We start from the raw sequence: 56,150 nt of genomic DNA, 5'->3' as shown, positions 1-56,150 counted from the left end.
TCCACGGCCACTACGCGCTGGCCGTTTCCACGGGCTACGTGGCACACGATCATCTCGCCAGGGGCCAGGTACGGATCCTGGGCAGGCAGCATCTCGTGAAGCTCCGGGCCCATGCGTTCTCCGAGTTTCTTCAAGATGGTGGGAAGTGCCGGCCTGTGGGTGCACAGCGCGACCGCGCGCTGCTTGTCGAACAAGCCCTCGACGACGGCGGACGTCCGCTTCGGGCTTCGCTGGTGGTTGTGCTCAGTCAGGGCCTCCACGAGTTTCACCTTGGCTCCGGCTGACTTGGCGTAGGGCGCGATGGTGGATACGCACCTTGCCCAGGGACTGCTCACGATCCGGAGGGGCTTCCACACGCCCAGAAGCCGTTCCACGGCCAGCGCCTGCCGCAGGCCCGTCACGGCCAGCGGCCGGCTGCCTTCGGCCTTGGTCCAGGAGGACCGTGGCTTTGCCTTGGCATGGCGCACCAGAATCAGCGGCCACGTCTCCAGTTCACCGTTCAGGTGCGCCTTCGCCAGTGCCTGGAGGGGGCTCACATCCGTGGGGTTGCTCAGGAAACGTGCCGCTTTGTCCGGCGCGGCCCACATGTAGGCGTCCACTTCCTTGCCGTCCGGCTTGATGATGGAGCCGTTGACCTGCGCAGCCCAGTAGTGCACCACCTTGAGTCCCGCGGCCACATGGTAGTGCGTCGGAGGAAGGGGGATCCCGAGGGCGGCCGTGAGGCCGATTTCTTCGCTGATCTCGCGGACGGCGCACTCCGGGATGGTTTCCCCGGCGTCGAGCTTGCCCTTGGGCCAGGACCAATCGTCATACTTGGGCCGATGGATCAGCAGGACCTCAAGGGCGCCCTTGGTGACGCGCCAAGGAATTGCGCCGGCCGCCGTGACGGCGATCGGCTCTCCGGGATGGTCCGTCTGGTCTGCAACAGGTGTATCGCTCTTCAACTTTTTGCTGCCTACCGCCGGGCAACTGCACGTTGGCGGGACCGGGAGGCGAGCAGCCAGGACTGGATGTCCAGAAGCGGCGAGCCGTCCTCGGCCTGGTGGAACCTGGTCCAGTGGCCTTCGTTGTCGAGGTGCCAGCTGGCAGTGCCGGGGTCCATGTAGCGCCTCAGGAGGTCCATGACCTCGGCGGTGTCTTCGCGGCTGGAGAGCTGCACCAAGGCCTCGACCCGGCGGTCGAGGTTGCGATGCATCATGTCCGCGGAGCCGATGTAGACCACGGGATCGTTGGCATTGGCGAAGGCAAACACGCGCGAGTGCTCCAGGAAGCGGCCGAGGACGGAGCGGACCGTGATGTTCTCGCTCAGTCCAGGAACTCCCGGACGCAGCGAGCAGATGCCACGGACGATGACGTCAACCTTTACCCCGGCCTGCGACGCCCGGTACAGGGCGTCGATCGTGGCCTCGTCAACCATGGAGTTGACCTTGATCTGGACCTTGGCGGCGATTCCCGCGCGGGCGTTGCGGATCTCGGTCTCGATCCTGTCGATCAGGCCGGACCGCACCGAACGCGGCGCCACGAGGAGCCGCTTGAAGGTCGACTTGGGGGCATATCCGGAGAGCTGGTTGAAGAGCTTGGACAGGTCCTCGCCCACCTGCTCGTTCGAGGTCAACAGGCCAAGGTCTTCGTAGTAGCGGGCCGTCCGCGGGTGGTAGTTCCCCGTGCCGATATGGCAGTACCTGCGGAGGCCATCCACTTCCTGGCGGACAACCAGGGACAACTTGCAGTGCGTCTTGAGTCCCACGATGCCGTACACGACGTGCACGCCGGCCTGCTCCAGTTTGCGGGCCCAGGAGATGTTGGCCTGCTCGTCAAAGCGGGCCTTGATCTCGACGAGGGCCAGGACCTGCTTGCCGGCCTCGGCGGCGTCGATCAGCGCGTCCACGATGGGGGAATCGCCGGAGGTGCGGTACAGGGTCTGCTTGATTGCCTGGACCTTGGGGTCGGCGGCCGCCTGCTCCAGGAAGGCCTGGACCGACGTCGAGAAGGAGTCGTACGGGTGGTGCAGCAGGATGTCGCGGCGGCGCATTGCCGCGAAGACGTTGGCGGCTTTGGACGTCTCGGATTCGTTCAGGTACCGCGAGGTGTGGGGAACGTGCTTCGGGTAATGGAGGTCCGCGCGGTCAATTCCGCCAATGACGGACAAGCCCCGGAGGTCCAGGGGCGCCGGAACGGAGTAGACCTCGGATTCCTCGACGCCGAGTTCCCGCACCAGGAGCGCACGGATGTTCGGGTTGATGTCCGTGGTGACCTCAAGCCGGACGGGCGGGCCGAAGCGGCGGCGCAGCAGTTCTTTTTCAAGCGCCTGCAGGAGGTTCTCGGCGTCGTCCTCTTCGACTTCCACGTCCTCGTTGCGGGTGACGCGGAAGGTGTGGTGCTCCATGACTTCCATTCCGGGGAACAGCTTGTCCAGATGCACCGCGATGACCTCTTCGAGCGCGATGAATCGCGCCACGCGGCCCGGGACCGCACCGGCACGCGGGCCGTCGATCGAGACGAGCCGCGGCAGCTGGTCCGGAACCTTGACGCGGGCGAACAGTTCCTTGTCGCTCACGGGGTTGCGGACAATGACGGCCAGGTTGAGGGAAAGCCCGGAGATATAGGGGAAGGGGTGGGCGGGATCGACGGCGAGGGGGGTGAGGATCGGGAAGACCTTCTCGCCGAACATGATGCTCAAGCGGTGCTGGGCCTCGTCGTCGAGTTCGTCCCAGCGCATGAGGTGGATGTGCTCATAGGCCAGAGCAGGGCGGATCTGCTCGGCGAACACACGCGCGTGGCGTTCCTGCAGCTTGCGGGCTGCATCGCCGATCTGCTCCAGGACTTCGATGGGGCTCAGTCCGGCGGGGGAGGGCACCGCGAGGCCGGTGGCGATGCGGCGCTTCAAACCGGCGACCCGCACCATGAAGAATTCATCCAGGTTCGAGGCGAAGATGGAGAGGAAATTGACCCGCTCCAGCAGGAAGAGGTCCGGATCCTCCGCGAGCTCAAGAACGCGGGAGTTGAAGGCGAGCCAGCTCAGCTCGCGGTCCAGGAAACGGTCCGGAGTGATGTCGCCTTCCGGCTCAAGGGAGGGCGCAAATTCAGGAATGTCGATGCGGTCCTGTGTTGCCCGCGCAGCCGGGACTTCGGAAGAGCCGAAGCGGGGAGGCAAGGTTGCGCCCTTGACCTCGGTTTTGGTGGTTCCGACCGGGTCCGGGTTCATCGGGCTCTCCTTCGTTCAGCGCGGGGTTTGATTCAACCCTACAAGGATTCCACGTGCCGGAATCCTAGATGTCCTAGCCTTTCAGATGCGCCTTGGTTCCGGGTTACTTCCGGGTTAACGGCGCATACATGACATCGACGTCCCAGCGTACGAAGCCCAGCTTCTGGTAAAGGGCGACGGCCGCGGTGTTGTCGGCGTCCACATACAACATCACGGAGTGCAGCTTGTGGCTCTGGAGATACCTGATTCCGGCGACCGTGAGCGCCTTGCCAAGCCCCAGCCCCTGGGCTGCGGGGGTGACGCCGACGACGTAGACCTCTCCGATGGCCGGATGGGGTCCTTGCCGGGGGTGCACCTTGGTCCAATGGAAACCGAGCAGTTCCCCGGCCGGGTTCACCGCGAGCAGGAAACCTGCGGGATCGAACCAGTCCTCTGCCATCCGGGCTTCAAGGTCGGCCCTCGTCAAGGAACCCTGCTCGGGATGATGGGCAAACGCTGCCCTGTTGGCAGCCAGCCAGGCGGACTCATCCTGGCCCGGAACGAAGGCGCGCAACGAGACTCCCTCCGGCAGGCCGGCGTCGGGCAGTTCCGCTGTGGAAGACATCAGCCGCATCTTCCACAGCTCACGCACCGGGCCGTAGCCGTAGCGGGCCGCAAGCTCCGCGGCGGCCTCGTGATTCCCATGGGACCAAGCGTTGAGCCCCTCGAGCCCGCGGCTGTCCCGAAGCGAGTCCAACAGCCTGCCTGCGACTCCCTGGTTGCGGTAGCTGGGGTGCACGGCCATTTCCAGGACACCGGTCCCGTCGTCCGCTTCAACCACGACGGCGATTCCGGCCAGATCCTGCCCGCTTGCGGGATCGGATTGCTCGTCCGGGGCATACAGGGCCAGTGCGAGCACCGAGTGGTCGCCTGCATCGGCTCCGCGCAGCATGACCAGGGTTTGTTCGGACAGCGGGGGATTGCCATCCGACTCCTCGGCAGCTGCGGCGAGCGTTTTGATGTCTCTCAACAACTCGTTGTCCGAGGCGCCTTTGACGACGAGGACGGGCCAGTTCTCCGGGTGCGCAAGGCTCATGCTGCAAGGCTATACGTCCCGGGCCGGTTTGGCGGGATGGATTTTGCAGGCCCTCCCTTGGCCGTGTATGGTCTATATCTCGTCCGGCTTTGCGAAGCGGGATACGAGGGGGATCCACCAGTGGGGTGGCCTCGATACGTTCGACCCGTATGTCCTCCACTCAAGCAAGGGAAGGCCCGGACTCAGTGAGTCCGGGCCTTCCCTTGTATTCGAAGCGGGTCAGAAGCCTAGGCCTCCGTGAGCTCATCTTCCGGCAAGCGGACCAACGTCAGCCGGTAGCCGACATTGCGGACTGTGCTGATGAGGTTCTCGTGGTCCACGCCCAGCTTGGCACGCAGGCGCCGAACGTGGACGTCCACGGTGCGGGTGCCGCCGTAGTAGTCGTAGCCCCATACTTCGGTGAGAAGCTGTTGACGCGTGAACACCCTGCCCGGGTGCTGGGCCAGGTACTTCAGGAGTTCGAACTCTTTGAAGGTCAGGTTGAGCGGCTGCCCGTTCACGCGGGCCGTATAGCTTGCTTCGTCGATCACGACGCCGGCCGCCCGGATTTCGGTGTTGGTTTCCTCTTCGCCGGGAATCGCGCGGGCCACGGCCAGGCGGATCCGGGCTTCGACTTCGGCCGGTCCCGCCGAGTCGAGGACGATGTCATCCACGGACCACGCGGAAGACACGGCAGCCATGCCGCCTTCCGTGAGGATCAGGATGAGGGGGGCGCTCAAGCCCGTGGCTTTGAGCAGTTGGGTCAGGGAGCGGGCTCCCACCAGGTCCTTGCGGGCATCAAGGAAGACGACGTCGGTGGGGTCGGTCTCGAGCAAGGCCGTTGGCTCTGCCGGAAGGATGTGGACCCGGTGGTTCAATAGCTCCAAGGCGGGCAGGATGTCTACCGACGAGCCGGTGCTGTTCGTCAGGAGCAGGATGTGCGACATAGTTCCTCCAATGGGCGGTCCGCGCATCATCGGGCGTCTGAACCGGGTTTCCACCGGCCGGTAGCTGCTTATGGGGCGTGGTTCCGTTGTAACGGAAGCGTTGCAACAAGAAGCGCTGTTGACAACCGAGTATACCCAAAGGCCCCTGCAACGTCAGGGATTCGTGTCACCTTCAACCCCTGTTTGCGACATATTTGTGCCGAATAAGGCAGGATTGGCAGGAGGTTAGCCGCAACTTGGAACGAAACGGGCCCCGCTGGAACGCCGTGGGGTCGAGGGCGGGTTAGGGACACAGTGAGGTCAGGGGCGCAGTGAAGTCTTGGAGCATCGGGGTGGTCGGCCTCGTGGCGCTCGCGGTTTTCGTCGCCAGCTCTTACGGCCCCACGGAAGGGTCGGTCGCCGTCGGAATTCTGGCGTCGGCCGCTGTTGGCGTCGGCTGGCCCCATTTTCTGGCGGTCCCCGCGAAGAAGACCCTCGCCACGGTGATCGGGCTGAGCGGTGCGGGTTCGGCCTTCGCCGCCGGATTCGTCCCCGCTCCCGGATTTCTCGACGCAACTCCCGCCTTCATCGCCGCCGGTGTGATTGCCGTGTTCGTCGTGCAGTTGATCCGCGGAACCGGTCAGGCCCAACGGCTCGAATCCACCCTAGGCAGCTGCGCCGGCGTCTTGCTGAGTTGCCTTGGCGCGGGCTGGATTGCAGGCGCGAGGTTCAACGGCATCAAGGAAATGGTGTTGGTTGCAGCCCTCAGCGCCGCAGTCGCCCTCCTCGCCGGCCTGTTGCGCTGGCCGGACCGGGTCGTGGCGCCTTTGGGCATCGTGGCTGCGGGTTTGGTGGCTCCTCTGGCAGGCCTCGTGTTTTCCGATATCGCGATCGTGCCCGCCATCGTGGTGGGAGTTGTCATTGGTTCGGTCCTGGTCAGTTTCCGTCGGATGGTGACGCTTCGGCTCGGCCGCTTGAATTTCCCGGCTGTCCTTGGGATGGGCGTCGCGCCCGTCTGGGCGGTTGGGGCCTTGTGCTACTTCATCGACAAACTACTCATCTACTAACAGTTAGGATGGCATCATGTCCGTACTTGCATTTGAAATCTTCTTCCTTGTCCTCCTCGGCTTGGCCAGCCTCTCGATGGCGTGGTTCGCTGGTTTTGTCGTTTACCGTCTCTTCAAGGGCCAGAAGTAGAGCTCCCATCGCTTTTGATCAACCTGTACCTTCCGGTCCACTGAGGTAATTGCTGTGCCCATCGAAATCCCTTCCGACCTGACACCCGAATTGGTACCCCTTTCCTGGCTCATTGGTGAGTGGGAAGGCCGGGGACGGCTTGGCAGCGGTGAAGAAGACTCGGATCACTTCATCCAGCATGTCTCCTTTACGCACCATGGCCTGCCCTACCTGGAGTACCGGGCGGAAAGCTGGCTCAGCGACGAGGACGGCACCAAATTGCGGCCCCTCACCGTGGAAACAGGTTTCTGGGCGCTGGAGCGGAAAATGCTCGACGCCGACGGCGGCCCCGGCTTGATTCCCGCGGAGATTGTCCCGGTACTGAAGACGGCCGACGACGTCGAGGCCCACCGCAACGCGGACGGCGGGTTCGACATCGCCGTGACGATCGCCCATCCCGGTGGCATCAGCGAGCTGTACTACGGCCAAATCAAGGGCCCGCAGATCCAGATGAGCACCGATATGGTGATGCGCGGCGGTCACTCCAAGGAATACACTGCGGCCACACGCATCTTCGGCCTCGTGGATGGCAATCTGTTGTGGCGCTGGGATGTGTCCACTCCGGGTAAGTCGCTTGAGGCCCACGCTTCGGCTTTCCTGAACAAACTCTCCTAGGAGGGCTTGTTCCGTAGCTTCAAGGTCTCACCGAAGAGGTCTCACTGAACGTCCCGTTTCGCAGTTAGAACCAAAGGGGAGCAGCAAGTGAACGAAGCAGCAAAACCTGCCAGCTATGACGATCTCACGGCCGTCTTTTTCAACGGGACGCTCAAGCCATCGCCGCAAGTGAGCAATACCGACGGACTGATTTCCATCAGCCGGCGCATCATGGAAAAGCAGGGCGTCAGCACCCGTGTGATCCGCACTGTGGACCACGACATTGCCGCCGGAGTGTATCCGGACATGCGCGAACACGGCTGGGCCACGGATGAATGGCCGGAGTTGTATCCGGCTGTCCTGGAGGCCGACATCGTGGTGGTGGCCGGTCCTATCTGGCTTGGCGATAATTCCTCCCAGACCAAGAAGCTCATCGAGCGCCTCTACGCCCATTCGGGCCAGCTCAACAGCAAAGGCCAGTGGGCCTACTATCCAAAAGTCGGCGGCTGCCTGATCACCGGCAACGAGGACGGCATCAAGCACTGCGCCATGAACGTGCTTTACAGCCTCCAACACGTCGGCTTCACCATTCCGCCCCAGGCCGATGCCGGATGGATCGGTCCTGTCGGCCCCGGACCCAGCTACCTTGACGAAGGATCCGGTGGCCCTGAGAGCGACTTCACCAACCGGAACACCACCTTCATGACCTGGAACCTGCTCCACTACGCCCGGATGCTCAAGGACGTGGGCGGCATTCCTGCTTACGGCAACCTTCCGGATGAATGGAAAGCCGGCACGCGCTTCGATTTTGAAAACCCGGAATACCGCTGAGCCCCAAGGACTTCTACTACATATGACTTACAAGAGCCCCCTATTGTCGCGCCCCGGAGCTGTAGAAGGCGGCGGCGAGGACTCCGGCGTCGCGGCCCACTACGGCGAGCCCCTGCGGGAGCAGCGCGCACTCGCCGCCGGTACCGCCGTCGTCGACCTTTCCTATCGGGGCGTTGTCACGGTTACTGGACCGGACCGCCTCAGCTGGCTCAACACCCTTTCCTCGCAGCAACTGACCAACCTGCAGCCGCGCGTCTCAAGCGAACTGTTGCTCCTCACCATCCAAGGCCGCATCGAGTTCGACGCCCGCGTAGTGGACGACGGCGAGACCACCTGGCTGTTGGTCGAAGCCGCCGAGGCTGCCCCGCTGGCCGAGTGGCTCAACAAAATGCGGTTCATGCTGCGCGTCGAGGTGGCCGATGTGTCGGCCGATTGGGCCGTCGTCGGCGCAACCAAGGCCGTTGACGCGTGGTCGGACCGGCTTGTCTGGGAGGACCCGTGGCCGCACATCGGCGTCGGTGGCTATTCATACAGCGTGGTGGAGGAAAACTCCCACCCCGGCCTTGAGAGGCCTTGGTTCGAGTACCTCGTTCCGGCAGACGAGCTTGAAGCGGCAGTTGAGGGCATGGCCCTCGCCGGCTCGTTGGCCGCGGAGGCGCTCCGCATTGCTGCTTGGCGTCCCCGGCTCGGCGCGGAGACGGACGAGAAGACCATCCCGCACGAGCTCGATCTCCTGCGGACCTCGGTCCACTTGTCCAAGGGCTGCTACAAGGGCCAGGAGACCATCGCCCGTGTCCACAACCTCGGACACCCGCCCCGGCGTCTCGTTTTCCTGCAATTGGATGGCTCGCAGCACACCCTTCCAGCGCCGGGCAGCGTTGTATTTGCCGGAGAGCGCAAGGTGGGTACGCTGACATCTGTGGCTCAGCACTTCGAAATGGGGGCAGTAGGACTGGCTCTTATCAAGCGGTCTGTGGACCCGCACGAAGTGTTGACCGTGCTGGACGGTGAGGAGCCTTATCCGGCCGCCCAGGAAGTAATCGTTGCGCCCGATGCCGGACAAGTGGTGGGGCGTCAGACCGGATTCCTGAAGGGACCCCATCGATGAGCGAAACGACGGGCGCTGAAGCCCAGGCGACGGGTGCCGATGACGAGGCCATTGCCTTGGCGCACACCTTGTTCGATGCCGCCAGGGAAGGCAACTCGGAGCTCCTGCGGAGCTACCTCAACGCCGGTGCGCCGGCTGGAATGCGCACTGCCGCAGGCGACTCTCTCCTGATGCTGGCCGCTTACCACGGCCACGCGGAAACCGTCCAGCTTCTGCTGTACCACGGTGCCGATGCGAACGGGGCAAACGACCGTGGCCAGACTCCGCTGGCCGGCGCGGTTTTCAAGGGTTACACGGAGGTGGCCCGGGTTCTGATTGACGCCGGCGCCGATCCCGACGCCGGTGCGCCCACAGCGCGCGAGGCCGCCCGGATGTTTGCCCGCACCGAAATTCTCGAACTGCTCGGATAGGCCAAGGCGGGGCCGTCGGGCTGTGCCCGTGCCTGGCGGCGCGGCCGCGGTGGTTGCCTTGCGGTCAAATATTCCATGTGGAATAGTTGTTGTGGAATAGTTCGCACGGAGGATGGGGAAATGGCACGAGCCGCACTGACTCCACTTGGTGTCGCCGCATTGGCCCTCCTCGTGGAGGCGCCGATGCATCCATACGAGATGTACCAGCTCCTGATGGCCCGTCACGAGGACCGCTTGGTCAAGGTCCGGCCGGGCACGCTCTACCACGCCGTGGGTCGCCTCGAAGAGGCGGGTTTGGTCGAGGCAACAGGGATTGACCGGGCGGGCAACCGGCCCGAGCGCACCACCTATCGAATCACCGGAACCGGCCGCGAGGCACTGACCGAGCGCCTCCAGAACATGCTGGCGGAACCCGTGAACGAATACCCGAGCTTCCCCCATGCGATCGCCGAGGCACACAACCTGCCGTCCGGCGTCGTACTCGAACTCCTGGACCGTCGCGTAGTGAACCTGGAAAACCAGCTCGACTTCCTGGTCCGGGGCGAAGAAGCTGTCGCCGCAAAAGGCGTAGAGCCCAAGTTCTGGATCGACGTCAAGTACCAACAATCCATGCTGCGGACGGAAATCGACTGGATACGCAGCTTCCAAAATGATCTCCGCAGCGGGCAGTTGCCATGGTAGCCGCCCTTCCAACGCACCAATGTGCAAGAAATTCGACACAGTCAAAGGAAACCCATGGAAAACGTAGCTAAACCGTGGCCCGCACTGTGGTCCCTCGTGGTCGGGTTCTTCATGATCCTGATCGACACCACCATTGTTTCCGTGGCGAACCCACGGATCATGGAGGGCCTGCATACCGATATCAACGCCGTCATCTGGGTGACCAGCGCCTACCTCCTCGCCTACGCCGTGCCGTTGCTGATCACCGGAAGGCTCGGTGACCGCTTCGGGCCCAAGAACCTCTACCTGATCGGCCTCGTGGTCTTCACCCTGGCTTCGCTGTGGTGCGGCCTCTCGGGCGACATCGGCATGCTGATCGCGGCCCGGGTGGTCCAGGGCATCGGCGCGGCCATGATGACCCCCCAAACCATGGCCGTCATCACCCGGATCTTCCCGCCGGACCGCCGCGGCGCGGCCATGGGCCTCTGGGGCGCCACGGCCGGCATGGCCATCCTCGTCGGCCCGATCCTCGGCGGCGTGTTGGTTGACGGCCTCGGCTGGCAGTGGATCTTCTTCGTCAACGTTCCCATCGGCGTCGTTGCCTTCGTCCTCGTGACCCGGCTGGTACCGAAGCTGACCACGCACAGCCACAAGTTCGACGTCGTGGGTGTGCTCCTGTCCGCAGCCGGCATGTTCCTGCTGGTGTTCGGCATCCAGGAAGGCCAAAGCTACAAGTGGGGCACCGTCACCGGGCCCATTACGGTCTGGGGACTGATCATCACGGGGCTCGTTGTCCTGGCCGTGTTCGTCCTCTGGCAGTGGCTGCTGGAGCGCCGCGGCGGTGAGCCTTTGCTGCCGTTGGGCCTGTTCAAGGACCGCAACTTCTCCTTGGGCAACACCACCATCATGGCGGTGGGTTTCACCATCACTGCCTTCCCGCTGCCCACCATCTTCTACTACCAGGTAGTCCGTGGGCTGACACCAACACAGTCCGCGTTGCTCATGATCCCCATGGCCGTGATCTCCGGCGCGCTGGCACCTTTCGTTGGCAAGCTGATCGACCGCATCAACCCGCGCTGGTTCGCAGCCTTCGGGCTCCTGTGCCTGTCCGGCGCCCTGTTCTGGACCGGGACGCTCCTGAAGCCGGACACTCCCATCTGGATGTTCCTGCTGCCCAGCGCCCTCCAGGGTGTGGCCAACGGCTTCATCTGGGGCCCCGTCTCCAACGCCACTACCCGCAACCTCCCGCCGCGCTCGGCGGGCGCCGGTTCCGGTGTCTTCAACACGACGCGCCAGATCGGTGCCGTGCTGGGATCGGCCGCGATTGCTGCGCTGATCCAGTCCCGGCTCGCGGCGGATCTGCCCGCGGCTCCGCCAGGTGCCGCCCCGGCAGGAGAAGGTGGATTCACCGGAAAGCTGCCGGAATTCCTGCATGACGGCTTCTCGACGGCGATGAGCCAGTCGGTCCTGCTGCCGGCCTTTGCGATTCTGCTGGGCGCAGTAGCAGCGTTGCTGTTTGCCAAGCCCAAGGCCGTCCAAGGCTGGGGTTCCCCGGCTGCCGCCGGGGCTAAGCCTCAAACTGTTTCGCAAGACGGCTAACCCGCGCGAACTGGCAGAGGATGCCCTCAAAATGCGGTTTTGGGGGCATCGTCTGCCAACTCGCGGTTAGCGCAGGAGCACGGAAGTCTGGATACCGCCGTCGACGAATCCGAGCCGTCGGGCCAAGGCCAGGGAGCCCCGGTTGTCCAGCGCAGTTCGCCACTGCAGCGTCAGGCCTGAGGCGAGTGCTTCGTGGGCGGCGATCGAGGCAGCCAGGGTTCCGAGCCCTTGCCGGCGCAATTCCGGCGGCACCAGGACGCCCATGTCTGCGAGGATCCCCTGCCACTCCGCATAGGCGCCGCAGGCCACCGGTTTGCGGTCCGGTTCGTTGCCGTCCATCACGGTGAAATGGTGGTCCATCCTTGAGAGGTGGACTTCATTGACGTCATCCGGCGGGCATCTGCCCTCCAACTCGATCGCTTCCGGATGGCCGTGGGAGACAGTGACTTCGCCGCCCGGCTGGAACAGGGGAAGGTCGTCGGCGAACAGCAGCGCCGACGTCCCGAGTCCATGGCCGCCGTGTTCGCGGCTGATCCGCAACAGTGCGGAATGCTCGCTCAGTTGATCGTCCGAGAGCTCGACGGCGGCAGCCACCGCCCACGCCGGAGCCACCAATGCGGAGCGGCCAAAGAGCCTCACGAAGGTGATGGATTCAGCGTCTTCGTCTTCCCTGACCAAGCGCTCCCCGGTGCGGGCAGCAGGTGAGCCGGAGACGAAACTGAAGGCCTCGTCGTCGAACCCTAAATGCCGGGCCCAGGCCAGCAGCACGATTTCCGCCGATCCCGCATCAAGTTCCATGACATCGAGTCTATGCAGTCCCCGGAAAAGGAAGGAGCAGGCAAGGCACCTTGTGGTACCCGCCTGCTCCTTGAAGATCCGGCTCAGCCGAAGAGGACTGCGGCTTCGTCGTAGCGGTTCTGCGGGACGGTCTTGAGCTTGCCCAGGGCAGCTTCGAAGCCCACGTGCTCGATGTCCGTGCCCTTGAGGGCCACCATGGTTCCCCAGCGGCCTTCCACGACCGAGTCGATGGCTGCCATGCCCAAACGGGTGGCCAGGACGCGGTCGAAAGCGGAGGGGACGCCGCCGCGCTGGATGTGGCCGAGGATCGTGGCGCGGGTCTCGATGCCGGTGCGGGCTTCGATTTCAGGGGCGAGCTGGTCCGCGATACCGCCCAGGCGGGGCCGGCCGAAGGTATCCAGGCCGCGTTCGGAGTGCGGTGCTTCCATGTGGTCGGGAACAAAACCCTCGGCGACGACAATCAGCGGTGCACGGCCACGATCGTGGGCCTCCTGGACCCACTCGGTGATCTGCTCGATGCTGACTTTCTGCTCGGGGATCAGGATGGCGTGCGCGCCGGCAGCCATGCCTGCGTGCAGGGCGATCCAGCCCACGTGGCGGCCCATGACCTCGGCGATCATGCAGCGGTGGTGGGATTCTCCGGTGGTGCGCAGCCGGTCGATGGCCTCGGTGGCGATCTGGACGGCGGTATCGAAGCCGAAGGTGTAGTCGGTGGCGTCGAGGTCGTTGTCCACGGTCTTGGGGACACCGACGATCTTCAAACCGGCGTCGGTGAGGCGCTTCGCGGCGGCCAGTGTGCCTTCGCCGCCGATGGCGATGATGGCGTCGATGCCGAGGCGGTCCATGTGGGCTTTGATGACATCCGGGCCGCCGCCGTTCTCGAACGGGTTCGTGCGGGATGTGCCGAGGATGGTTCCACCCTGCTTGGCGATACCGCGGACCATGGTGCGGGGAATGTCGATGACGTCGCCCTCCACGACGCCTCGCCAACCGTCCCGGAAACCGACGAATTCCTGGCCGTGGATGGCAATTCCCTTGAGGACGGCGCCACGGATGACGGCGTTCAGTCCGGGGCAGTCGCCACCGCTGGTAAGGATTCCAATTTTCATGAGGGGCTCAAATCCTGGCTAGGAGGTATACGTGCAGAGCGCCACGCTGAGCTCACAACGATTGTAGGGGGCAATGTGGGGTGGGACACAAACCATGACCGCCACCGGGGATGAGACTTTTGAAACAACCTGGAAATCGGACGGGCGACCTCGGCTTAAAAGACCGGATTTTAGAAGCCCGGCTTAACAAGCCCAGCGCCCCGCCTCGGTGGCGGAGCGCTAGTGAACTTGCCGGCCCGTAAACCCGGGCCGGGCTGTGCTATTTCTTGCCTTGCGAACGCTGGGTGAGGAAGGATTCCAGCGCAATGGTGCCGCTTTGGTTGGGAAGCAGCAGCCATGCCACCACGTATATCACCACGGCGGGTCCGGGCAGCAGGCAGAAGAGCAGATAGCCGACCCGGACGTAGGCCACGTCGACATTCAGTTTGGCGGCAATGCCACCGCAAACCCCACCGATCCAACGCTGCGGACCGCGCTTCAGGCCGATGCCCCGTACGATGCTGAAGAACTTGTTCATGGCTAGAGCCTTCCCTGTTGTGGCTGCTTTGTCACGTGCTGGCTTCTACCGGTGCTAGGAATCGGCGGCTCCGGACCCGGAGTCCGGGCCGGACCCGTTGGCCTTTCGGGAGCGGGCGGATACCAGGCCTCCGATCACGAGTGCCGCACCGGCCCCGATCATGAGCCCGATCAGCACGTAGTTGCCGTTGAGGGCCACGAGGCCGAGCTTGGAAATGATGATCAAAGCTGCGAGTGCCAAGACAATCAGCCCCCAGACCACCGTGCCCACCCTGGCCCGGGCGGTTTGAGCCGGGGGTTCAGGTGCCGAGACCGGGCCAGTTTCAAATGCCCGCGTGGGTTCGTGCGTGCTCATGTCAGTTTCCTTCCTGGACGGTGACGTTGCTGAAGGTGCCGTTGAGTTTGACGACCAGTTTGGCACCGGGCTTGTCCGTGTTGAAGCTGTCCCGCGTACCACCGTTGCTTTGGGTGACGGCGCTACCGTCCTGCTTGAGGTTCGCGAAGGTCATGTCTGCTTGGACCTCCACCGGCACGGTCGCGGGGATGACGAGTTTGATGTTGCTTGCGGTGACGTCCATCGGAACGACGACGTCGGAGCTCAGCGGTGCGCTCAGGTTCAGCTTGGTCAGGTCAACGGTCCCGTTGGCCCCGGTGATGTCGAAGCCTTTGCGCGCATCGTCGATGCTCACGGGGTTCCATTGGGCATTCTGTAGACGGAAGTGGTCCGCGTTGGGCGCGATATTGAAGATGCCCCCGATCACCAGCGTCGCGACGGCCAGGAAGCCGAGCAGTCCCGACGTGCGGCCGCGAAGCCCTGCAACAAGGATGCCGAGGCCGAGGACTCCGGCGCCCGTGGCCCAGACCACCGCGTTGGCGGCGTCACCCAGGTGGATGACGTTGCCGGCGTCGAGCAGCTTGAGTGTTCCGCCGGCCAGCAGGGCTGCCCCCGCTGAGACCGCTACGATGGCGGCGCCCGGTCCCTGCCGCTTCGGCCGCTCGGGGCGGTTGGGTACGCCAGCCGGTGGGTAGGGCCCTGCGGGATTGACGGGGCCCGAAGGGATCCCGGGCCCGCCGGTTCCGTAAGTCCCGGGCCCGCCGGTTCCGTAATTGCCGGCGCTGTAAGGACCTGAGCCGTAAGTCCCGGCGCTATAAGGACCTGCCCCGTAAGGGCCTGCGCTGTAAGAGCCGGCCGGGTAGCCTGCCGAGGCGTGGGTGTCCGCGCCGCCAGAGGAGCCTGGAGCGGCCGCATAGTTGTGTGTGCCCATTGTCTGCCTTCCGTTGCGGGCTTTGCTGCGCTGGACCAGGAAGTAGACCAGGTAAATGATGCCGCCTACCCAGAACAGCGTCCACAGGAGTCCAGGAACCCCATTCCAGCCCCATCCCCAGAAACCGCGACCGAGGCTTGGCAATCCGATGATGGTTGTGATGAGGGCTCCGGTCATGCCTGCGGACCAGCGGCCCGCCCCGGCCTCCTGTGCGTGGATGCGGCCATCGGGTTCGGGCAGGAGCGCCCAGGCGATGCCGTAGAGCAGGATGCCGATGCCGGCGAAGAGGGTGAGGATGATGAAGATGCCGCGGACGATCAAGGGATCGATGCCGAAGCGGTGTGCGATGCCGCTGGCCACGCCGCCCATCCACCGGTCCCGGCCACGGCTTATGCCTTGGCTTCGGATCCAGTTGAAGAAGTTCTGCGGGGAAGCGGGCACGGCGTAGTTCGGTGCCGCGCCGCCGGTGTTGCCGGCGTTCGGCTGGGCCGGTTCTTCGGGCACGCCCGTCGCGGCCGGCTGGCTGGATTCTGCAGGTTGTCCGGGCTCCGCAGCTTGTCCGGGGTCCTCTGGATTCATGCTGTTCGCGTTCATACTTCGATCTTGCCGTCCGGCGACGTCTCCCTCTATTGGGGGATACCCTGAACGTTCCCTGAGTGGCCCCCTGAGATGCCCTGCTTCGAGCGCCGAAGACCCTGATACGTGTTTGGATGGATTCATGACAACCGCCATGCAACGCCCGCCGCTGGTCCGGAGCAGCGACCGGATGATTGCCGGCGTGTGCAGCGGCCTCGCGGACCACCTTGGCTGGCCTGTGAAATACATCCGGCTGGGTATGGTCCTTGCCTCGTTCGCCGGCGGAGCGGGGCTGGCCTTCTATGCCTGGCTGTGGGTCATGGTGCCTACCGCCGACGAAAACGCCCGCCGCAATAGCCGCCGGCCGGCGTCGCCCATTGCTCCCGCGGTGAGCATGCCTCCTTCGGTGAGCATGCCTCCCGACACAACAGCGCCCGACGCCGGAGCGCAGCCGCTGCCGTTGTCCACCCCGGCTCCCGTCTTCGCCCCCTGGTTCAGGATGCGACGCATCCAATATGGGAAAGAGATCCTCCTGGGAGCCGGCCTCCTCCTGGTGGCCGCCATCCTCATCGCCCGGCAGTTCGGCGTCGAGGTTCCCCTCGGCACGCTGATCCCGGCGGCGGCCATACTCGGCGGCGCGGCGATCGCGTGGATGCAGCTGGACGAGACGCGCCGCGCCGGGCTGGTGGACAAGACCAAGGCCGACCAGGCCGGCGGCTGGGTTCGCCTCGCTGCAGGCCTGGCCCTCGTGGTTGCCGGGGTGTTGGTCATGGTGTCCGGTTCCGGTTCGTGGGAGCAGACCTGGCTCGCGCTGCTGGCTTCCATCGCAGTGCTGGGCGGCGTCGCCCTCGTGCTGCTGCCGTGGGGCTTGAAGTTCTGGAAGGACCTTGAAACGGAGCGGGCAGCGCGGGTTCGCGAGACAGAACGGGCCGAGATCGCCGCGCACTTGCACGATTCGGTACTGCAGACGCTTGCCTTGATCCAACGCCGGGCCGGTTCCGAGCAGGACGTGGTCCGCCTCGCCCGTGCCCAGGAGCGTGAACTGCGCACGTGGCTGTACCGGGACGCCGCGAAGGACGCAGGACTCCTGGCGGAACGGATTGCCGCCGCCGCAGCCGAAGTGGAGGACGCCCACGGACACGCCGTCGACGTCGTCAGCGTGGGCGACGCCGCCATGACGGACAGGCACGAAGCCCTTGTCTTGGCGGCCCGGGAAGCCATGCACAATGCTGCGCGGCACGGCGGCGGAGCCGTGTCCGTCTATCTCGAGAGCTCGGACACGGGCAGCGAGGTTTTCGTTAGGGACCGCGGACCCGGCTTCGACCCGGATGCCGTCCCGGAAGACCGCCTGGGAGTCAAGGAATCGATCATCGGACGGATGAAACGCCACGGCGGGACGGCGGTCATCAACAGCAGTTCCGGGGGCACGGAAGTCCGCCTGAAACTGCCCGTCGAGAACGCAGACAAAGCAGAAAACCGAAACGGAGATGCCAAAGCATGAGCGCCCTATCAGAGCAAGTAGCGCGAACGGTTCGTGTGGTGATCGTGGACGACCATGCCATTTTCCGGTCCGGGCTGAAGGCCGACCTCGATTCCAGGATCGACGTCGTGGGCGAAGCCGGAACAGTGGAACAAGCCATCGCCGTGATTGCCCAGGTTCAGCCGGAAGTGGTGCTGCTCGACGTGCATTTGCCCGGAGGACTTGGCGGTGGCGGTCGGGAGGTCATCAGCGCGTCCTCCGCGTTGCGCGGGAGCACGAGCTTCCTGGCCTTGAGCGTCTCGGATGCCGCCGAGGACGTCGTGGCCGTCATTCGGGCCGGTGCCCGTGGCTATGTCACCAAGACCATTTCCGGCCCCGAGATCTCCGATGCCGTGATCCGCGTGGCCGACGGTGACGCCGTCTTCTCGCCGAGACTGGCCGGTTTTGTCCTCGACGCGTTTGGAACCTCCCCGGCCGAGATCGCCGACGACGAACTGGACCGGCTTTCCGCGAGGGAACTGGAAGTCATGCGCCTCATCGCCCGCGGCTACAGCTACAAGGAGGTGGCCAAGGAGCTGTTCATTTCCATCAAGACCGTGGAAACCCATGTCTCGGCGGTGCTCCGCAAACTCCAGCTCTCCAGCCGCCACGAACTGACCAAGTGGGCCGCCGAGCGCCGCCTCCTCTGACGCCCGCTCACCTCTGGCGGCTTAAACCCAAACGCTCGCTCACCTCTGGCGGCTTAAACCCGAACGCTCGCTCACCTCTATCGCCTTAAACCCGAACGCTCGCTCACCTCTATCCCGAGGTGAGCGAGCGTTCGTGCGGGCGAAGGGCTACTTGGCCTGGCCGAGGAATTCCTGGAGGCGTCGAACGCCTTCGGCAAGGTCGTCGTCGCCCAAGGCGTAGGAGAGGCGCACGAAACCGGAGGGGCCGAAGGCCTCGCCCGGAACAATTGCGACCTCAACCTCGTCGAGGATCAGCGAGGCCAGCTCAGCGGACGTTGACGGACGGACAGGACCGTTCGACGTCGGGAATTCCTTGCCCAGCAGACCGCGGACGTCGGCGTACACGTAGAAGGCGCCGGTCGGCGTCGGGCATTCCACGCCCTCGATCGCGTTCAGTCCGGCGACAATCGCCTTGCGGCGGCGGTCGAAGGCGACCTTCATTTCGTCGACGGCGGTCAGCGGACCGGACACGGCAGCCAGGGCTGCGATCTGCATGATGTTGGAAACGTTCGACGTCGCGTGCGACTGGAGGTTGGTGGCGGCCTTGATGACGTCAGCCGGGCCGATCATCCATCCAACACGCCATCCGGTCATGGCATAGGTCTTGGCGACACCGTTGAGGATGACCACCTTGTCGCCGAGTTCGGGAGCGGCAGTGGCAATCGAGGTGAAGGGCACGCCGTCGTAGGTCAGGTGCTCATAGATTTCGTCGGTGACAACCCAGAGGCCCTTGGCCGCAGCCCATTTTCCGATCTCAGCCACCTGTTCGGCGCTGTAGACGGCGCCGGTCGGGTTGGACGGCGAAACGAAAAGCAGGATCTTCGTCTTGTCGGTGACCGCGGCTTCGAGCTGCTCCACGGTGACCAGGTAACCCTGCTCGGGGCCGGCGAAGACCTCAACGGGAACGCCTCCGGCCAAGCGGATTGCCTCCGGGTAGGTGGTCCAGAACGGCGTGGGGATGATTACTTCGTCGCCCGGATCAACAAGGGTCGCGAAGGTGTTGTAGACGGCCTGCTTGCCGCCATTGGTAACCATCACCTGGGAACCGTCTACTTTGTAGCCCGAGTCGCGGAACGTCTTGTCCGCGATGGCCTGCTTCAGCTCCGGCAGGCCGGCGGCAGGGGAGTAGCGGTGGTACTTCGGCTGGGAGGCGGCCTCGACGGCGGCCTTGACGATGTAGTCGGGGGTCGGGAAGTCGGGCTCCCCGGCGCCAAAGCCGATCACGGGGCGACCGGCTGCCTTGAGCGCCTTGGCCTTGGCGTCAACGGCAAGGGTGGCGGATTCGGCGATGGCGGAAATTCGCTGTGAAATGCGGGCGGCAGGTATTCCGGCAGACATTAAAGCACCGTTCTTCGCGGGCAGCTCATGAGCTGGATGGTGGGATTCGACGGAATCTACCTTATGCTGTTCTGCGGAGCTATCGGGCTAACCTCGGGAAAGTGACAGTGCAGGCTGATTAAACGAGCGCTGATCACATGAGCGAGAAGGCCTGAACGCTCCGGAAATGGCCCGGTTCGACTATCGCGACGTTGTTGCGTAGACTGGTTCACCGGTGTTGAAAAACATCACAATGGTTCGCGCCCCAGATTGGCTCGGAATCTCGTGTTCTTCGGGATTTCTTGGCATTGATGGAGTGTGGCTAAAATATGGATTCGTTCCATAGGGTAGTGGCGCAATTGGTAGCGCAGCGGTCTCCAAAACCGCAGGTTGCAGGTTCGAGTCCTGTCTGCCCTGCGCAAGCTGTTCCGGGGTTTCCTCGGAACAAGCGCAGCAACCATGGCTCTGATCAGAGTCGGGTCAACGACGTTTGCATAGATGAGTGAGGAACAGGTGACCGAAACAGCTGCGAGCAGCTCGAAGGGCCGCCCTGCCAAGAAGTCCGATTCCGGTCTCTTCGCTCGAATCGCACTTTTTGTCCGCCAGGTAATTGGTGAGCTCAAGAAGGTCGTTGCCCCCACCCGCAAGGAACTGGTCAACTACACAGTTGTGGTGCTGGTGTTCGTGGCCATCATGATGCTTGTCGTCACCATCCTGGACCTGGCTTTCGGTACGGGAATCAAATGGGTTTTCGGCGCTACTGGCACCACGAACCACTAAGCGGATCGCTCCGCAAACCGCGCGGAATCCCCGGAAAATCAAGGGATTTCGTAGGGTTTGCGGAATTGAGCCATTTAAATAGGCATGTTAGGCAATGAGGAAGCAGGAGACCAAGTGTCTGAGCAGGAGCTCGAGGTAACTGAGACTGAGCTGGATGGGCCCGCTGAAAGCACGGCCCACGCCACGGCTGACGCTGTGGAAGGATCCGAGGTCGATTCTGCTGCGCCCGAAACTGCCGACGTCGACGACGCCGACCAGGATGAGTCCGACGACGACGAGTCTGCCGACGACGAGTCTGACGACGCCGAGTCCGGCGCCGACGCCTTGGCCGCCGCTGCAGCCGTAGCGCCCGCCGACCCCGCTGAGGAGTTCAAGGCCAAGCTTCGCCGCCAGGAGGGTGACTGGTACGTCATCCACTCCTACGCCGGTTACGAAAACCGCGTCAAGGCCAACCTTGAGACCCGCATCCAGACCCTGGACATGGAAGATTACATCTTCGAGATCCAGGTGCCCATGGAGGAAGTCGTTGAGATCAAGAACGCCCAGCGCAAGATCATCAACCGCGTACGCATCCCGGGTTACGTCCTCGTCCGTATGGACCTGACCGACGCATCCTGGGGCGCCGTCCGCCACACTCCGGGTGTCACTGGCTTCGTGGGCAACGCACACAACCCGGTCCCGCTTCGCCTTGACGAGGTCTTCTCCATGCTGGCTCCAGTCTTCGAAGAGCAGCAGGCCGAAAAGGGCAAGCCGGTCAACAAGCAGCACCAGACGCCCGTCGACATCGACTTCGAGGTCGGAGAGTCCGTCATCGTCAAGGAAGGTCCGTTCGAGACCCTTCCCGCCACGATCTCCGAGATCAAGATGGATTCCCAGACGCTTGTGGTGCTGGTGTCGATCTTCGAACGCGAAACCCCGGTTACGCTCGCATTCAACCAGGTCACCAAGATCTAGTTGATCCAAGAATTTCGCCCCGTGGTTGCCCGCTTAGCAACCACGGAGCGGTCGGTCGCCTTGCCATGGCGGCCACAAACCTGAGGCACGCTCCTGTGTCCTAGGAAGTTATTGAGAGAAGGACCTACATTGGCTCCCAAGAAGAAGGTCACCGGCCTCATCAAGCTGCAGATCCAGGCAGGTGCCGCCAACCCGGCCCCGCCGATCGGTCCTGCGCTTGGCCAGCACGGTGTCAACATCATGGAATTCTGCAAGGCGTACAACGCTGCAACGGAAGCCCAGCGCGGAAACGTTATCCCGGTTGAAATCACGGTCTACGAAGACCGCTCTTTCACCTTCATCACCAAGACCCCGCCGGCTGCAGAGCTCATCAAGAAGGCTGCAGGCGTTGCAAAGGGTTCGGCCACGCCGCACACCGTCAAGGTTGCCAAGCTGACCCAGGCACAGGTTAACGAGATCGCCACCACCAAGATGGAAGACCTCAACGCCACCAGCCTTGAGGGCGCTGCCAAGATCATCGCCGGCACCGCACGCTCCATGGGTATCACCGTCGAGGGTTAATTCCCCTCACCGCTTCATGGCGTCTGTTTTGGGAAACTGACGACGCCGGGTAGCACCGCCGGGAAACCGGCACCATTGAAATATTGAAAATGTTGGAGATCCACGCCGGATGTCCGACTGTGGCAGGGCCCAGCGCGGTCCGCAGACCACAACTGCACAAGGAGAATAAGCAGCATGGCAAAGCGCAGCAAAGCATATGAGGCAGCCGCAGCCAAGATCGAGGCGGACAAGTTCTACGCCCCGTTCGAGGCCATCAAGCTCGCCAAGGACACCAACCCGTCCAAGTTCGACGCCACCGTTGAGGTTGCTTTCCGTTTGGGCGTTGACCCGCGTAAGGCCGACCAGATGGTCCGCGGCACCGTGAACCTGCCGCACGGCACGGGTAAGACTGCCCGCGTCCTCGTTTTCGCAACGGGCGACAAGGCTGAAGCAGCAATCGCTGCAGGCGCCGACTTCGTTGGCTCCGATGACCTGATCGAAAAGATCGCAGCCGGCTGGACCGACTTCGACGCCGCAGTGGCAACCCCTGACCTCATGGGCAAGGTTGGCCGTCTCGGTAAGGTCCTCGGCCCGCGTAACCTCATGCCGAACCCGAAGACCGGTACCGTGACCGCTGACGTCACCAAGGCTGTCAACGACATCAAGGGCGGCAAGATCGACTTCCGCGTCGACAAGCACTCGAACCTGCACTTCATCATCGGCAAGGTTTCCTTCGACGAGCTGAAGCTGGCCGAGAACTACGCAGCCGCTCTGGAAGAGGTTCTTCGCCTGAAGCCGTCCGCTTCCAAGGGCCGCTACATCCAGAAGGCTACGGTCGCCACCACGTTCGGTCCGGGCATCTCCGTTGACCCGAACGTCACCAAGGTTCTCACCGAGGCGTAAGCCACCGGGAGCATCGACTCTGAAAGGACCGTCCGGCATTCGCCGGGCGGTCCTTTCGTTGTATGCAAACGGGCACCTATCGCGGCTGGCGAGCGCTGATTAGGCTGAGGGCATGACAGGCCAAGTTCCGGATTTCAGCATCCACGAGCTCCATCTGCCGGAGTCCATGGATGGGCCGGACGGCAAGGATTTCCGGGAGCTCTCATCCGTGATGGACGCCATGGTGCTGGAAACCTGGGGAAACCTGGAGCGGGCGTCCTCGGCGCAGACCCGGCTCGCCGGATGGCGCGATACTCCATACGAGGTATCGAGGAACTTCTTTGCCCGGGTTGACGGAAGCATCGTCGGCCACGCTTCCTGCAGCGTTCCGCTCAAGGACAATGTCCATACCGCGTGGATCCACGTAGATGTGCTGGAGGGGTGCCGCCGGCATGGAATCGGAACCGCATTGCTCCGCACCGTAGAAGGGATCGCGGCGGCCCAGGGGAGGCGCGTCCTGCAGGCGCACACCGAACACCCGATCGGCTTCGCACGAGCACGAGCAGGCGCGGAGGGAGTACCCGGGGGAGTACCCGACGATGGTCCGGGAGCAGCCTTCTGCCTCAAGCATGGATACACCTTGGAACAGGCCAGCAGATTCAGCACGCTGGACATGGACCATAACGCGGAATGGGCACGACTCGAGCTTGCGGCGCATTCCAAAGCAGACGCCGAATACGGGGTCCTTGCCTGGACGAACCGTTGCCCCGGAGAATACGTGGACCACATGGCCGGGCTGATGGGCCGGATGAGCACGGATACCCCGGCGGGAGGCCTGGAGATCGAGGCGGAGGCCTGGGATGCAGCCCGCGTCAGGCAACTCGAGGACACCACGCTAGCCGAAGGACAGACTGCCCTTGTGGCCGCCGCGCAACATCGGCGGACGGGGGAGCTCGTTGCGTACACCGTGATCTACCTTGATCCCGCGAAGGCTGGGGTGGCCGAGCAGGACGACACTTTGGTGGCAAAGCCGCATCGGGGCCATGGACTGGGGATGCTCGTTAAACTGGCCAATCTGCGCAGGCTGCAGACGGAATATCCGGCCGTCGGGCGCGTCATGACTTTTAACGCCGAGGAAAACGAACATATGCTGTCCATCAACGTACAGCTCGGCTTCAAACCGGCGGGATACGACGGCGAATGGCAAAAGAGGATCAAATGACGAGCACGGTGGAGATCGGCCAACTCTGGATCCCGGATTCCCTTGACGCCGACGACGCAAAGGATTTCCTGGCCGCCGTCGAAGTCAGCCGCAGGGTCCGCATGCAGATCTGGGGTACGGACGATCTGGCCTACACCCCGCTGGAGAAACTGCTCGAACTCGGCGATCCTTACGAACGCCAGGTTATTCTCGTGGCCCGCGTTGATGGCCGCATTGTCGGTACCGTAGACATCGCGCTTCCCCTTGCCGACAACATGGACCTGGCCGAGTTCACCCTGGACATCCTTCCTGAATTCCAGCGCAGGGGCGTCGGCCGGCAACTTCTGGAAGCTGCCGAGCACTTCGCCAGAAGCGAGGGCCGGACGATGATCATGGTGGACACCAACCACCCTGCGGAGTCGCTTCGCGGTGGTGCTGAAGGGCAGCTCGTGCCTGGAAGCGGACTGGGCTTCGTTCCCTTGGCCAGCCGCGAGGTCGACTTTGCCCGTCGTACCGGCTACACCCTCCAGCACATCGAACAGTTCAGTTCCTGCGCGCTTCCGCTGGATTCAAAGCTCGTCGCTGAGCTTGAAGCCGAAGCGGAAGACGCGAACGCCGGCCGCTACCGTCTCCACCACTGGACCGACCGCTGCCCCCAACAATGGCTCGAAGCTGTGGCCGCACTGGAGAACGCGGCCGGGGAAGTGGTGTCCGAGGGCAATGAGGCCGCAGAAGCCGAACAGCAGCAACTAGTGTTCGACGCCGGTGTGTTGCGTCAGGCGGAAGACGCCGCCGTTGCGCAGGGACGCCGAACGGTGGTCACCGCCGTCGAGCACGTCGCCAGCGGGCGGATCGTCGGACTCACCACGATCGGCGTCCTGGCGCAACGTCAGGATGTCGTCTTCCAAGACGACACGATCGTCCTGCAGGAGCACCGCGGAAACAAGCTCGGGCTCCTCATCAAGGTGGCCAATATGCAGCGCCTCAGCGAACAGTTCCCCGACGCCCGGGTGATCTACACCTGGAATGCCCCCGAAAACCGGTACCTGCTGACGGTGAACAAGCAATTGGGATTCACCACGGCCGGGGTCACGGGGTTGTGGCAGAAGGAGCTGCCGAACATGGGGCCGAGGGTTACCTCCTCCGAGTAGGTTGCGCGATTTGGCGATGCACTTGCCCGTCCCGTAAGCTTGAACTACCAAAGACCGTCGGTTGATGGGAATCCACTCCTCCGGGCACAGCTCAACTCTGTAGCTACGCGCGGAAGAACCAAGTGGTTTCCTAGACGAAGGACCCTGACAAAGGGCGGCCGGCGCAGGTGAACGAAGCAAATCTCCATGATCATTGGATCGTGTTGAGCCAAGCCCCGTGCATCTGCGCGGGGCGTTTTTTAGTTGCAGCTCTTTTGAGCGGGGACCCGGAAAACCGGCTTTATTCCCCGGAAGGAGGGTTATGGCAACGCCTAGCAAGATCTCTGCAGTAGCTGAGATCACCAACGATTTCAAGGAATCGAACGCCGCTGTCCTGACCGAATACCGCGGGCTCTCTGTTGCACAGCTCAAGCAGCTGCGCGTTTCTCTCGGCCTGGACACCAAGTTCTCGGTCGTCAAGAACACCCTGACCGCCATTGCAGCCAAGGAAGCTGGTGTCGAAGCATTCGACGGTCAGCTCGCCGGCCCCACTGCAATTGCATTCATCAAGGGTGACGCGGTTGCTGCCGCCAAGAGCCTGACGGACTTTGCCAAGGTCAACAAGCAGCTGATCATCAAGACCGGCTACTTCGAAGGCAAGGCACTGAACGCAGCAGAGGTTGCCGCACTGGCAGCCCTCGAGTCCCGTGAGCTGCAGCTCGCCAAGGTTGCAGGCGTCCTCAAGGCACCTGCTGCCGCTGCTGCACGCATCATTGACGCTCTGCGCCTCAAGCTTGAAGAAGAGGGCGGCGCTGTAGCACCGGCCGCTGAAGAAGCACCGGCTGCCGAAGAGGCTCCCGCCGAGGCTGCTGCAGAAGAGGCTGCCGCTCCGGCTGAAGCCGCTGAAGCAGCAACCGAAGAGAACTAAGTTCTCCCCATTCAAACTGCGGTGCAGTAACGGACAACGTCCGTAGCGGCACCACCTATAGGAAGGACGCCAAACATGGCGAAGCTCAGCAACGAAGAGCTCATTGAAGCTTTCAAGGAACTGACCATCATCGAGCTCTCCGAGTTCGTCAAGCTCTTCGAAGAGACCTTCGAAGTTACTGCTGCTGCTGTTGCAGTTGCAGGCCCGGCTGGTGCCGGCGCTGGCGAAGAAGTTGAAGAGAAGACCGAATTCGATGTCGTCCTCGAAGCTGCCGGTGACAAGAAGATCGCAGTGATCAAGGAAGTTCGCGCCATCACCTCCCTCGGCCTCAAGGAAGCCAAGGACCTGGTTGACGGTGCACCGAAGGCTGTTCTCGAAGGCGCCACCAAGGAAGCCGCCGAGAAGGCCAAGGAGCAGCTCGAAGCTGCCGGCGCCACGGTTACTGTCAAGTAACTCGCCTTTTCGGGAAGCCCCGTCCGGATTCGTCCGGGCGGGGCTTCCTGCATTTAAAAGGAACGCGGGGTCACTTACGGCCCATCCAGCAGCACCCAATGGGCCGTAAGTGACCCCGCGTTGCTTAGAGGGGGTCGCTGATGTCGGCCACGATCGCGCCCAAGGCCTCAGTGAGGGAATCCGCTTTCACGAAGGCGCTGAATCCGTGTTCGCCCGCTCCCATGGAGATCCTGCGTCCGGCGATGCTGGCATCCGCATAGACCGGCCAGGGCTTCGAACTTCCCAGCGGCGTGATGGTGCCGCGCTCATAGCCGGTTGCCTCGAAAGCGATGTCGGCCGAGGGCATCGACAGTTTGTTGACGCCCAGGAGGGCGCGCAGCTTGGGCCAGGAGATCTGCCGGTCACCCGGAACCAGCGCAAACAGGAACGAGCCGTCCCGGTGCTTGACCACAAGGGACTTCACGATGTCCGCCGGTGTGATCCCCATGATGCGGGCCGCTTCCTCAAGGCTGCCTGCCGCCGCCCGCTCTACGAGTTGGACGTCGAGTCCGCGGGCGGCCGCGTCGGCCAGGAATCGCTCAGTGCCCCGCATTCATGCTCCATTTCCGTTCATGGCCACTTCCGCCGCCGAAATCGCCGAGTATCTAGTCGCGGTAGAGCAGCAGTGCTTCACCTTGGCCGCCGCCACCACAGAGGGCGACGGCCGCTTTACCCTTCCCACGGCGTTTCAGCTCGTGGGCCGCGTGGAGGGCAAGGCGCGCTCCTGAGGCACCGATCGGGTGTCCAATCGCAATTGCTCCGCCGTGGACATTGCACTTCTCCAAGGGATAGTCCAGGTCCTTCAAGGACTGCACCGCAACCGAACCGAAGGCTTCGTTGATCTCGATGAAGTCCAGATCGGCGGTGGTCCACCCGGCGCGGTCCAGGGCGTGCCGTATCGCGTTCGAGGGCTGCGAATGCAGGCTGTTGTCGGGTCCCGCTACCTGGCCGGGCTTGCCGACGACGGCAAGGTAGTCAAGGCCGTTCGCCTCGGCGAAGCGGCGGCTCGTGAGCACGAGTGCGGAGGCGCCGTCGGACAGGGGAGAGGAGTTGCCAGCGGTGATGGTTCCATCGGTGGCAAAGGCGCCCTTCAAGGGGGCCAGGGTCTCGAGCGTGGTCTGGGGGCGGACGCCTTCGTCGCTTGTCAGCACCAGGGGTTCTCCCTTGCGTTGCTTGACGCTGATGGGTGTGATCTCGCCGTCGAACACTCCTTGCTCCGCGGCCGCGGCCGCACGCTGGTGCGAAGCGGCGGCCACTTCATCCTGGGACCGGCGGTCGATGCCGAGCGAGAGGTTCTTGATCTCGGTGGACAGGCCCATTGACTGGCCATCAAAGGCATCGGTGAGGCCGTCGTGGGCCGCGACGTCGAGGGCCTGGATCGCCCCGTAGCTCCACCCTTGCCGGGAACCGGGGAGCAAGTGCGGAGCGCGGCTCATCGATTCCTGGCCACCGGCGACCACGACGGCGGCGTCGCCGCTGCGGATCATTCGCGCGGCATCGATCACGGCAGTCAGTCCGGAGAGGCAGACTTTGTTGATGGTGACGGCCGGGATGTTCCAGCCGATGCCGGCGGCGATGGCGCTTTGCCGGGCCGGATTCTGGCCGGCGCCCGCCTGCAGGACCTGTCCCATGATCACTGCGTCCACTTTGTCCGCGGTGAGTCCGCTCGCCGAAATGGCGCCTGCAATGGCGTGAGCACCGAGCTCGACGGCGGTGAGCCCGGCCAGTTGCCCGTTCAACCGTCCCTGTGGGGTACGGCTGGCGGAAAGGATGACAACGTCGTTGTTGTTGTCCGTTGTGTCTGAGGGGGTGCTCATTTTCTCTCTTCCGATCAAGGGTGGTGAGCCTAGGCTACCGTGGCGCCCATCACCTCTCCATTCAACAATGGAGCCCGGATCAACATTCCGCCCACGCCATCAAGGGGCCGGCCCGCATAGGTGCCTGCAGCAACGGTGCTTGCATTCAGGCGAGATGTGGGGTAGACAGGTGGGTTGATTTGCCGTATTGTGGATATTTGCGTCTTCCCTGTTAACCTTCAGCCTTCATATAGCGGTGGGCTTTACCTCTCAGCTGCGCCATCGACGTGCCGTTTAGAACGAGCATGGTCTTGGTCAGCCGGGGTCCCGGGTCATATAGCGGAACCGGAAAGGTACACTGCGGATTCAATCTGCAGGGTGCAAGCGGGGGAGATCTGAAAACGCCTGAAGGTCTGTGGAAGGATCCCTCTTGGTCGCCTCGAGCACCTCTAATAACGAAACCGCTAATACGGCAAGCACCGATGGTGCAACTCGCCGGCTCTCATTCGCAAAGATTCACGAACCGCTGGACGTTCCGAATCTGCTCGCACTGCAGACAGACAGCTTTGACTGGCTGGTCGGAAACGAACGCTGGCAGGCGCGGGTAGCGAAGGCTGTCGAGGAAGGCGACCTGAGCGTCGCCACCACCTCCGGACTTGCCGACATCTTCGAAGAGATCTCCCCCATCGAGGACTTCCAGGGCACTATGTCCCTGAGCTTCTCCGAGCCGGAGTTCGCTGATCCGAAGTACACCATGGCCGAATGCAAAGACCGTGACGCCACTTACTCGGCACCGCTGTATGTCAAGGCCGAGTTCATGAACAACAACACGGGCGAAATCAAGCAGCAGACCGTGTTCATGGGCGATTTCCCTCTCATGACCGAGAAGGGAACGTTCGTTGTCAACGGCACCGAGCGTGTCGTCGTCTCCCAGCTGGTCCGTTCGCCGGGCGCCTACTTTGAGCGCACCGCTGACAAGACCAGCGACAAGGACATCTTCACTGCGAAGATCATCCCGTCCCGCGGTGCGTGGTTCGAACTCGAAATCGACAAGCGCGACCAGGTCGGCGTACGCCTTGACCGCAAGCGCAAGCAGTCGGTCACCGTTCTGCTGAAGGCCCTTGGTTGGACCGAAGGCCAGATCCTCGAAGAGTTCGGCCAGTACGACTCCATGCGCGCAACGCTGGAGAAGGACGCCACTGAAACCCGCGAAGACGCCTTGCTGGACATCTACCGCAAGCTGCGTCCGGGCGAGCCGCCCACTGTCGAGGCTGCCCAGTCCCTGCTGGACAACCTGTACTTCAACGCCAAGCGCTACGATCTGGCCAAGGTTGGCCGTTACAAGATCAACCGCAAGCTCGGCATCGACCGCTCCCTTGGCGACAAGGAAGCTTCGGTCCTGCACGTTGAAGACATCGTGGCCATGATCAAGTTCCTCGTCGCGCTTCACGCCGGCGAGAAGACCCTCATGGGCAAGCGCGATGGCGAAGACCACGAGCTCCGCGTCGAGATCGATGACATCGACCACTTCGGCAACCGTCGCATCCGTGCCGTCGGCGAACTGATCGAAAACCAGGTCCGCACCGGCCTGTCCCGTATGGAACGCGTTGTTCGCGAACGCATGACCACGCAGGACGTCGAAGCCATCACGCCGCAGACCCTGATCAACATCCGCCCGGTTGTGGCAGCCATCAAGGAGTTCTTCGGAACGTCCCAGCTGTCCCAGTTCATGGACCAGAACAATCCGCTCTCGGGTCTGACCCACAAGCGCCGCCTGTCGGCTCTTGGCCCGGGTGGTCTGTCCCGTGACCGCGCAGGCATGGAAGTCCGAGACGTTCACCCGTCCCACTACGGACGTATGTGCCCCATCGAAACTCCTGAAGGCCCGAACATCGGCCTGATCGGTTCGCTGGCTTCCTACGGCCGCATCAACCCGTTCGGTTTCATCGAGACTCCGTACCGCCTGGTGTCCGAGGGCGTCGTTTCCGATGAGGTCCAGTACCTCACCGCGGACGACGAAGCCGAAGTCCTGATTGCACAGGCCAACGCGCCGCTGGATGCCGACAAGAAGTTCGCGGAAGAAACCGTGCTTGTCCGTGCCCGTGGTGGTGGAGGCGAGCCCGTTCTGGTTCCGGCCGGCGAAGTTCAGTTCATGGACGTCTCCCCGCGCCAGATGGTGTCCGTAGCTACCGCTCTGATTCCGTTCCTTGAGCATGACGATGCAAACCGCGCACTCATGGGTGCCAACATGCAGCGCCAGGCTGTGCCGCTGGTCCGTTCCGAGGCTCCGTTCGTGGGTACCGGCATGGAGCGCGCTGCCGCCGTCGACGCCGGTGACGTTGTCATCGCGAAGAAGGCCGGTGTCGTCAACGAAGTTTCCGCTGACCTCGTCACCATGCTCAACGACGACGGCACGGAAACCAGCTACCGCATCAACAAGTTCGCCCGTTCAAACCAGGGCAACTGCTACAACCACCGTGTCCTGGTCAACGAAGGCCAGCGCCTCGAAGTCGGCGGCATCATCGCTGACGGCCCGGCAACGGACCAAGGTGAACTGGCCCTCGGTAAGAACCTCCTCGTGGCATTCATGTCCTGGGAAGGCCACAACTTCGAGGACGCCATCATCCTGTCGCAGCGCATCGTCGCTGAGGACGTCCTTTCCTCCATCCACATCGAGGAGCACGAGATCGATGCCCGCGACACCAAGCTTGGTGCCGAGGAAATCACCCGTGACATCCCCAACGTGTCCGAGGAAGTCCTCGCAGGACTGGACGAGCGCGGCATCATCCACATCGGTGCCGAGGTTGAAGCCGGCGACATCCTGGTCGGAAAGGTCACCCCGAAGGGTGAAACCGAACTGACTCCGGAAGAGCGCCTCCTCCGTGCGATCTTCGGCGAGAAGTCCCGCGAAGTGCGTGACACCTCCCTGAAGGTTCCCCACGGCGAGTCCGGCACGGTCATCGGCGTGCGTGTCTTCGACCGCGACAACGACGACGAGCTGCCCCCGGGCGTCAACCAGCTGGTCCGCGTCTACGTTGCCGCCAAGCGCAAGATCACCGACGGCGACAAGCTCGCCGGCCGCCACGGTAACAAGGGCGTCATCTCCAAGATCCTCCCGATCGAAGACATGCCGTTCCTTGCTGACGGTACCCCTGTGGACATCGTCCTGAACCCCCTGGGTGTTCCGGGTCGTATGAACGTCGGCCAGGTGCTCGAAACGCACCTTGGTTGGGTTGCCAAGACCGGTTGGAAGATCGAAGGCGAGCCGGAGTGGGTCAAGAACCTTCCGAACCTGCCTCGTGAAACCGGCCAGACGACCGTTGCCACCCCGGTGTTCGACGGTGCACGCGAAGAGGAAATCACAGGTCTGCTGGATTCCACCAACGTGACCCGCGACGGTGACCGCCTGATCGACTCCTCCGGCAAGACCCGTCTGTTCGACGGCCGCTCCGGCGAGCCGTTCCCGGACCCGATCTCCGTGGGCTACATGTACATCCTGAAGCTCCACCACCTGGTGGACGACAAGATCCACGCACGCTCCACCGGCCCGTACTCCATGATCACGCAGCAGCCGCTGGGTGGTAAGGCACAGTTCGGTGGCCAGCGCTTCGGTGAAATGGAAGTGTGGGCGCTCGAAGCATACGGCGCTGCCTACACCCTCCAGGAACTGCTGACGATCAAGTCGGACGACATCCACGGCCGCGTGAAGGTCTACGAAGCCATCGTCAAGGGCGAGAACATCCCCGAGCCTGGCGTTCCGGAATCCTTCAAGGTCTTGATCAAGGAAATGCAGTCGCTGTGCCTGAACGTGGAAGTTCTTTCCACGGATGGTACGACGATCGAAATGCGTGACTCTGATGACGCAGTCTTTACGGCTGCGGAAGAACTGGGCATTGATCTGTCTCGCGCAGAGCCCAGCTCCGTAGAAGAGGTCTAAACAGCCGCTCTGGCTGGCGGTGCAGACCGCCAGCCAAGGCTGCTGCCTCTTTCCGTAAACCCAAGACTTCAGAATTTAGAGAACAAGAGAGAACAGGGACCATATGTCCAGCGAATCCTCCTTCGGCCTCATGCAGATCGGCCTCGCCACCGCGGAAGACATCCGCGGCTGGTCTTACGGTGAGGTCAAGAAGCCGGAAACCATCAACTACCGCACGCTCAAGCCCGAGAAGGACGGCCTCTTCTGCGAGAAGATCTTCGGCCCGTCCCGGGACTGGGAATGCTACTGCGGCAAGTACAAGCGCGTGCGCTTCAAGGGCATCATCTGCGAGCGGTGTGGCGTTGAAGTCACCCGCGCCAAGGTGCGCCGCGAGCGCATGGGCCACATTGAGCTGGCCGCTCCCGTCACGCACATCTGGTACTTCAAGGGTGTTCCCTCCCGTTTGGGCTACCTCCTTGACCTGGCACCGAAGGACCTCGAAAAGGTCATCTACTTCGCTGCCTACATGATCACGAGCGTCGACACCGAGAGCCGTCACGCAGAACTGCCGAACCTCCAGGTGGAGCACGACCTCGAGAAGAAGCAGCTCGTCGACAACCGCGACAGCGACATCGCCACGATTGCCCGCGACCTTGAGGATGAGCTTGCCCGCCTCGAAGGTGAAGGCGCCAAGGCTGCCGACAAGAAGAAGGCCCGCGACTCCGCGGACCGTCAGATGGCCAACGTCCGCAAGCGCGCGGATGCTGAGATCGAGCGCCTCGAGCAGGTCTGGGACCGTTTCAAGAACCTCAAGGTCGCCGACCTCGAAGGTGACGAAGGCCTGTACCGCGAACTGCGCGACCGCTACGGCATGTACTTCGAAGGCTCCATGGGTGCCGAAGCCATCAAGAAGCGTCTTGAGAACTTCGACATGCAGGCAGAGTCGGAGTCCCTGCGCGACACCATCCAGAACGGCAAGGGCCAGCGCAAGACGCGTGCCCTCAAGCGCCTGAAGGTTGTCAACGCATTCCTGACCACCAACAACAGCCCGCTCGGCATGGTGCTGGACGCCGTCCCGGTGATCCCGCCGGAACTGCGCCCGATGGTCCAGCTGGACGGTGGCCGCTTCGCGACCTCCGACCTCAACGACCTCTACCGCCGTGTGATCAACCGCAACAACCGACTCAAGCGACTGCTTGACCTCGGTGCGCCGGAGATCATCGTCAACAACGAGAAGCGCATGCTTCAGGAAGCTGTTGACAGCCTCTTCGACAACGGCCGTCGCGGCCGTCCCGTCACGGGTCCGGGCAACCGTCCGCTGAAGTCCCTGAGCGACATGCTCAAGGGCAAGCAGGGCCGTTTCCGCCAGAACCTGCTCGGCAAGCGCGTCGACTACTCCGGCCGTTCGGTCATCGTCGTCGGCCCGCAGCTGAAGCTGCACCAGTGTGGTCTGCCCAAGCAGATGGCCCTGGAGCTCTTCAAGCCGTTCGTGATGAAGCGACTGGTTGACCTCAACCACGCGCAAAACATCAAGTCGGCAAAGCGCATGGTCGAGCGTTACCGTCCGCAGGTCTGGGACGTGCTGGAAGAGATCATCACCGAACACCCGGTGTTGCTCAACCGTGCACCTACCCTGCACCGCCTCGGCATCCAGGCATTTGAACCGCAGCTTGTTGAAGGCAAGGCCATCCAGCTTCACCCGCTGGTTTGTGGCGCCTTCAACGCCGACTTCGACGGCGACCAGATGGCAGTCCACCTGCCGCTGAGCCCCGAAGCGCAGGCTGAAGCCCGCATCCTGATGCTGTCCTCCAACAACATCTTGAAGCCGTCCGATGGCCGTCCGGTGACCCTGCCTTCGCAGGACATGATCATCGGTCTGTACCACCTGACCACCAAGCGCGTTGGTTCCGCAGGCGAAGGCCGCATCTTCTCCTCGGTTTCGGAAGCCATCATGGCCTACGATGCCCGCGAGCTGCACCTGAACTCCCAGGTCAAGATCCGCCTTGAGGGCTTTGTTCCTTACGCCGGCTGGGAAGCTCCGGAAGGTTGGGAGCCGGGTCAGACCGCACTGGTCCAGACCTCCCTCGGCCAGGTTCTCTTCAACGAGACCCTGCCGGAGGACTACCCGTGGGTTGAGGCTGTTGCCGACAAGGGCGAGCTTTCCCGGATCGTCAACGACCTCGCAGAGCGCTACCCGAAGGTGGTCACGGCTGCAACGCTGGACAACCTGAAGGACGCCGGTTTCTACTGGGCGACCCGCTCGGGCGTCACCGTGGCAATCTCCGACATCGAGGTGCCCACCTCCAAGCCGGCCATCTTGGCCGGTTACGAGACCATGGCTGCCAAGATCCAGGGCCAGTACGACAAGGGCCTGATCGACGACGACGAGCGTCGCCAGGAACTGATCGAGATCTGGAACAAGGCCACCAACGAAATCGCCCAGGCGATGCGTGACAGCCTGTCCCCGATGAACACCATCAACCGCATGGTGTCCTCCGGTGCACGTGGTAACTGGATGCAGGTCCGCCAGATCGCGGGTATCCGTGGTCTTGTGGCCAACCCGAAGGGTGAGATCATCCCGCGTCCGATCAAGTCCTCGTACCGCGAGGGCCTGTCGGTGCTGGAATACTTCATCGCCACGCACGGTGCCCGTAAGGGTCTGGCTGACACCGCACTGCGTACCGCCAACTCGGGTTACCTGACCCGTCGTCTGGTGGACGTTTCGCAGGACGTCATCGTCCGTGAAGAGGACTGTGGCACCGAGCGTGGTCTCATGACCGCAATCGCCGTGCCGGACTCCAACGGTGAGCTGGTCCTTGACGAGAACGTCGAGAACAGCGCCTACGCACGTACCCTCGCCGTCGACGTCGTCGACTCCAAGGGTGCCGTGCTGGCAGCTGCCGGCACCGACTGCGGCGACGTCGTCATTGCCGAGCTGCTCGCGGCCGGCATCACCGAGGTCAAGGTCCGTTCCGTGCTCACGTGTGAGTCCAAGGTCGGCACCTGTGCGCTCTGCTACGGCCGTTCGCTGGCCACCGGCAAGACCGTGGACATCGGAGAGGCCGTCGGCATCATCGCCGCACAGTCCATCGGTGAACCCGGTACCCAGCTGACCATGCGTACGTTCCACACCGGTGGTGCTGTTTCCGCCAGCGGTGGCGACGACATCACCCAGGGTCTGCCCCGTATCCAGGAGCTCTTCGAAGCCCGTACTCCGAAGGGTGTTGCACCGATTGCTGAAGCAGCCGGCCGCATCGCCATCGAAGAGTCCGAGCGCCAGATGCGCCTCATCATCACCCCGGACGATGGTTCCGAGGAGATCGCCTACCCGGTGCTGCGCCGTTCCCGCCTCCTCATCGAGGATGGCGAGCACGTCAGCGTCGGCCAGAAGCTGATCAACGGTCCTGTGGACCCGAAGCAGGTTCTGCGCATCATGGGTCCGCGTGCCGCCCAGAAGTTCCTGGTGGACGAGGTCCAGGGCGTTTACCGCAGCCAGGGCATCGGCATCCACGACAAGCACGTGGAAGTCATCGTCCGTCAGATGCTGCGCCGTGTGACCGTCATCGAATCCGGCGACTCCGATCTGCTTCCGGGCGAGCTCGCTGAGCGCAGCCGCTTCGAAGACGAGAACCGTCGCGTGGTGTCCGAAGGCCGTACCCCGGCTTCCGGCCGTCCGGAACTGATGGGTATCACCAAGGCATCTCTGGCAACTGAGTCCTGGCTGTCGGCCGCTTCCTTCCAGGAGACCACCCGCGTTCTGACGCAGGCGGCCATGGAAGGCAAGAGCGACCCGCTGCTCGGCCTCAAGGAGAACGTCATCATCGGTAAGCTCATCCCGGCCGGTACGGGCCTGCCCCGTTACACCGAGGTCACCGTGGAGCCGACTGAAGAAGCAAAGGCAAGCCTGTTCACGGGCCCCAGCGCCTTCACCGACTTCTCGTATGACGCCCTGGGCGGCGACGGAGCTCCCGAGTTCCACGCCATCCCGCTGGATGACTACGATCTCGGCAACGACTTCCGCTAACGGGCACGGCGGGCCCTTTCGTGTCGCGTTCCGCGCCACGTAGGGAACCTGCCGCCCTGCCCTTAGTCTTCTAGTCAAGGTAAGGACCCCGTACTCACTGAGTGCGGGGTCCTTCCCGTTAGGGCCCGACGACGGCGGCCGGCACCCGCCATCGTGGTTCACCCCTCTACACCCGATTAATGCCTCAGATCAAGCCATGCTAGAATTTTGGTAATTGTTCTGTGTGGCAGTGGATGAAGGCCGCCGCAGCATCATTTCGGTTTTGTTCTCATGATGTTGGGTGGAGCCTGTTTCCGGGTTGCGGGCTACGTGCGCAACGAATGCCGCACTTTTGCACGCCCACCGGGTCTTCGGACCAGGGCCGCATGGACAACGCCAAAGCTCTCACGCAAACACAGGTCAACACCTGGGCGCGGAGCAGAGATCAACCAACGGAGAACACGAAAGTGCCTACGATTAACCAGCTGGTCCGCAAGGGCCGCACGCCGAAGGTCTCCAAGACCAAGGCTCCCGCGCTTAAGGGCAGCCCGATGCGCCGCGGTGTTTGCACCCGCGTTTACACGACCACCCCGAAGAAGCCGAACTCGGCTCTCCGTAAGGTTGCGCGTGTGCGCCTCAACGGTGGCGTTGAAGTTACCGCCTACATCCCCGGTGTTGGCCACAACCTCCAGGAGCACTCCATCGTGCTGGTCCGTGGTGGTCGTGTGAAGGACCTCCCGGGTGTCCGTTACAAGATCGTCCGTGGTGCCCTCGATACCCAGGGTGTCAAGAACCGCAAGCAGGCCCGCAGCCGCTACGGCGCAAAGATGGAGAAGAAGTAATATGCCTCGCAAGGGTCCGGCCCCGAAGCGGCCGCTAGTTTCCGATCCCGTTTACGGTTCCCCGTTGGTCACCCAGCTGATCAACAAGGTTCTGATCGACGGCAAGAAGTCCACCGCAGAGCGCATCGTTTACGGCGCCCTCGAAGGTGCACGCGCCAAGTCCGGTGGCGACCCCGTTGCCGCCCTCAAGAAGGCCATGGACAACGTCAAGCCTTCCCTCGAGGTCCGCTCCCGCCGTGTCGGTGGCGCAACCTACCAGGTTCCCGTTGAGGTCAAGCCGGGCCGCTCCACCGCCCTCGCTCTCCGCTGGCTGGTTGGCTACTCCAAGGCCCGCCGCGAGAAGACGATGACCGAGCGCCTCCAGAACGAAATCCTGGATGCGTCCAACGGTCTCGGTGCCGCTGTGAAGCGTCGCGAAGACACCCACAAGATGGCCGAGTCGAACAAGGCCTTCGCACACTACCGCTGGTAAATCTTCCCGTACGCCGCCGGCTCCCTGAGCCGGCGGCGAACGTGTAGTCCATCCGAAAGGGAGACACCGTGGCACAGGACGTGCTTACCGACCTTAGCAAGGTCCGCAACATCGGCATCATGGCCCACATCGATGCCGGCAAGACCACTACCACCGAGCGCATCCTGTTCTACACGGGTGTGAACCACAAGATCGGCGAAACGCACGACGGCGCTTCGACGACCGACTGGATGGAACAGGAAAAGGAACGCGGCATCACCATCACGTCTGCCGCCGTGACCTGTTTCTGGGACAAGAACCAGATCAACATCATTGACACCCCGGGCCACGTGGACTTCACGGTTGAGGTCGAGCGCTCGCTGCGCGTCCTCGACGGCGCCGTTGCTGTCTTCGATGGCAAGGAAGGCGTCGAGCCGCAGTCCGAGACTGTTTGGCGCCAGGCCGACAAGTACAACGTGCCGCGTATCTGCTTCGTCAACAAGATGGACAAGCTCGGCGCTGACTTCTACTTCACCGTAGACACCATCATCAGCCGCCTCGGCGCCAAGCCGCTGGTTCTCCAGCTGCCGATCGGTGCAGAGAACGACTTCATCGGCGTCGTGGATCTCCTTGAGATGCGCGCCCTGGTGTGGCCGGGCGATGCCAAGGGTGACGTCACCATGGGTGCCAAGTACGAGGTCCAGGAGATCCCCGCCGATCTCCAGGCCAAGGCTGAGGAATACCGTGCACAGCTCGTCGAGACTGTTGCCGAGGCTTCCGAAGAACTCATGGAGAAGTACCTCGACGGTGAAGAACTCACTGTCGAGGAGCTCAAGGCCGGCATCCGCAAGATGACCATCAACTCTGAGCTCTACCCGGTTCTCTGTGGTTCTGCCTTCAAGAACCGCGGCGTACAGCCGATGCTGGATGCTGTTGTTGACTTCCTGCCGAACCCGCTCGACGTCCCGCCCATGGTCGGTCACGACCCGCGCGACGAAGAGAAGGAGCTCACCCGCAAGCCTTCCGCCGACGAGCCGTTCTCGGCTCTTGCGTTCAAGATTGCGGCGCACCCGTTCTTCGGCCAGCTCACCTTCATCCGCGTGTACTCCGGTCACGTGGAAGCAGGCGCACAGGTGGTCAACTCCACCAAGGGCAAGAAGGAGCGCATCGGCAAGCTGTTCCAGATGCACGCCAACAAGGAAATGCCTGTTGAAGGCGCTACCGCTGGCCACATCTACGCAGCGATCGGTCTGAAGGACACCACCACGGGCGACACCCTGTGTGATGCGAACAACCAGATCGTCCTCGAGTCCATGAGCTTCCCGGAGCCTGTGATCTCGGTTGCCATCGAGCCGAACACCAAGGGTGACCAGGAGAAGCTCTCCACGGCCATCCAGAAGCTCTCCGCTGAGGACCCGACCTTCCAGGTCTCCCTCAACGAGGACACCGGTCAGACCATCATCGCCGGCATGGGCGAGCTCCACCTGGACATCCTGGTGGACCGCATGCGCCGCGAATTCAAGGTCGAGGCAAACGTCGGCAAGCCGCAGGTTGCTTACCGCGAAACCATCAAGCGCGCTGTAGAGCGTCACGACTACACGCACAAGAAGCAGACCGGTGGTTCGGGTCAGTTCGCAAAGATCCAGATCGCCATCGAGCCGATGGACACCGCCGACGGCGAGCTGTACGCGTTCGAGAACAAGGTCACCGGTGGCCGCGTGCCCCGCGAGTACATCCCGTCCGTTGACGCGGGCATCCAGGATGCACTCAACGACGGCGTTCTGGCCGGCTACCCGGTTGTCGGCATCAAGGCCACGCTGATTGACGGCGCGTACCACGATGTTGACTCCTCGGAAATGGCGTTCAAGATCGCCGGCCGTATGGCTTTCAAGGAAGCCGCACGCAAGGCGAACCCGGTTCTGCTCGAACCGCTGATGGATGTTGAGGTCCGCACCCCTGAGGAATACATGGGTGAAGTAATCGGTGACCTGAACTCCCGCCGTGGCCAGATGCAGTCCATGGAAGACGCCGCCGGCGTCAAGGTGATCCGTGCGCACGTTCCGCTGTCCGGCATGTTCGGCTACATCGGTGACCTGCGTTCGAAGACCCAGGGCCGTGCTGTGTACTCCATGACGTTCAACAGCTACGCCGAGGTCCCGAAGGCAGTTGCCGACGAGATCATCCAGAAGAACCGCGGCGAGTAATCACCGACGGATAAACCAGGATGCTGGCCCGTTCCGGGAAAGCATTCAGCGCAGGCGCCGGGCTGTAGCCCAGGCCGCAGTCCGGCCCCTGCGCGAACAGACTCCAGGTACCAACATTGGTCCCTGAATCTGCAATTTCACCAAATCCAAAGCCCCCAAGTAGACTTGCTGGAGTTTCTGCCGCGAAAAGCGCGGCCGAGGAGCAACTCACTTGAAATCGTTCTAGGAGGAACCTGTGGCAAAGGCAAAGTTCGAGCGGACTAAGCCGCACGTCAACATCGGCACCATTGGTCACGTTGACCACGGTAAGACGACGCTGACTGCCGCCATTTCCAAGGTGCTGTACGACAAGTACCCCACTCTCAACGAGCAGCGCGACTTCGCGTCGATTGACTCTGCTCCGGAAGAGCGCCAGCGTGGTATTACCATCAACATCTCCCACGTTGAATACCAGACCGAGAAGCGCCACTACGCACACGTAGACGCTCCGGGTCACGCTGACTACATCAAGAACATGATCACCGGTGCTGCCCAGATGGACGGTGCGATCCTCGTGGTTGCCGCCACTGACGGCCCGATGGCTCAGACCCGCGAGCACGTTCTGCTCGCCCGCCAGGTTGGCGTTCCCTACCTGCTGGTCGCGCTGAACAAGTCCGACATGGTCGACGACGAAGAGCTTCTCGACCTCGTTGAAATGGAAGTTCGCGAGCTGCTCAGCGCTCAGGGCTTCGATGGCGACGACGCTCCCGTTGTTCGCGTTTCCGGCCTCAAGGCACTCGAAGGCGACCCGGTTTGGGTCAAGTCCGTCGAGGACCTCATGGAAGCTGTCGACAACTCGGTTCCGGACCCCGTTCGTGACCGCGACAAGCCGTTCCTGATGCCGATCGAAGACGTCTTCACGATCACCGGTCGTGGAACCGTTGTTACGGGTCGCGCCGAGCGCGGTACCCTCGCGATCAACTCTGAGGTTGAAATCGTTGGTATCCGTCCGGTCCAGAAGACCACCGTTACCGGTATCGAGATGTTCCACAAGCAGCTCGACGAAGCATGGGCCGGCGAGAACTGTGGCCTCCTGCTCCGCGGTCTGAAGCGCGACGACGTCGAGCGTGGCCAGGTTGTCGTCAAGCCGGGTTCCATCACCCCGCACACCGACTTCGAGGCAAACGTCTACATCCTTTCCAAGGACGAAGGCGGACGTCACAACCCGTTCTACTCGAACTACCGCCCGCAGTTCTACTTCCGTACCACGGACGTAACCGGCGTTATCACCCTGCCGGAAGGCACGGAAATGGTTATGCCTGGCGACAACACTGAGATGACCGTTGAGCTCATCCAGCCCATCGCTATGGAAGAGGGCCTCGGCTTCGCAATCCGTGAAGGTGGCCGCACCGTTGGTTCGGGACGTGTTACCAAGATCATCAAGTAGTTTCTACTTGTAGATCGGTGGAGGACCGGCCGCCTGGCGTCCGGTAGCAAAGCAAAGAAGAACCCCGTCACTATCGTGGCGGGGTTCTTCTTTGCTACTGTTTATCTATCGAATGGATTAATGGCGGATGGTGGATCCGTGACTTTGCGAAGCCGAAGCCCGTGCGGCTTCGTCGCCCCATGGGATAGGAGAGCGGCAATGTCTGGCTTCTTTGGCACCATCCTCGTATTGGCTATCGTCTTGGTCGCCGCTTTAGTGTCCTACTCCGCGGGGAAATCGAAAGGACGTTGGCTTGCCGAAAGGGCTGCGCAACGGTTGGTTGACGATTCCGTTGGGCAGTATCGCTCAGGCTATCTAGCCGGCCACTTGGCAGGGTGGCGAGACGCCGAGGCCCGGCGCCTATCTGCTCCTGCGGAGGAACGGGCCTCCCGCCCGCCTGGCCCGGAGGGCCGGCAAACGTTCCCGCCCATTCCCGTGCAGGGCGCCCCGGAGCAAATCGCGCCGAACCAAATCGCACCAGTCCAAGCCACACCAGCCCAGCCTGCCCCGGTTGGGCCCGTGCCAGTTGAACCGTGGCCGCTCCCGATTCATTCGCAACCAGCGCAGGTGCAACCAGCCCGGATCTCGCCAGAGGCCCTTCGCGACGAACGAACGGCCCGGAAACAGAAGCGGGATCGGCAGAACATCAATATCACGCTGTACGTGGCAAGCCTTCTGCTGGTCGCCGCCTCGGCGCTGTTCATCGGCACCAGCCTCCCGTCCGTTCTCCGCTTTGCCGGTGTCTGGACCATCACCGCGGCCTTTTATGCCGCGGGCTTCATCCTCCATGCGAGGACTCCCAGGCTGCGGCCCGCCGCGATCGCCCTCACGGGAACGGGCCTTGCGTTGATCCCCGTGACGGGGCTGGCGATGTACAACTTCGCCTTGAACAACGGCCCGGCCGCCTGGCTGGTCACGTCCGTCGTCGGGACGGTGGCCTATGTAGTCGCCGCAGTTCGACTCGACAACAGGGTTCTCGCCTTCCTGTCCTTGAGCTTTGTGGTCTCCTCGGCGTGGTCCGGTGTGTCCATGCTGGGCGGCGCCCTTGTCTGGTATTTCGCTTCCCTGATCGGCTTCGCCGTGTTCCTGACCCTGATAGCCACGCGCAAACCGCACTGGCTTCCGCCGGTCTATATCCGGCCCTTGATGTCCCTCCACCCCTATGTGGTGCCGTTCGTTGCACTTGCCGCCAGTTTCGTGCCCCAACATCTGGGGAAGGACGAGTACGCCATCATCATGATGGTGTGCGGCGTGTATTTCGCCGTCATGGCGGCCCTTCCCCAGGGCGTGTTCCGGCTCCAACAGTTCTATGCGGCGAGGCTCTCATTCACCGTGGCCTTCCTCGTGTTCCTTTCGGACGCCGGGCTTGGGTTGCCGGAGGTACTGTTGGCCGCCGTCGTTCTTCTTGCTCTGCAGTCGCTGTGGCCGGCATTCGACAGCAGCCGGTTCGCCCGTTGGTTCCCGGGTCCGTGCACATCCCAGGCGATCCGGCGCTGCCGGATTGATGCCGTGGTGTGCTTTGGCCTTCAACTGGCGGCTGCCTCCATGGCGGCCTTCGCCATCCTGGTCCGGCATTCCGGGACGCCCGTGGGCCTCCCGTTGTTCGCGAGCCTCCTGTGCGGTTTGGTCCTGGCGTGGAAGCTGGGAGGCCACGCCGAGTGGCTCCCCGTGGGCGCCCTTGTGGTGGCGGCGCCGTTTGCCGATGAACTCGGCGGTTGGCCGACGGCGGCATTGTTGGCTATCGCCGGCGCGTTCTGGCTGCTGCGGGCCAGCAGGCCAATGGAGGGCAAACGCAGGGTCTTTGTCCTCGCGGGGCGCATTGCGCTCACTCTCAGCATCCCGGCAGCGACAGCAGCTGTAGCGCCGGAGAATCCCGACCGCGCTGCCGCCGTCGTCATGGCGTTCCTTGCCGCCGTGACGTTCCAGTTGCTGTTGGAAGCCGCGCTGATCCGCTTGGGTGTCGGGACCTTCGCGCCGACCGCCTTCCTCGCAGCCTTTGCCGGGGCGGGCATGGCCGTGATGCCTTTGCTTATTTTGCTCGAGCAAGCCCCGGACCAACCCCTGACAGCGTCGGCCATCAGAATTCATGTCCTTGCTGCCGCGCTGGTTGGTTGGACGCTGTTCCCGAATGCGGTGAGAGTCACCCTGCGCGGAAGGATGGTTGAGTTCCTCGCCCCGGCGGCCCTAGCCTGGGCGGGAGTGCTGTCCTTCGGAGCCCTGTCCGTGGCGTTGGGAAATGCTGTGTTGCTCGTTGGCATGCTGTATTTCACGGTTCAGGCGCTCCGTCTTCCCCGCACCCTGCACCGCCGCAGCTATTGGTGGGCGGTCCGTGCCCTCGTCACCCTTCTCGCGGGCACAGGCTATCTGCAGTTGCTCCGGGACGGAGGTGGCCTGGAGTTGGCGGGGGAGAGGCTTCAGCTTGCAACTGTGGTCTTCATCGCCTTGACCCTCCAGGTCATTCCGCCCCTCGTGGAGGCGGTCCGCGGTCCTGACCGAGGCCTCGCGACACTCGACGCCGCCGTGGTGCTGCCCTTCATGGCCGGCGCCGTCGCCGTCGTGAGCATTTCCGGGCGCTACGTCGACGGCTCCGTGGCCGGAAGCTGGCAAGCGGCCGCGGCCTCACTCATCATGGCGGCCTCGGCGGTGGCGGCCGGGTTCATGCTTCGCACGGAGGGCGCCTCCTCAGTCTTCGTGCCGGCGACGTTGGCGCTCTTGCTGCTGCTTCGCGGTGGGCACATTCACGAGGTCGAGGCGTTGCTTGCCATCTTCGCCGGGTTCAGCGCCGTCATGGTGGCTGCGGCACCCGGGCGGACGGCGAAGGGCGTCTACTTCATTGCCGCCAGGATTCTCACGGCCGCCCTCGCCGCAGTCTTCGCGCACGACGTGTCGGCCTCCGTCACCGTTGTGTCGCTGACTTTCGCGGGCGTCCTGGTGCTGCAGCACATCGCCCGCTGGCTCATGCGGAACCGCTTGCAGCAGATTCCCTTCCAACAGGCGGCAGTCTGGGTGACGCTCGGAGCGCAAGCCGTGCTGCCGGCGATGTACCTTTTGGCTCAGCAGGAAGCCCACGACGGCGGCCGCTGGGTCCTGCTGCTCGAGCTGGCAGCGTTGTTGGTCTCCGCCGTCGTGGCGAGCCGGATCTTCACCGCCCGGGGCGCCGGGTATTTCACCATCCCGGCGTCGGTTGCCGCGGTGGTGGCAGCCGGACCCGAGGTGTCATTCCCTGCCGGGACGTGGCTCGCGGAACCCCTGTTCGGTCAGTTCGCGGTGATTCTGGTGCTGCTCGCGATGTCGCTACTGGTGACTGTTGTGAGGCTGCTGGTCCAGCCGGGAAGCGGCGTCCCCGAGCATTGGTTCTGGCTGGCGGCGGCGCTGTCTTTCGCGGGTGCCGGAGGCGCGCTGTCGGTTGACGTTCCGCACACCGCCACGGGTATGGCGGGACTGGTACTGGCGCTAGTGTGCTTCGTGGCCTCCCACGTCGAGGGAATGCCGGGCTTCTACCCGCTTGCCTCCGCCGCTAGCCTCGTCGGTGCTACTGTCCTGGTCGCTACGGCCCTGGATGAGGCTCCCCTTCTGGGGCAGGCCGGGGCTCAATGGGAGGATTTCCTCCCGTGGCTCCTGGGCTGCGCAGGATCGGCCGCTGTGCTCTACGCTGCCCGTTGGTCCCGGATCCCGGGCGTGGGGTCGCAGCCTGTGCGCAAGTTGTCGCTCGCGGCAGCGGCAGGAGGGGGATTTGCGCTGGCCGCAGCTGCAGGCCTACTGCACGATGACACCGGTCTGGCAGGAACTTGCCTTCTCGGCGCCGCCGTGGCCGTGGCCTACCTCGAAGTACCCCGGGCCATCAGATTCACTGTCGCGGAGCTGGGGGCGGTGCTGGTGCTTGCCGCCGCACAGCGGGCGGTCCTTTTCGTCCATGGAGCCAGGCCCGAGCTCTTTTGGGTGGTGCAGTGGTTCGCGGTCCTCGGTGCCGTTTTGGCAGGGGTGCGCTATTACGTAGGGGACAATCTGGAGGGGCGAATCAGATTGGGGATCGCCTCAGGCTTGTTGTCCTTCGGAGGCCTCCTCTCGGTAGTGCCAGGTAGCCTCTTCCCGGGCACTGAGCCACAGCAACTATGGGTCCTCGTCGGATATGCCGTGTTACTGCTTGCCGGACTTGTCCTCGCCGAGCGCATGTTCGTGTGGTGGGGTGCCGCGGGCGTTGCCCTCAGCGTGATGTGGGCCCTTCGTTCCTATGCCTTCGCGATGCTCGCCGTGATCGCCTTGGCATTGATTGTCCTTGCGGTCTGGCGCCTCAACCGGACCGCGCCCTGATACCGTTGCCTCAAGGGAGGAATGCGAAATGGGAACGCTGATTTTTCTGGTCTTGGTGGTTGTTGTGGTAGCCGGGGTCTTTTGGGGAAGGAAATACTTCCGCCGCGAGATCGAGCGCGCCAAGCGAATCAATCGGGCGAACAGGAAAGATTGATTTAGCACGATCGGTCCACAAACAGGACTTCGAATCAGCTCCTGCGCGCCTTGCTCAAGGACTGGTACCAGTAATACGAGTCCTTGGGGGTTCTCTCGAGGGTGTCGAAATCCACGTGCACCAGGCCGAAACGCTGCGAATAGCCCGCGGCCCATTCGAAGTTGTCCAGTAGCGTCCAGACGTAGTAGCCCAGAAGTTCGACGTCGTGGGCAATCCCGCCAGGGGCCGTGGCCCTCAAGGCCTGGCCAAGGTGCGAAGCAAGGTAGCTGATGCGGTCGGTGTCGTGCACTGGACCCCAGGTGTGGTCCGGTTCCGGGAAGCTCGCGCCGCTCTCTGTGATGAAGAGGGGAGGCAGCGCTGCTCCGTAGCGGTCCTTTAACTCCCGGAGCAGGATTCCGAGGTGTTCGGGGGCCACAGGCCAGCCAAATCCTGTCGTTTCGTATTCGGGGAAGGCCGCAAGGTGGAACGGAAGCTTGGCCATCATGTCCGGGGTGTTCCAGTGCGCGGTTCCGTCGGCGTGGCCCGAGGCTACTTTGACGGGGTAGTAGTAGTTCAGGCCGTAGAAATCCAAGGGCTGGTGGATGGTCTTGAGATCTTCGTCCCGGACTTTGCCCAGGGCGCGGAACCAAGGCCTCACCTGTAGCGGAGGCTTCGGGTACTGCCCCAGGAGGATGGGATCGGCATACACCCGGTTGAAGATGAGGTCGAAGGCCTTGGCCATGAGGCCGTCTGCCAGCCGCTTGCTTGCGGGCCGGACTGGAGAATGCACGTTGGCTACGCCGACAGTTCCTGCTATTCCGGCAGCGCGCAGGGCCTGGACGGCCAGGCCGTGCCCCAACAACTGGTGGTGGGCAGCCGGCAGGGCATCGAAAAGCAGGCGCCTGCCGGGAGCGTGGACGCCGAGCGCGTACCCTTGCAACGCGACCGAAACTGGTTCGTTCAGGGTGACCCATTGCGCCACGCGGTCACCGAAGCGCTGTGCGGCCGCGGCCGAGTATTCGGCGAACCGTTCCGCCGTCGCCCGATTAAGCCAGCCGCCGTCGTGCTCCAACGGCAGGGGAGTATCCCAATGGAACAAGGTCACCATGGGGGACACGCCGGCCTTCAGGAGCTTGTCGATCAGGCGGTCGTAGAAATCCAGTCCCTGTTGGTTGATCGGTCCCTTGCCGCCGGGTTGGATCCGTGGCCAGGAGAGAGAGAACCGGTAGGAATCCACGCCCAGGTCCTGCATGAGGGCAATGTCCTCGTCCGTCCGGTTGTAGTGGTCGCAGGCGACTGCAGGGGAGTGCCCGTCGACGATCGCGCCTGGTTTCTCGGCAAATGCATCCCAGCTCGACGGTCCGCGACCGTCCGCTGTGAGCGAGCCCTCGATCTGAAAGGCCGCAGCAGCGACGCCCAAGGTGAAGTCCGGCCGGATGCGGCCTGCAAGATCCCCCACCGCGGCATCTTGGACAGTCATGACCCCATCATCCCGAGCGCAGGAGCTGATGGCAATGGTCCGACGAGGCCCGATTGGCTTATGCCGGGGAATTCCGGCATACTAGGTGAGTTGTTCAAGCGCTTCTTCGCGTCCCGATCCGGATAATGCCGGGTGTCAGGGTCCAAGCTGAAGCCCAAACATAACCCAGATCCCCAAAGGAATTCGGACGATTTTGCGCGGAAAGCGCGACACGCCCGACCGCGGGGGTCGGTTACACCGGCAAGTTGAGGAACCCGGATCCCTCCGGATTCAGCTTGTGCGGCGGGTGGTAGTACTACTTCAAATGCTTCGGCAGCCACATGCAACACGTAAGTGAACAGGGCAGCCTTTATTCGAGGGCAGCACAGACTGAAAGAGAGTCAGGCGACATGGCGGGACAAAAAATCCGCATCCGGCTGAAGTCATATGACCACGAGGTCATTGATGTTTCAGCGCGGAAGATCGTTGAGACGGTCACGCGCGCAGGCGCAACGGTAGTGGGCCCCGTGCCGCTGCCGACGGAGAAGAACGTGTACTGCGTTATCCGCTCTCCCCACAAGTACAAGGACAGCCGTGAGCACTTTGAAATGCGTACTCACAAGCGTCTGATCGACATCATCGACCCCACGCCGAAGGCTGTTGACTCGCTTATGCGTCTCGACCTGCCGGCCGACGTGAACATCGAAATCAAGCTGTAGGGAGGTGCTGAGAAAACTATGACCGCAACCCGTAATGTAAAGGGCCTGCTGGGCACGAAGCTCGGCATGACCCAGGTCTGGGACGAGAACAACAAGCTCATCCCGGTAACTGTCGTCCAGGCTGACTCCAACGTCATCACCCAGCTGCGCAATGCAGAGACTGATGGCTATGTCGCCGTTCAGATCGGCTACGGCCAGATCGATCCCCGCAAGGTCACCAAGCCGCTGGCTGGTCACTTTGAAAAGGCTGGCGTAACTCCTCGCCGCCACGTCGTCGAACTGCGCACTGCAGACGCCGCGTCTTACGAACTGGGCCAGGAGCTTTCTGTTGAGCTCTTCGAAGCCGGTCAGAAGATCGACGTCGTCGGCACCAGCAAGGGTAAGGGCTTCGCCGGTGTTATGAAGCGTCACGGCTTCCACGGTGTTGGAGCCTCCCACGGTGCGCACAAGAACCACCGCAAGCCCGGTTCAATCGGTGGCGCATCCACCCCGAGCCGCGTCTTCAAGGGTCTGAAAATGGCCGGTCGCATGGGCGCAGAACGTCACACCACGCTGAACCTCACGGTTCACGCTGTTGACGCCGAGAAGTCGCTGCTCCTTATCAAGGGTGCCGTCCCCGGTGCCCGCGGCCAGGTCGTCCTCGTACGCACCGCCGTGAAGGGAGCCTAGTTAGATGACTAGCACTGTCAAGGTAGACCTGCCTGCAGAGATCTTCGACGTCCAGACCAACGTGCCGCTGCTGCACCAGGTCGTCGTCGCACAGCTCGCTGCTGCTCGCCAGGGTACCCACAAGACCAAGACCCGCGCCGAAGTTTCCGGTGCAGGCCGCAAGCCGTTCAAGCAGAAGGGCACCGGCCGCGCCCGTCAGGGTTCCATCCGTGCTCCTCACATGACCGGTGGTGGCATCGTCCACGGCCCGACGCCGCGTGACTACAGCCAGCGGACCCCCAAGAAGATGAAGGCTGCCGCACTGCGTGGCGCCCTGTCCGACCGCGCCCGTAACGGCCGCATCCACGTCGTTGCTGAACTGGTCGCCGGCACCAAGCCGTCCTCCAAGGCAGCACTCGCCGCGTTGCGTGCAGTCTCCGAGCGTAAGAACCTGCTCGTTGTTATCGAGCGCGCCAACGATGTTGCCGCACTGTCCGTGCGCAACCTCGCAGATGTTCACGTTCTGTACGCAGACCAGCTGAACACCTACGACGTGCTGGTTTCCGACGACGTTGTCTTCACCAAGGCTGCGTTCGAGGCTTTCATCGCTGACAAGGCAAAGAACGAGGAGGATGCCAAGTGAGTGCAGCCACCATCAAAGACCCGCGCGACGTCGTCATTGCACCCGTCGTTTCGGAAAAGAGCTACGGCCTGATCGACGAGGGCAAGTACACCTTCCTGGTGGACCCCCGCTCGAACAAGACCGAGATCAAGCTGGCCGTGGAGAAGATTTTCTCCGTCAAGGTCGAATCGATCAACACCATCAACCGTGCCGGTAAGCGCAAGCGGACCAAATTCGGCTGGGGACAGCGCAAGAGCACCAAGCGTGCAATTGTCACCCTCAAAGAAGGCACAATCGACATCTTCGGCGGTCCGCTCGCGTAGCGGAGACCACTTTAACGAGGAAATGAATTATGGGAATCCGTAAATACAAGCCGACTACCCCGGGCCGTCGCGGCTCGAGCGTAGCCGACTTCTCCGAAATCACGCGATCGACTCCGGAAAAGTCGTTGCTGCGTCCGCTGCACAAGACTGGCGGCCGTAACAACACCGGTAAGATCACTACCCGTCACAAGGGTGGTGGCCACAAGCGCCAGTACCGTCTGATCGACTTCCGTCGTCACGACAAGGACGGCGTCAACGCCCGCGTTGCCGAAATCGAGTACGATCCGAACCGCACGGCTCGCATCGCCCTCCTGCACTATGTTGATGGCACCAAGCGTTACATCATCGCCCCGAACAAGCTGTCCCAGGGTGACTTCGTCGAGGCTGGCCCCGACGCTGACATCAAGCCGGGCAACAACTTGCCGCTGCGCAACATCCCCGTTGGTACCACCATCCACGCAGTTGAACTGCGTCCGGGTGGCGGCGCCAAGATGGCCCGTTCCGCAGGTGCTTCGGTTCAGCTCGTCGCCAAGGAAGGCCGTTTCGCCCAGCTGCGTCTGCCCTCCGGTGAAATCCGCAACGTTGACGTGCGCTGCCGCGCAACCGTCGGCGAGGTCGGCAACGCCGAGCAGTCGAACATCAACTGGGGTAAGGCCGGCCGTATGCGCTGGAAGGGCGTTCGCCCGACCGTCCGTGGTGTCGCCATGAACCCGGTCGATCACCCGCACGGTGGTGGTGAAGGTAAGACTTCCGGTGGACGTCACCCGGTCAACCCGAACGGTAAGCGTGAAGGCCGCACCCGCCGCCCCAACAAAGAGAGCGACAAGCTTATTGTTCGTCGCCGCCGTACTGGCAAGAACAAGCGATAGGAGCCTGGACACATGCCACGCAGCCTGAAAAAAGGTCCTTTCGTAGACCAGCACCTCTTTGTGAAGGTCGCCAGGGAAAACGAAAAGGGCACCAAGAACGTCATCAAGACCTGGTCCCGCCGTTCGATGATCGTCCCGGACATGCTGGGTCACACGATTGCCGTTCACGACGGACGCAAGCACATTCCGGTGTTTGTCACTGAGTCGATGGTCGGGCACAAGCTCGGCGAATTCGCTCCCACGCGGACATTCCGCGGCCATGTCAAGGACGACCGTAAGGGCAAGCGCCGCTAAGGCGCTCGCTCTACGGCTAAGACGAGAGAAGGAAAGCAATGGAAGCCAAGGCTATTGCGCGTCACATCCGCGTAACGCCTATGAAGGCCCGGCGCGTCGTCAACCTTGTTCGTGGTAAGCAAGCGAATGAGGCTCTGGCAATTCTGAAGTTCGCCGAACAGGCAGCTTCGGAGCCGGTATTCAAGGTAGTTCAGTCGGCAATGGCAAACGCACGGGTCCTCGCGGACCGCGACGGCGTTGCCTTTGACGAAGGAGACCTCTACATCAGCGAAGCGTTTGTTGATGAAGGCCCGACCATGAAGCGGTTCCAGCCGCGTGCTCAGGGTCGCGCATTTCAGATCAAGAAGCGCACGAGCCACATCACCGTGGTAGTCGCTACCCCGGAGAAAGAGGAGGCTCGCTAAGTGGGACAGAAAGTAAACCCGCACGGGTTCCGACTCGGCATCACCACCGATCACGTATCGCACTGGTTTGCTGACAGCACCAAGGCTGGCCAGCGGTACAAGGACTTCGTTCGCGAAGACATCCGCATCCGCCAGCTCATGTCCACGGGCATGGAGCGCGCTGGTATCGCCAAGGTCGAAATCGAGCGCACCCGTGACCGTGTCCGCGTGGACATCCACACGGCTCGCCCGGGCATCGTCATCGGCCGCCGCGGCGCAGAAGCGGACCGCATTCGCGGCGAGCTCGAAAAGCTCACCGGCAAGCAGGTCCAGCTGAACATCCTCGAGGTCAAGAACCCCGAGATGGAAGCACAGCTTGTTGCCCAGGGCGTTGCTGAGCAGCTGACTTCCCGCGTGGCTTTCCGCCGTGCGATGAAGAAGGCCATGCAGTCTGCACAGCGTGCGGGTGCCAAGGGTATCCGTATTGCTTGCTCCGGTCGACTGGGTGGCGCAGAAATGTCCCGCTCCGAGTTCTACCGCGAAGGCCGTGTGCCCCTGCACACCCTGCGTGCGAACATCGACTACGGCTTCTACGAAGCCAAGACCACCTTCGGCCGCATCGGCGTGAAGGTCTGGATCTACAAGGGCGACGTCACCGCGAAGGAACTGGCTCAGCAGGCAGCTTCCGCTCCGTCCCGCGGCCGCGGTCCCAGCGACCGCCCGGGCCGCCCGGGTGGCGCCGACCGTGGTGACCGCCGTCGTCGTACCGACCGTCCGGCAGCTGACGCAGCACCTGTTGCTGCAGAGGCTCCGGCAGCTGAAGCTGCTGCTCCCGCAGCAGAAGGAGGACAGGCTTAAATGCTTATCCCACGTCGAGTCAAGCACCGTAAGCAGCACCACCCGGGTCGTTCCGGCGCTGCAACGGGCGGCACCAAGGTCACTTTCGGTGAGTACGGTATCCAGGCGTTGAGCCCGGCCTACGTCACGAACCGTCAGATCGAGTCTGCCCGTATCGCGATGACCCGCCACATCAAGCGTGGCGGTAAGGTCTGGATCAACATTTACCCGGACCGTCCGCTGACGAAGAAGCCGGCCGAAACCCGCATGGGTTCCGGTAAGGGTTCTCCGGAATGGTGGGTCGCAAACGTCAAGCCGGGCCGCGTTCTCTTCGAGCTCGCCGGTGTCAATGAAGAGGTAGCTCGCGAGGCACTGCGCCTGGCAATCCACAAGCTGCCGTTGAAGGCACGCATTGTGCGTCGCGAAGGTGGTGAATAGAAATGGCAGTAGGGTCGAAGGATCTCGCACCCGCACAGCTGGACGGTTTCGACAACGAGCGTCTCGTTGAAGAACTCCGCAAGTCCAAGGAAGAGCTGTTCAACCTGCGTTTCCAGTCCGCCACCGGACAGCTGGAGAACCACGGTCGTCTGCGCGCGGTAAAGAAGGACATCGCACGCATCTACACCGTTCTCCGTGAGCGCGAGCTGGGCATTCGTGCCGAGGTTGCCGCACCGGTTGTGGAAGCCAAGGAAGAAAAGAAGTCCAAGAAGGCAGAAGCCAAGGCTGAGAAGGCCGAAGCCGAGGCTGGAGAGGACGCCAAGTGAGCGAACAGAAGGAAACTGTGACGGAAGCAGCAGCCAGCGCTGAACAGCGCGGTTACCGTAAGACGCGTCGCGGCTACGTTGTCTCTGACAAGATGGAAAAGACCATCGTTGTTCAGGTTGAAGACCGCGTGAAGCACGCTCTGTACGGCAAGGTCATTCGCCGCACCTCGAAGATCAAGGCTCACGACGAGCAGAACACCGCCGGCATCGGCGACCTCGTTCTGATCTCTGAGACCCGCCCGCTGTCCGCTACAAAGCGGTGGCGCCTGGTCGAGATCCTCGAAAAGGCTAAGTAATCCCGCGCCGGGCTTTGTCCGGCAGCGATATGGATTGGTGGAAAGGCCCGTATTCCGTTAGGAATGCGGGCCTTTCCGCGTTTCGGTCCGGAGCACAAAACGTGCTAGGATATTGAGTTTGTATGGCGCCAGTTGTGCGTCAACAACCACCTCGTAAACAATCGTGCCGCGGCATACTGCCCCGCGCAGTTATTTCCGCAAGGGAAGCTGATGCTGGCGGCACGGGAGTTTAGGCCTGCTCTGGCAAAATCCAGGCAGGTCAAGAGACACCCCGATCAACCGTTCCGCAAGGCTCATTCCGTATGCTCCATTTCGGTCTGAGAACCGGCGCGACGCAAGGAGTAAAAATTGATTCAGCAGGAGTCGCGACTGAAGGTCGCCGACAACACGGGTGCTAAGGAAATCCTTACCATTCGCGTTCTCGGTGGATCCGGCCGTCGCTACGCAGGCATTGGCGACGTCATTGTCGCAACCGTCAAGGACGCTATCCCGGGCGGCAACGTAAAGAAGGGTGACGTCGTCAAGGCTGTCATCGTTCGTACCAAGAAGGAACGCCGCCGTGCGGATGGTTCCTACATCAAGTTTGACGAGAACGCAGCTGTGATTCTGAAGAACGACGGCGACCCCCGCGGTACCCGTATCTTCGGCCCGGTTGGTCGTGAACTCCGTGACAAGAAGTTCATGAAGATCGTTTCGCTGGCTCCGGAGGTGCTGTAACCCATGGGTGCAAAGATCAAGAAGGGTGACCTGGTTCAGGTCATCACCGGCGCCAAGCAGGAACGTGGCGGCGACCGTGGCAAGCAGGGCAAGGTTCTTCGCGTGTTCACCGAGACCAACCGCGTCCTGGTAGAAGGCATCAACCGAGTCACCAAGCACACCAAGGTCGGTCAGTCGCAGCGCGGCACCAAGACCGGTGGCATCGAGGTCGTTGAGGCCCCGATCCACGTCTCCAACGTTGCTCTTGTTGACCCCTCGACCAAGAAGCCGACCCGCGTTGGTTTCCGTCTCGAGACCGTTGAGAAGGACGGCGTCTCCAAGACCGTCCGTGTCCGCGTGTCCAAGGCATCCGGGAAGGACATCTAATGACTGAGACTCTCGAGACTCCAGCGAAGATCGTTCCGCGTCTGAAGACGAAGTACGCCGATTCCATCAAGCAGACCCTGGTTGAGGAATTCAAGTACGAGAACGTGAACCAGGTTCCCCGCCTGGTGAAGGTTGTTGTGAACATGGGTGTTGGAGATGCCGCCAAGGACTCCAAGCTGATCGACGGCGCTGTCCGCGACCTCACCCTGATCACCGGCCAGAAGCCGCAGGTAACCAAGGCCCGCAAGTCCATCGCCCAGTTCAAGCTGCGCGAAGGCATGCCCATCGGTGCACACGCAACTCTGCGTGGGGACCGTATGTGGGAATTCGTGGACCGCCTCGTAACCCTCGCCCTGCCCCGTATCCGCGACTTCCGCGGCCTCAACGGCAAGCAGTTCGACGGCAACGGCAACTACACCTTCGGTCTGACCGAGCAGGTTATGTTCCACGAAATCGACCAGGACTCCATCGACCGCGTTCGCGGTATGGACATCACGGTTGTCACCACTGCAAAGACCGATGACGAAGGCCGTGCGCTGCTCAAGGCACTTGGCTTCCCGTTCAAATCCGAAGACTAATAACTACGTAGTAGGTCCGGCCGCGGCTGCTTTGTAGCCAACGCGGAAACCATTACGAGGAAGGGCAAGAGCCCAAAATGACTATGACAGATCCTGTCGCAGACATGCTTACGCGTCTGCGCAACGCCAACTCGGCATACCACGACACCGTGAGCATGCCGTACAGCAAGCTCAAGGCACGCGTTGCCGACATCCTGAAGGCAGAAGGCTACATTGCTGCCTGGAAGGAAGAGGAAGCCGAAGTCGGCAAGAAGCTGACCATCGACCTCAAGTTCGGTCCGAACCGCGAGCGTTCGATCGCTGGTGTCCGCCGCATTTCCAAGCCTGGCCTCCGCGTTTACGCGAAGTCCACCAACCTGCCTCACGTGCTGGGTGGCCTGGGTATCGCAATCCTGTCCACCTCTTCCGGCCTCCTGACTGACAAGCAGGCCGGCAAGAAGGGCGTGGGCGGCGAAGTCCTCGCGTACGTCTGGTAACGGGAAAGGAAGAGAATAATGTCACGTATTGGACGTCTCCCCATCACCGTTCCTGCCGGCGTTGAAGTTAAGGTTGATGGCTCTGTCATCAACGTCAAGGGCACCAAAGGCGAGCTGAGCCACACTGTAGCCAGCCCGATCGAGGTCACCCTGGACGAAAGCACCTTGACTGTCACCCGCCCGAACGACGAGCGCGCTTCGCGTTCCCTGCACGGCCTGACCCGCACCCTGATCGCCAACATGATCGAGGGCGTCACCAAGGGCTACGAAAAGAAGCTTGAAATCGTTGGTACCGGTTACCGCGTTCAGGCCAAGGGATCTGACCTTGAGTTCGCTCTCGGCTTCAGCCACCCGGTCAATGTCTCCGCTCCCGAAGGCATCACCTTCACGGTGGAGGGGCCGACCAAGCTCTCCGTCGCTGGTATCTCCAAGCAGCAGGTCGGCGAGGTTGCTGCCAACATTCGCAAGCTGCGCAAGCCCGACCCCTACAAGGGCAAGGGTGTCCGTTACGCCGGCGAAGTTATCCGCCGCAAGGTCGGAAAGGCTGGTAAGTAAACCATGGCCATCGCAATTAACAAGAAGCGTACGAACAAGAGCAAGTCTGCTGCACGCAGCCGTCGCCAGCTTCGTATCCGCAAGCGCATCACCGGCACGGCTGCTCGTCCTCGTCTGGTCGTCAACCGCTCCGCACGCCACATCTTCGTCCAGGTTGTCGATGACAGCAAGGGTGTAACCGTGGCTTACGCTTCCACTTTGGAAGCCGACCTTCGTGCATTCGACGGCGACAAGACTGCCAAGGCCAAGCGCGTCGGCGAGCTCGTTGCCGGACGTGCCAAGGCTGCAGGCATCGAAGCTGTTGTCTTCGACCGCGGTGGTAACAAGTACCACGGCCGCATCGCCGCCGTCGCTGACGGCGCACGTGAAGGTGGGCTGGCACTGTGACCGTTGAGAATAACGAAAAGGACATTCAGGTGACTGAAGCTGCAGCTGCTGAGGCAACTGAGACTGCTGCTGCCACCGACGACCGCCGCGGCGGCCGTCGTGGCGAGCGTGGTGACCGTGGCCAGGGCCGCGGCGACCGTGGTGGCCGTGGTGGCCGCGACGGCGGTCGCGAGGCCGAGAAGAGCCAGTTCGTAGAGCGCGTTGTAACCATCAACCGTGTTGCCAAGGTCGTCAAGGGTGGTCGTCGCTTCAGCTTCACCGCACTCGTCGTCGTCGGTGACGGCAACGGCCTGGTTGGCGTCGGCTACGGCAAGGCGAAGGAAGTTCCGGCAGCTATCGCAAAGGGCGTTGAAGAAGCCAAGAAGTCCTTCTTCCGCGTTCCCCGCGTTGGCAACACCATCCCGCACCGCGTGCAGG

The 56,150-nt window shown here is 62.8% G+C and carries 56 protein-coding genes and 1 tRNA gene (2 of these 57 running past the window's edge); 44 read left to right on the top strand and 13 right to left on the bottom strand.

The window, feature by feature from the left end; genetic code table 11:
* The 4 genes from AC1DJW_RS01845 to AC1DJW_RS01830 all read right to left on the bottom strand — a co-directional run.
* A protein-coding gene (locus AC1DJW_RS01845; protein ID WP_284755053.1) for an NUDIX hydrolase crosses the window boundary here: on the bottom strand, window positions 1-944 show its 5' portion. Its footprint begins 25 nt before the window's first position; 944 of the gene's 969 nt are visible here — the first part of the coding sequence; the start codon lies at window positions 942-944; its stop codon lies beyond the left edge, outside the window.
* An 11-nt stretch (window positions 945-955) separates the two neighbouring features.
* On the bottom strand, window positions 956-3,205 hold the full coding sequence (locus AC1DJW_RS01840; RefSeq protein WP_284755054.1) for an RNA degradosome polyphosphate kinase: 2,250 nt from the start codon (window positions 3,203-3,205) through the stop codon (window positions 956-958).
* Between the two features lie 103 nt (window positions 3,206-3,308).
* Window positions 3,309-4,280 (bottom strand): mycothiol synthase, encoded by a 972-nt coding sequence (mshD, locus tag AC1DJW_RS01835; protein WP_476900571.1) that lies wholly within the window; start codon window positions 4,278-4,280, stop codon window positions 3,309-3,311.
* 227 nt (window positions 4,281-4,507) lie between these two features.
* Window positions 4,508-5,206, bottom strand: a complete 699-nt coding sequence (locus AC1DJW_RS01830; RefSeq protein ID WP_059387339.1) for a winged helix-turn-helix transcriptional regulator — start codon at window positions 5,204-5,206, stop codon at window positions 4,508-4,510.
* A 311-nt stretch (window positions 5,207-5,517) separates the two neighbouring features.
* Between AC1DJW_RS01830 and AC1DJW_RS01825 the strand changes: the two genes are divergently transcribed.
* From AC1DJW_RS01825 to AC1DJW_RS01795, 7 genes are all read left to right on the top strand, one after another.
* Window positions 5,518-6,252, top strand: a complete 735-nt coding sequence (locus tag AC1DJW_RS01825) for a permease (protein ID WP_284755057.1) — start codon at window positions 5,518-5,520, stop codon at window positions 6,250-6,252.
* A 184-nt stretch (window positions 6,253-6,436) separates the two neighbouring features.
* Window positions 6,437-7,036 (top strand): nitrobindin family protein, encoded by a 600-nt coding sequence (locus AC1DJW_RS01820; protein ID WP_390278659.1) that lies wholly within the window; start codon window positions 6,437-6,439, stop codon window positions 7,034-7,036.
* An 87-nt stretch (window positions 7,037-7,123) separates the two neighbouring features.
* Window positions 7,124-7,846 carry a flavodoxin family protein gene (locus tag AC1DJW_RS01815; protein WP_390278661.1) on the top strand — a complete coding sequence of 241 codons (723 nt, stop codon included), beginning with the start codon at window positions 7,124-7,126 and terminating at the stop codon, window positions 7,844-7,846.
* A gap of 22 nt (window positions 7,847-7,868) precedes the next feature.
* Window positions 7,869-8,954: a CAF17-like 4Fe-4S cluster assembly/insertion protein YgfZ gene (gene ygfZ / locus AC1DJW_RS01810; RefSeq protein ID WP_284755061.1), complete on the top strand. Its 1,086-nt coding sequence runs from the start codon at window positions 7,869-7,871 to the stop codon at window positions 8,952-8,954.
* Complete coding sequence (locus AC1DJW_RS01805) at window positions 8,951-9,364, top strand: ankyrin repeat domain-containing protein (RefSeq protein WP_390278664.1); 414 nt, start codon at window positions 8,951-8,953, stop codon at window positions 9,362-9,364. The genes ygfZ and AC1DJW_RS01805 overlap by 4 nt, the downstream gene beginning before the upstream one ends.
* Window positions 9,365-9,484: 120 nt before the next feature.
* Complete coding sequence (locus AC1DJW_RS01800; RefSeq protein ID WP_284755065.1) at window positions 9,485-10,045, top strand: PadR family transcriptional regulator; 561 nt, start codon at window positions 9,485-9,487, stop codon at window positions 10,043-10,045.
* Window positions 10,046-10,099: 54 nt separating this feature from the next.
* Window positions 10,100-11,623 carry a DHA2 family efflux MFS transporter permease subunit gene (locus AC1DJW_RS01795; RefSeq protein WP_459341079.1) on the top strand — a complete coding sequence of 508 codons (1,524 nt, stop codon included), beginning with the start codon at window positions 10,100-10,102 and terminating at the stop codon, window positions 11,621-11,623.
* Window positions 11,624-11,689: 66 nt separating this feature from the next.
* Here AC1DJW_RS01795 and AC1DJW_RS01790 read toward each other — a convergent pair whose 3' ends face one another.
* The 5 genes from AC1DJW_RS01790 to AC1DJW_RS01770 form a co-directional block, all read right to left on the bottom strand.
* Entirely contained in the window at window positions 11,690-12,421 is a 732-nt protein-coding gene (locus AC1DJW_RS01790) for a GNAT family N-acetyltransferase (protein ID WP_390278668.1), read from the bottom strand.
* An 83-nt stretch (window positions 12,422-12,504) separates the two neighbouring features.
* A complete protein-coding gene (locus AC1DJW_RS01785) occupies window positions 12,505-13,530 on the bottom strand; it encodes an ATP-dependent 6-phosphofructokinase (RefSeq protein WP_234749032.1) in 1,026 nt (341 codons plus the stop codon).
* 259 nt (window positions 13,531-13,789) lie between these two features.
* A complete protein-coding gene (locus AC1DJW_RS01780; RefSeq protein ID WP_284755070.1) occupies window positions 13,790-14,047 on the bottom strand; it encodes a PspC domain-containing protein in 258 nt (85 codons plus the stop codon).
* Between the two features lie 54 nt (window positions 14,048-14,101).
* On the bottom strand, window positions 14,102-14,401 hold the full coding sequence (locus AC1DJW_RS01775) for a hypothetical protein (protein WP_284755071.1): 300 nt from the start codon (window positions 14,399-14,401) through the stop codon (window positions 14,102-14,104).
* A gap of 1 nt (window position 14,402) precedes the next feature.
* Window positions 14,403-15,905 (bottom strand): PspC domain-containing protein, encoded by a 1,503-nt coding sequence (locus tag AC1DJW_RS01770; RefSeq protein ID WP_476900570.1) that lies wholly within the window; start codon window positions 15,903-15,905, stop codon window positions 14,403-14,405.
* A 124-nt stretch (window positions 15,906-16,029) separates the two neighbouring features.
* Here AC1DJW_RS01770 and AC1DJW_RS01765 point away from each other — a divergent pair, with 124 nt between their 5' ends.
* Together AC1DJW_RS01765 and AC1DJW_RS01760 are read left to right on the top strand one after the other, a co-directional pair.
* Window positions 16,030-17,388, top strand: a complete 1,359-nt coding sequence (locus AC1DJW_RS01765) for an ATP-binding protein (RefSeq protein ID WP_284755075.1) — start codon at window positions 16,030-16,032, stop codon at window positions 17,386-17,388.
* Window positions 17,385-18,056, top strand: a complete 672-nt coding sequence (locus AC1DJW_RS01760; protein WP_284755076.1) for a response regulator transcription factor — start codon at window positions 17,385-17,387, stop codon at window positions 18,054-18,056. Before AC1DJW_RS01765 ends, AC1DJW_RS01760 begins: the two co-directional genes overlap by 4 nt.
* A gap of 147 nt (window positions 18,057-18,203) precedes the next feature.
* Here AC1DJW_RS01760 and AC1DJW_RS01755 read toward each other — a convergent pair whose 3' ends face one another.
* The gene (locus tag AC1DJW_RS01755; protein WP_476900569.1) at window positions 18,204-19,433 is read right to left on the bottom strand and encodes a pyridoxal phosphate-dependent aminotransferase; all 1,230 of its coding nucleotides are present in this window, start codon (window positions 19,431-19,433) and stop codon (window positions 18,204-18,206) included.
* A 323-nt stretch (window positions 19,434-19,756) separates the two neighbouring features.
* Between AC1DJW_RS01755 and AC1DJW_RS01750 the strand changes: the two genes are divergently transcribed.
* From AC1DJW_RS01750 to rplL, 9 genes are all read left to right on the top strand, one after another.
* Window positions 19,757-19,829 (top strand) — tRNA-Trp (locus AC1DJW_RS01750).
* Between the two features lie 81 nt (window positions 19,830-19,910).
* Entirely contained in the window at window positions 19,911-20,192 is a 282-nt protein-coding gene (gene secE, locus AC1DJW_RS01745) for a preprotein translocase subunit SecE (protein ID WP_284755079.1), read from the top strand.
* Between the two features lie 114 nt (window positions 20,193-20,306).
* Entirely contained in the window at window positions 20,307-21,146 is an 840-nt protein-coding gene (gene nusG / locus AC1DJW_RS01740; RefSeq protein WP_476900568.1) for a transcription termination/antitermination protein NusG, read from the top strand.
* A 129-nt stretch (window positions 21,147-21,275) separates the two neighbouring features.
* A complete protein-coding gene (rplK, locus tag AC1DJW_RS01735; RefSeq protein WP_018773647.1) occupies window positions 21,276-21,707 on the top strand; it encodes a 50S ribosomal protein L11 in 432 nt (143 codons plus the stop codon).
* A gap of 174 nt (window positions 21,708-21,881) precedes the next feature.
* Window positions 21,882-22,589, top strand: coding sequence for a 50S ribosomal protein L1 (rplA, locus tag AC1DJW_RS01730; RefSeq protein ID WP_028265118.1), 708 nt, complete (start codon window positions 21,882-21,884; stop codon window positions 22,587-22,589).
* A gap of 112 nt (window positions 22,590-22,701) precedes the next feature.
* Complete coding sequence (locus AC1DJW_RS01725) at window positions 22,702-23,790, top strand: GNAT family N-acetyltransferase (protein ID WP_476900567.1); 1,089 nt, start codon at window positions 22,702-22,704, stop codon at window positions 23,788-23,790.
* Window positions 23,769-24,920 carry a GNAT family N-acetyltransferase gene (locus AC1DJW_RS01720; protein ID WP_390278680.1) on the top strand — a complete coding sequence of 384 codons (1,152 nt, stop codon included), beginning with the start codon at window positions 23,769-23,771 and terminating at the stop codon, window positions 24,918-24,920. Before AC1DJW_RS01725 ends, AC1DJW_RS01720 begins: the two co-directional genes overlap by 22 nt.
* 301 nt (window positions 24,921-25,221) lie before the next feature.
* Entirely contained in the window at window positions 25,222-25,827 is a 606-nt protein-coding gene (rplJ, locus tag AC1DJW_RS01715; protein WP_284755094.1) for a 50S ribosomal protein L10, read from the top strand.
* A gap of 75 nt (window positions 25,828-25,902) precedes the next feature.
* A complete protein-coding gene (gene rplL, locus AC1DJW_RS01710) occupies window positions 25,903-26,280 on the top strand; it encodes a 50S ribosomal protein L7/L12 (protein WP_284755095.1) in 378 nt (125 codons plus the stop codon).
* Between the two features lie 124 nt (window positions 26,281-26,404).
* Here rplL and AC1DJW_RS01705 read toward each other — a convergent pair whose 3' ends face one another.
* Together AC1DJW_RS01705 and AC1DJW_RS01700 are read right to left on the bottom strand one after the other, a co-directional pair.
* The gene (locus tag AC1DJW_RS01705; protein WP_284755096.1) at window positions 26,405-26,872 is read right to left on the bottom strand and encodes an aminoacyl-tRNA deacylase; all 468 of its coding nucleotides are present in this window, start codon (window positions 26,870-26,872) and stop codon (window positions 26,405-26,407) included.
* A 52-nt stretch (window positions 26,873-26,924) separates the two neighbouring features.
* Window positions 26,925-28,136, bottom strand: a complete 1,212-nt coding sequence (locus AC1DJW_RS01700; protein ID WP_284755097.1) for an acetyl-CoA C-acetyltransferase — start codon at window positions 28,134-28,136, stop codon at window positions 26,925-26,927.
* A 409-nt stretch (window positions 28,137-28,545) separates the two neighbouring features.
* Between AC1DJW_RS01700 and rpoB the strand changes: the two genes are divergently transcribed.
* The 8 genes from rpoB to AC1DJW_RS01660 all read left to right on the top strand — a co-directional run bounded on the left by rpoB (window position 28,546) and on the right by AC1DJW_RS01660 (window position 45,461).
* Window positions 28,546-32,052, top strand: a complete 3,507-nt coding sequence (gene rpoB / locus AC1DJW_RS01695; protein WP_284755098.1) for a DNA-directed RNA polymerase subunit beta — start codon at window positions 28,546-28,548, stop codon at window positions 32,050-32,052.
* Window positions 32,053-32,155: 103 nt separating this feature from the next.
* Window positions 32,156-36,055, top strand: a complete 3,900-nt coding sequence (locus AC1DJW_RS01690; RefSeq protein WP_284755100.1) for a DNA-directed RNA polymerase subunit beta' — start codon at window positions 32,156-32,158, stop codon at window positions 36,053-36,055.
* A 446-nt stretch (window positions 36,056-36,501) separates the two neighbouring features.
* Complete coding sequence (gene rpsL, locus AC1DJW_RS01685; protein WP_009358312.1) at window positions 36,502-36,876, top strand: 30S ribosomal protein S12; 375 nt, start codon at window positions 36,502-36,504, stop codon at window positions 36,874-36,876.
* 1 nt (window position 36,877) lies between these two features.
* A complete protein-coding gene (gene rpsG / locus AC1DJW_RS01680) occupies window positions 36,878-37,348 on the top strand; it encodes a 30S ribosomal protein S7 (protein WP_059387355.1) in 471 nt (156 codons plus the stop codon).
* A 68-nt stretch (window positions 37,349-37,416) separates the two neighbouring features.
* Window positions 37,417-39,531, top strand: a complete 2,115-nt coding sequence (gene fusA / locus AC1DJW_RS01675; protein WP_476900566.1) for an elongation factor G — start codon at window positions 37,417-37,419, stop codon at window positions 39,529-39,531.
* A gap of 235 nt (window positions 39,532-39,766) precedes the next feature.
* Window positions 39,767-40,957 carry an elongation factor Tu gene (tuf, locus tag AC1DJW_RS01670; protein WP_059387357.1) on the top strand — a complete coding sequence of 397 codons (1,191 nt, stop codon included), beginning with the start codon at window positions 39,767-39,769 and terminating at the stop codon, window positions 40,955-40,957.
* 702 nt (window positions 40,958-41,659) lie between these two features.
* A complete protein-coding gene (locus AC1DJW_RS01665) occupies window positions 41,660-45,307 on the top strand; it encodes a hypothetical protein (protein ID WP_476900565.1) in 3,648 nt (1,215 codons plus the stop codon).
* 28 nt (window positions 45,308-45,335) lie between these two features.
* Window positions 45,336-45,461: a hypothetical protein gene (locus tag AC1DJW_RS01660; protein WP_284755115.1), complete on the top strand. Its 126-nt coding sequence runs from the start codon at window positions 45,336-45,338 to the stop codon at window positions 45,459-45,461.
* A 34-nt stretch (window positions 45,462-45,495) separates the two neighbouring features.
* Here the strand turns inward: AC1DJW_RS01660 and AC1DJW_RS01655 are convergent, their stop codons facing one another.
* Entirely contained in the window at window positions 45,496-46,920 is a 1,425-nt protein-coding gene (locus tag AC1DJW_RS01655) for a GH1 family beta-glucosidase (RefSeq protein ID WP_476900564.1), read from the bottom strand.
* Window positions 46,921-47,309: 389 nt separating this feature from the next.
* Between AC1DJW_RS01655 and rpsJ the strand changes: the two genes are divergently transcribed.
* The 18 genes from rpsJ to rpsE form a co-directional block, all read left to right on the top strand.
* Window positions 47,310-47,618: a 30S ribosomal protein S10 gene (gene rpsJ, locus AC1DJW_RS01650; RefSeq protein WP_003803825.1), complete on the top strand. Its 309-nt coding sequence runs from the start codon at window positions 47,310-47,312 to the stop codon at window positions 47,616-47,618.
* A gap of 18 nt (window positions 47,619-47,636) precedes the next feature.
* The gene (gene rplC, locus AC1DJW_RS01645; protein ID WP_059387360.1) at window positions 47,637-48,287 is read left to right on the top strand and encodes a 50S ribosomal protein L3; all 651 of its coding nucleotides are present in this window, start codon (window positions 47,637-47,639) and stop codon (window positions 48,285-48,287) included.
* A 4-nt stretch (window positions 48,288-48,291) separates the two neighbouring features.
* A complete protein-coding gene (rplD, locus tag AC1DJW_RS01640; protein WP_476900563.1) occupies window positions 48,292-48,909 on the top strand; it encodes a 50S ribosomal protein L4 in 618 nt (205 codons plus the stop codon).
* Window positions 48,906-49,211 (top strand): 50S ribosomal protein L23, encoded by a 306-nt coding sequence (gene rplW / locus AC1DJW_RS01635; protein WP_059387362.1) that lies wholly within the window; start codon window positions 48,906-48,908, stop codon window positions 49,209-49,211. The genes rplD and rplW overlap by 4 nt, the downstream gene beginning before the upstream one ends.
* A gap of 29 nt (window positions 49,212-49,240) precedes the next feature.
* A complete protein-coding gene (gene rplB / locus AC1DJW_RS01630; protein ID WP_028265104.1) occupies window positions 49,241-50,080 on the top strand; it encodes a 50S ribosomal protein L2 in 840 nt (279 codons plus the stop codon).
* Window positions 50,081-50,092: 12 nt separating this feature from the next.
* The gene (rpsS, locus tag AC1DJW_RS01625) at window positions 50,093-50,374 is read left to right on the top strand and encodes a 30S ribosomal protein S19 (protein WP_018773666.1); all 282 of its coding nucleotides are present in this window, start codon (window positions 50,093-50,095) and stop codon (window positions 50,372-50,374) included.
* Between the two features lie 38 nt (window positions 50,375-50,412).
* Window positions 50,413-50,778 (top strand): 50S ribosomal protein L22, encoded by a 366-nt coding sequence (gene rplV, locus AC1DJW_RS01620; RefSeq protein WP_028265103.1) that lies wholly within the window; start codon window positions 50,413-50,415, stop codon window positions 50,776-50,778.
* The gene (gene rpsC / locus AC1DJW_RS01615; protein ID WP_284755143.1) at window positions 50,779-51,615 is read left to right on the top strand and encodes a 30S ribosomal protein S3; all 837 of its coding nucleotides are present in this window, start codon (window positions 50,779-50,781) and stop codon (window positions 51,613-51,615) included.
* Window positions 51,616-52,032 (top strand): 50S ribosomal protein L16, encoded by a 417-nt coding sequence (rplP, locus tag AC1DJW_RS01610; RefSeq protein ID WP_028265101.1) that lies wholly within the window; start codon window positions 51,616-51,618, stop codon window positions 52,030-52,032.
* 2 nt (window positions 52,033-52,034) lie between these two features.
* Window positions 52,035-52,358, top strand: coding sequence for a 50S ribosomal protein L29 (gene rpmC / locus AC1DJW_RS01605; RefSeq protein WP_059387364.1), 324 nt, complete (start codon window positions 52,035-52,037; stop codon window positions 52,356-52,358).
* Window positions 52,355-52,654 (top strand): 30S ribosomal protein S17, encoded by a 300-nt coding sequence (rpsQ, locus tag AC1DJW_RS01600; protein ID WP_059387365.1) that lies wholly within the window; start codon window positions 52,355-52,357, stop codon window positions 52,652-52,654. The genes rpmC and rpsQ overlap by 4 nt, the downstream gene beginning before the upstream one ends.
* A 348-nt stretch (window positions 52,655-53,002) precedes the next feature.
* Window positions 53,003-53,371 (top strand): 50S ribosomal protein L14, encoded by a 369-nt coding sequence (gene rplN, locus AC1DJW_RS01595; RefSeq protein ID WP_003803789.1) that lies wholly within the window; start codon window positions 53,003-53,005, stop codon window positions 53,369-53,371.
* A 3-nt stretch (window positions 53,372-53,374) separates the two neighbouring features.
* The gene (rplX, locus tag AC1DJW_RS01590; RefSeq protein ID WP_390278693.1) at window positions 53,375-53,737 is read left to right on the top strand and encodes a 50S ribosomal protein L24; all 363 of its coding nucleotides are present in this window, start codon (window positions 53,375-53,377) and stop codon (window positions 53,735-53,737) included.
* Entirely contained in the window at window positions 53,737-54,315 is a 579-nt protein-coding gene (rplE, locus tag AC1DJW_RS01585; protein WP_059387367.1) for a 50S ribosomal protein L5, read from the top strand. The genes rplX and rplE overlap by 1 nt, the downstream gene beginning before the upstream one ends.
* A gap of 77 nt (window positions 54,316-54,392) precedes the next feature.
* Complete coding sequence (rpsH, locus tag AC1DJW_RS01580; protein ID WP_028265096.1) at window positions 54,393-54,791, top strand: 30S ribosomal protein S8; 399 nt, start codon at window positions 54,393-54,395, stop codon at window positions 54,789-54,791.
* A gap of 18 nt (window positions 54,792-54,809) precedes the next feature.
* On the top strand, window positions 54,810-55,346 hold the full coding sequence (rplF, locus tag AC1DJW_RS01575) for a 50S ribosomal protein L6 (RefSeq protein ID WP_059387368.1): 537 nt from the start codon (window positions 54,810-54,812) through the stop codon (window positions 55,344-55,346).
* 3 nt (window positions 55,347-55,349) lie between these two features.
* A complete protein-coding gene (gene rplR / locus AC1DJW_RS01570) occupies window positions 55,350-55,733 on the top strand; it encodes a 50S ribosomal protein L18 (protein WP_236812276.1) in 384 nt (127 codons plus the stop codon).
* A 29-nt stretch (window positions 55,734-55,762) separates the two neighbouring features.
* Window positions 55,763-56,150 carry the 5' portion of a 30S ribosomal protein S5 gene (gene rpsE / locus AC1DJW_RS01565; RefSeq protein ID WP_171983517.1) on the top strand. The gene runs 284 nt beyond the window's last position, so 388 of the gene's 672 nt are visible here — the first part of the coding sequence; its start codon is at window positions 55,763-55,765; the stop codon falls past the right edge of the window.

The sequence above is a fragment of the Arthrobacter sp. 05L417 genome, assembly GCF_056397865.1.
This window is presented reverse-complemented; position numbering and strand designations above follow the sequence as displayed.

Coding starts and splice junctions, on each gene's coding strand:
- AC1DJW_RS01840 (WP_284755054.1), bottom strand. CDS start 3,205: ATGAACCCGGACCCGGTCGGAACCACCAAAACCGAGGTCAAGGGCGCA.
- mshD (WP_476900571.1), bottom strand. CDS start 4,280: ATGAGCCTTGCGCACCCGGAGAACTGGCCCGTCCTCGTCGTCAAAGGC.
- AC1DJW_RS01830 (WP_059387339.1), bottom strand. CDS start 5,206: ATGTCGCACATCCTGCTCCTGACGAACAGCACCGGCTCGTCGGTAGAC.
- ygfZ (WP_284755061.1), top strand. CDS start 7,869: ATGACTTACAAGAGCCCCCTATTGTCGCGCCCCGGAGCTGTAGAAGGC.
- AC1DJW_RS01805 (WP_390278664.1), top strand. CDS start 8,951: ATGAGCGAAACGACGGGCGCTGAAGCCCAGGCGACGGGTGCCGATGAC.
- AC1DJW_RS01800 (WP_284755065.1), top strand. CDS start 9,485: ATGGCACGAGCCGCACTGACTCCACTTGGTGTCGCCGCATTGGCCCTC.
- AC1DJW_RS01795 (WP_459341079.1), top strand. CDS start 10,100: ATGGAAAACGTAGCTAAACCGTGGCCCGCACTGTGGTCCCTCGTGGTC.
- AC1DJW_RS01790 (WP_390278668.1), bottom strand. CDS start 12,421: ATGGAACTTGATGCGGGATCGGCGGAAATCGTGCTGCTGGCCTGGGCC.
- AC1DJW_RS01785 (WP_234749032.1), bottom strand. CDS start 13,530: ATGAAAATTGGAATCCTTACCAGCGGTGGCGACTGCCCCGGACTGAAC.
- AC1DJW_RS01780 (WP_284755070.1), bottom strand. CDS start 14,047: ATGAACAAGTTCTTCAGCATCGTACGGGGCATCGGCCTGAAGCGCGGT.
- AC1DJW_RS01775 (WP_284755071.1), bottom strand. CDS start 14,401: ATGAGCACGCACGAACCCACGCGGGCATTTGAAACTGGCCCGGTCTCG.
- AC1DJW_RS01770 (WP_476900570.1), bottom strand. CDS start 15,905: ATGAACGCGAACAGCATGAATCCAGAGGACCCCGGACAAGCTGCGGAG.
- AC1DJW_RS01765 (WP_284755075.1), top strand. CDS start 16,030: ATGACAACCGCCATGCAACGCCCGCCGCTGGTCCGGAGCAGCGACCGG.
- AC1DJW_RS01760 (WP_284755076.1), top strand. CDS start 17,385: ATGAGCGCCCTATCAGAGCAAGTAGCGCGAACGGTTCGTGTGGTGATC.
- AC1DJW_RS01755 (WP_476900569.1), bottom strand. CDS start 19,433: ATGTCTGCCGGAATACCTGCCGCCCGCATTTCACAGCGAATTTCCGCC.
- secE (WP_284755079.1), top strand. CDS start 19,911: ATGAGTGAGGAACAGGTGACCGAAACAGCTGCGAGCAGCTCGAAGGGC.
- rplA (WP_028265118.1), top strand. CDS start 21,882: ATGGCAAAGCGCAGCAAAGCATATGAGGCAGCCGCAGCCAAGATCGAG.
- AC1DJW_RS01725 (WP_476900567.1), top strand. CDS start 22,702: ATGACAGGCCAAGTTCCGGATTTCAGCATCCACGAGCTCCATCTGCCG.
- AC1DJW_RS01720 (WP_390278680.1), top strand. CDS start 23,769: ATGGCAAAAGAGGATCAAATGACGAGCACGGTGGAGATCGGCCAACTC.
- rplJ (WP_284755094.1), top strand. CDS start 25,222: ATGGCAACGCCTAGCAAGATCTCTGCAGTAGCTGAGATCACCAACGAT.
- rplL (WP_284755095.1), top strand. CDS start 25,903: ATGGCGAAGCTCAGCAACGAAGAGCTCATTGAAGCTTTCAAGGAACTG.
- AC1DJW_RS01705 (WP_284755096.1), bottom strand. CDS start 26,872: ATGCGGGGCACTGAGCGATTCCTGGCCGACGCGGCCGCCCGCGGACTC.
- AC1DJW_RS01700 (WP_284755097.1), bottom strand. CDS start 28,136: ATGAGCACCCCCTCAGACACAACGGACAACAACAACGACGTTGTCATC.
- AC1DJW_RS01690 (WP_284755100.1), top strand. CDS start 32,156: ATGTCCAGCGAATCCTCCTTCGGCCTCATGCAGATCGGCCTCGCCACC.
- rpsG (WP_059387355.1), top strand. CDS start 36,878: ATGCCTCGCAAGGGTCCGGCCCCGAAGCGGCCGCTAGTTTCCGATCCC.
- AC1DJW_RS01660 (WP_284755115.1), top strand. CDS start 45,336: ATGGGAACGCTGATTTTTCTGGTCTTGGTGGTTGTTGTGGTAGCCGGG.
- AC1DJW_RS01655 (WP_476900564.1), bottom strand. CDS start 46,920: ATGACTGTCCAAGATGCCGCGGTGGGGGATCTTGCAGGCCGCATCCGG.
- rpsJ (WP_003803825.1), top strand. CDS start 47,310: ATGGCGGGACAAAAAATCCGCATCCGGCTGAAGTCATATGACCACGAG.
- rplC (WP_059387360.1), top strand. CDS start 47,637: ATGACCGCAACCCGTAATGTAAAGGGCCTGCTGGGCACGAAGCTCGGC.
- rplD (WP_476900563.1), top strand. CDS start 48,292: ATGACTAGCACTGTCAAGGTAGACCTGCCTGCAGAGATCTTCGACGTC.
- rplB (WP_028265104.1), top strand. CDS start 49,241: ATGGGAATCCGTAAATACAAGCCGACTACCCCGGGCCGTCGCGGCTCG.
- rpsS (WP_018773666.1), top strand. CDS start 50,093: ATGCCACGCAGCCTGAAAAAAGGTCCTTTCGTAGACCAGCACCTCTTT.
- rplV (WP_028265103.1), top strand. CDS start 50,413: ATGGAAGCCAAGGCTATTGCGCGTCACATCCGCGTAACGCCTATGAAG.
- rplP (WP_028265101.1), top strand. CDS start 51,616: ATGCTTATCCCACGTCGAGTCAAGCACCGTAAGCAGCACCACCCGGGT.
- rpmC (WP_059387364.1), top strand. CDS start 52,035: ATGGCAGTAGGGTCGAAGGATCTCGCACCCGCACAGCTGGACGGTTTC.
- rplX (WP_390278693.1), top strand. CDS start 53,375: ATGGGTGCAAAGATCAAGAAGGGTGACCTGGTTCAGGTCATCACCGGC.
- rplE (WP_059387367.1), top strand. CDS start 53,737: ATGACTGAGACTCTCGAGACTCCAGCGAAGATCGTTCCGCGTCTGAAG.
- rpsH (WP_028265096.1), top strand. CDS start 54,393: ATGACTATGACAGATCCTGTCGCAGACATGCTTACGCGTCTGCGCAAC.
- rplF (WP_059387368.1), top strand. CDS start 54,810: ATGTCACGTATTGGACGTCTCCCCATCACCGTTCCTGCCGGCGTTGAA.
- rplR (WP_236812276.1), top strand. CDS start 55,350: ATGGCCATCGCAATTAACAAGAAGCGTACGAACAAGAGCAAGTCTGCT.